The organism is Streptosporangium sp. G12, assembly GCF_052983175.1.
The window spans coordinates 1-49,099 of the sequence record NZ_JBRIQO010000048.1 but is presented as its reverse complement, the minus strand read 5'-3'; the positions used below and the strand labels follow the sequence as shown (position 1 = coordinate 49,099).

The 49,099-nt window shown below is 71.6% G+C and carries 49 protein-coding genes and 4 pseudogenes; 29 read left to right on the top strand and 24 right to left on the bottom strand.

Annotation, left to right across the window (positions count from 1 at the left end):
* Positions 1-132: 132 nt before the first annotated feature.
* Positions 133-780 (bottom strand): class I SAM-dependent methyltransferase, encoded by a 648-nt coding sequence (locus ACVCAG_RS43670; RefSeq protein WP_447191539.1) that lies wholly within the window; start codon positions 778-780, stop codon positions 133-135.
* A 37-nt stretch (positions 781-817) separates the two neighbouring features.
* Between ACVCAG_RS43670 and ACVCAG_RS43665 the strand changes: the two genes are divergently transcribed.
* Complete coding sequence (locus ACVCAG_RS43665) at positions 818-1,243, top strand: MerR family transcriptional regulator (protein ID WP_447191538.1); 426 nt, start codon at positions 818-820, stop codon at positions 1,241-1,243.
* Positions 1,244-1,401: 158 nt separating this feature from the next.
* On the opposite strand, the gene ACVCAG_RS43660 is transcribed toward ACVCAG_RS43665, so the two are convergent.
* From ACVCAG_RS43660 to ACVCAG_RS43650, 3 genes are all read right to left on the bottom strand, one after another.
* Complete coding sequence (locus tag ACVCAG_RS43660) at positions 1,402-2,217, bottom strand: isocitrate lyase/phosphoenolpyruvate mutase family protein (RefSeq protein ID WP_440089356.1); 816 nt, start codon at positions 2,215-2,217, stop codon at positions 1,402-1,404.
* Entirely contained in the window at positions 2,214-3,092 is an 879-nt protein-coding gene (locus tag ACVCAG_RS43655; RefSeq protein WP_447191537.1) for a cytochrome P450, read from the bottom strand. The genes ACVCAG_RS43660 and ACVCAG_RS43655 overlap by 4 nt, the downstream gene beginning before the upstream one ends.
* Positions 3,093-3,328: 236 nt before the next feature.
* Positions 3,329-4,033: a CTP synthase C-terminal region-related (seleno)protein gene (locus ACVCAG_RS43650; protein WP_447191536.1), complete on the bottom strand. Its 705-nt coding sequence runs from the start codon at positions 4,031-4,033 to the stop codon at positions 3,329-3,331.
* Positions 4,034-4,110: 77 nt separating this feature from the next.
* Between ACVCAG_RS43650 and ACVCAG_RS43645 the strand changes: the two genes are divergently transcribed.
* Positions 4,111-5,007 carry a LysR family transcriptional regulator gene (locus tag ACVCAG_RS43645; RefSeq protein ID WP_447191535.1) on the top strand — a complete coding sequence of 299 codons (897 nt, stop codon included), beginning with the start codon at positions 4,111-4,113 and terminating at the stop codon, positions 5,005-5,007.
* Here the strand turns inward: ACVCAG_RS43645 and ACVCAG_RS43640 are convergent.
* The gene (locus ACVCAG_RS43640) at positions 4,950-6,305 is read right to left on the bottom strand and encodes a serine hydrolase (RefSeq protein ID WP_440089351.1); all 1,356 of its coding nucleotides are present in this window, start codon (positions 6,303-6,305) and stop codon (positions 4,950-4,952) included. The two genes, ACVCAG_RS43645 and ACVCAG_RS43640, sit on opposite strands and share 58 nt — an antisense overlap.
* A 512-nt stretch (positions 6,306-6,817) precedes the next feature.
* Between ACVCAG_RS43640 and ACVCAG_RS43635 the strand changes: the two genes are divergently transcribed.
* Positions 6,818-7,084, top strand: coding sequence for a GlsB/YeaQ/YmgE family stress response membrane protein (locus ACVCAG_RS43635; RefSeq protein WP_440089349.1), 267 nt, complete (start codon positions 6,818-6,820; stop codon positions 7,082-7,084).
* A 537-nt stretch (positions 7,085-7,621) separates the two neighbouring features.
* On the opposite strand, the gene ACVCAG_RS43630 is transcribed toward ACVCAG_RS43635, so the two are convergent.
* Complete coding sequence (locus tag ACVCAG_RS43630; RefSeq protein ID WP_440089347.1) at positions 7,622-8,095, bottom strand: MarR family transcriptional regulator; 474 nt, start codon at positions 8,093-8,095, stop codon at positions 7,622-7,624.
* Between the two features lie 98 nt (positions 8,096-8,193).
* On the opposite strand from ACVCAG_RS43630, the gene ACVCAG_RS43625 reads away from it, so the two are divergent.
* Both ACVCAG_RS43625 and ACVCAG_RS43620 read left to right on the top strand, forming a co-directional pair.
* Positions 8,194-10,947 carry an AAA family ATPase gene (locus tag ACVCAG_RS43625; protein WP_440089345.1) on the top strand — a complete coding sequence of 918 codons (2,754 nt, stop codon included), beginning with the start codon at positions 8,194-8,196 and terminating at the stop codon, positions 10,945-10,947.
* 39 nt (positions 10,948-10,986) lie between these two features.
* The gene (locus tag ACVCAG_RS43620; RefSeq protein WP_440089344.1) at positions 10,987-11,457 is read left to right on the top strand and encodes an SRPBCC family protein; all 471 of its coding nucleotides are present in this window, start codon (positions 10,987-10,989) and stop codon (positions 11,455-11,457) included.
* A 141-nt stretch (positions 11,458-11,598) separates the two neighbouring features.
* On the opposite strand, the gene ACVCAG_RS43615 is transcribed toward ACVCAG_RS43620, so the two are convergent.
* The gene (locus tag ACVCAG_RS43615) at positions 11,599-11,961 is read right to left on the bottom strand and encodes a nuclear transport factor 2 family protein (RefSeq protein WP_440089342.1); all 363 of its coding nucleotides are present in this window, start codon (positions 11,959-11,961) and stop codon (positions 11,599-11,601) included.
* Between the two features lie 2 nt (positions 11,962-11,963).
* Complete coding sequence (locus tag ACVCAG_RS43610; RefSeq protein ID WP_440089340.1) at positions 11,964-12,275, bottom strand: phenolic acid decarboxylase; 312 nt, start codon at positions 12,273-12,275, stop codon at positions 11,964-11,966.
* A 199-nt stretch (positions 12,276-12,474) separates the two neighbouring features.
* Here ACVCAG_RS43610 and ACVCAG_RS43605 point away from each other — a divergent pair, with 199 nt between their 5' ends.
* Entirely contained in the window at positions 12,475-13,185 is a 711-nt protein-coding gene (locus ACVCAG_RS43605; protein WP_440089338.1) for an alpha/beta fold hydrolase, read from the top strand.
* A 356-nt stretch (positions 13,186-13,541) separates the two neighbouring features.
* Here the strand turns inward: ACVCAG_RS43605 and ACVCAG_RS43600 are convergent, their stop codons facing one another.
* Complete coding sequence (locus ACVCAG_RS43600) at positions 13,542-14,165, bottom strand: hypothetical protein (protein WP_440089336.1); 624 nt, start codon at positions 14,163-14,165, stop codon at positions 13,542-13,544.
* A gap of 286 nt (positions 14,166-14,451) precedes the next feature.
* Here ACVCAG_RS43600 and ACVCAG_RS43595 point away from each other — a divergent pair, with 286 nt between their 5' ends.
* The 3 genes and pseudogenes from ACVCAG_RS43595 to ACVCAG_RS43585 all read left to right on the top strand — a co-directional run bounded on the left by ACVCAG_RS43595 (position 14,452) and on the right by ACVCAG_RS43585 (position 17,676).
* A complete protein-coding gene (locus ACVCAG_RS43595) occupies positions 14,452-14,901 on the top strand; it encodes a helix-turn-helix domain-containing protein (protein WP_440089335.1) in 450 nt (149 codons plus the stop codon).
* 5 nt (positions 14,902-14,906) lie between these two features.
* A pseudogene (locus tag ACVCAG_RS43590) lies at positions 14,907-15,011 on the top strand (VOC family protein); the annotation flags it as partial.
* A gap of 274 nt (positions 15,012-15,285) precedes the next feature.
* Complete coding sequence (locus ACVCAG_RS43585; RefSeq protein ID WP_440089333.1) at positions 15,286-17,676, top strand: ATP-binding cassette domain-containing protein; 2,391 nt, start codon at positions 15,286-15,288, stop codon at positions 17,674-17,676.
* A 96-nt stretch (positions 17,677-17,772) separates the two neighbouring features.
* Here the strand turns inward: ACVCAG_RS43585 and ACVCAG_RS43580 are convergent, their stop codons facing one another.
* Positions 17,773-18,342 carry a helix-turn-helix transcriptional regulator gene (locus ACVCAG_RS43580; protein ID WP_440089330.1) on the bottom strand — a complete coding sequence of 190 codons (570 nt, stop codon included), beginning with the start codon at positions 18,340-18,342 and terminating at the stop codon, positions 17,773-17,775.
* A gap of 93 nt (positions 18,343-18,435) precedes the next feature.
* Between ACVCAG_RS43580 and ACVCAG_RS43575 the strand changes: the two genes are divergently transcribed.
* Positions 18,436-18,870 carry a nuclear transport factor 2 family protein gene (locus ACVCAG_RS43575; protein WP_440089328.1) on the top strand — a complete coding sequence of 145 codons (435 nt, stop codon included), beginning with the start codon at positions 18,436-18,438 and terminating at the stop codon, positions 18,868-18,870.
* Positions 18,871-18,981: 111 nt separating this feature from the next.
* On the opposite strand, the gene ACVCAG_RS43570 is transcribed toward ACVCAG_RS43575, so the two are convergent.
* Positions 18,982-19,626, bottom strand: coding sequence for a dihydrofolate reductase family protein (locus ACVCAG_RS43570; protein ID WP_440089327.1), 645 nt, complete (start codon positions 19,624-19,626; stop codon positions 18,982-18,984).
* A gap of 185 nt (positions 19,627-19,811) precedes the next feature.
* Between ACVCAG_RS43570 and ACVCAG_RS43565 the strand changes: the two genes are divergently transcribed.
* From ACVCAG_RS43565 to ACVCAG_RS43555, 3 genes are read left to right on the top strand one after another with little or no spacing between them, the layout of a single operon-like run.
* Positions 19,812-20,180 carry a YciI family protein gene (locus ACVCAG_RS43565; protein WP_440089325.1) on the top strand — a complete coding sequence of 123 codons (369 nt, stop codon included), beginning with the start codon at positions 19,812-19,814 and terminating at the stop codon, positions 20,178-20,180.
* 7 nt (positions 20,181-20,187) lie between these two features.
* Positions 20,188-20,526, top strand: a complete 339-nt coding sequence (locus tag ACVCAG_RS43560; RefSeq protein ID WP_440089324.1) for a YciI family protein — start codon at positions 20,188-20,190, stop codon at positions 20,524-20,526.
* Positions 20,523-21,767, top strand: coding sequence for a sigma-70 family RNA polymerase sigma factor (locus ACVCAG_RS43555; RefSeq protein WP_440089323.1), 1,245 nt, complete (start codon positions 20,523-20,525; stop codon positions 21,765-21,767). Before ACVCAG_RS43560 ends, ACVCAG_RS43555 begins: the two co-directional genes overlap by 4 nt.
* 23 nt (positions 21,768-21,790) lie before the next feature.
* Here ACVCAG_RS43555 and ACVCAG_RS43550 read toward each other — a convergent pair whose 3' ends face one another.
* Positions 21,791-22,873, bottom strand: a complete 1,083-nt coding sequence (locus ACVCAG_RS43550; protein WP_440089322.1) for an aldo/keto reductase — start codon at positions 22,871-22,873, stop codon at positions 21,791-21,793.
* Between the two features lie 178 nt (positions 22,874-23,051).
* On the opposite strand from ACVCAG_RS43550, the gene ACVCAG_RS43545 reads away from it, so the two are divergent.
* On the top strand, positions 23,052-23,954 hold the full coding sequence (locus ACVCAG_RS43545; RefSeq protein WP_447191534.1) for an AraC family transcriptional regulator N-terminal domain-containing protein: 903 nt from the start codon (positions 23,052-23,054) through the stop codon (positions 23,952-23,954).
* Positions 23,955-24,044: 90 nt separating this feature from the next.
* On the opposite strand, the gene ACVCAG_RS43540 is transcribed toward ACVCAG_RS43545, so the two are convergent.
* The gene (locus tag ACVCAG_RS43540; protein WP_440089319.1) at positions 24,045-24,890 is read right to left on the bottom strand and encodes an MmyB family transcriptional regulator; all 846 of its coding nucleotides are present in this window, start codon (positions 24,888-24,890) and stop codon (positions 24,045-24,047) included.
* A 119-nt stretch (positions 24,891-25,009) separates the two neighbouring features.
* Here ACVCAG_RS43540 and ACVCAG_RS43535 point away from each other — a divergent pair, with 119 nt between their 5' ends.
* Together ACVCAG_RS43535 and aspS are read left to right on the top strand one after the other, a co-directional pair.
* Positions 25,010-25,846, top strand: a complete 837-nt coding sequence (locus tag ACVCAG_RS43535) for an SDR family NAD(P)-dependent oxidoreductase (RefSeq protein ID WP_440089317.1) — start codon at positions 25,010-25,012, stop codon at positions 25,844-25,846.
* Positions 25,847-26,330: 484 nt separating this feature from the next.
* Positions 26,331-27,662, top strand: coding sequence for an aspartate--tRNA(Asn) ligase (gene aspS / locus ACVCAG_RS43530; RefSeq protein WP_440089315.1), 1,332 nt, complete (start codon positions 26,331-26,333; stop codon positions 27,660-27,662).
* 55 nt (positions 27,663-27,717) lie between these two features.
* On the opposite strand, the gene ACVCAG_RS43525 is transcribed toward aspS, so the two are convergent.
* Complete coding sequence (locus ACVCAG_RS43525) at positions 27,718-28,932, bottom strand: M20/M25/M40 family metallo-hydrolase (protein ID WP_440089314.1); 1,215 nt, start codon at positions 28,930-28,932, stop codon at positions 27,718-27,720.
* A 235-nt stretch (positions 28,933-29,167) separates the two neighbouring features.
* Here ACVCAG_RS43525 and ACVCAG_RS43520 point away from each other — a divergent pair, with 235 nt between their 5' ends.
* The 4 genes from ACVCAG_RS43520 (at position 29,168) to ACVCAG_RS43505 (ending at position 32,512) form a co-directional block, all read left to right on the top strand.
* Complete coding sequence (locus ACVCAG_RS43520; RefSeq protein WP_440089313.1) at positions 29,168-29,557, top strand: Lrp/AsnC ligand binding domain-containing protein; 390 nt, start codon at positions 29,168-29,170, stop codon at positions 29,555-29,557.
* A gap of 300 nt (positions 29,558-29,857) precedes the next feature.
* The gene (locus tag ACVCAG_RS43515; RefSeq protein ID WP_440089312.1) at positions 29,858-30,532 is read left to right on the top strand and encodes a response regulator; all 675 of its coding nucleotides are present in this window, start codon (positions 29,858-29,860) and stop codon (positions 30,530-30,532) included.
* A gap of 7 nt (positions 30,533-30,539) precedes the next feature.
* Positions 30,540-32,030 carry an ATP-binding protein gene (locus tag ACVCAG_RS43510; protein WP_440089311.1) on the top strand — a complete coding sequence of 497 codons (1,491 nt, stop codon included), beginning with the start codon at positions 30,540-30,542 and terminating at the stop codon, positions 32,028-32,030.
* Positions 32,027-32,512 carry a hypothetical protein gene (locus tag ACVCAG_RS43505; protein WP_440089310.1) on the top strand — a complete coding sequence of 162 codons (486 nt, stop codon included), beginning with the start codon at positions 32,027-32,029 and terminating at the stop codon, positions 32,510-32,512. The genes ACVCAG_RS43510 and ACVCAG_RS43505 overlap by 4 nt, the downstream gene beginning before the upstream one ends.
* A gap of 37 nt (positions 32,513-32,549) precedes the next feature.
* On the opposite strand, the gene ACVCAG_RS43500 is transcribed toward ACVCAG_RS43505, so the two are convergent.
* The 4 genes from ACVCAG_RS43500 to vanY-N form a co-directional block, all read right to left on the bottom strand.
* On the bottom strand, positions 32,550-33,242 hold the full coding sequence (locus ACVCAG_RS43500) for an amino acid racemase (RefSeq protein ID WP_440089309.1): 693 nt from the start codon (positions 33,240-33,242) through the stop codon (positions 32,550-32,552).
* Between the two features lie 147 nt (positions 33,243-33,389).
* Positions 33,390-34,769, bottom strand: a complete 1,380-nt coding sequence (locus tag ACVCAG_RS43495; RefSeq protein WP_440089308.1) for a UDP-N-acetylmuramoyl-tripeptide--D-alanyl-D-alanine ligase — start codon at positions 34,767-34,769, stop codon at positions 33,390-33,392.
* A complete protein-coding gene (locus tag ACVCAG_RS43490; RefSeq protein WP_440089306.1) occupies positions 34,766-35,722 on the bottom strand; it encodes a D-alanine--D-alanine ligase in 957 nt (318 codons plus the stop codon). Before ACVCAG_RS43490 ends, ACVCAG_RS43495 begins: the two co-directional genes overlap by 4 nt.
* Positions 35,723-35,884: 162 nt before the next feature.
* Positions 35,885-36,457: a D,D-peptidase/D,D-carboxypeptidase VanY-N gene (gene vanY-N / locus ACVCAG_RS43485; protein WP_440089304.1), complete on the bottom strand. Its 573-nt coding sequence runs from the start codon at positions 36,455-36,457 to the stop codon at positions 35,885-35,887.
* Between the two features lie 174 nt (positions 36,458-36,631).
* Here vanY-N and ACVCAG_RS43480 point away from each other — a divergent pair.
* A pseudogene (locus ACVCAG_RS43480) lies at positions 36,632-36,865 on the top strand (NAD-dependent epimerase/dehydratase family protein); the annotation flags it as partial.
* Positions 36,866-36,888: 23 nt separating this feature from the next.
* Here ACVCAG_RS43480 and ACVCAG_RS43475 read toward each other — a convergent pair.
* Positions 36,889-38,334, bottom strand: coding sequence for an MFS transporter (locus tag ACVCAG_RS43475; protein WP_440089303.1), 1,446 nt, complete (start codon positions 38,332-38,334; stop codon positions 36,889-36,891).
* Between the two features lie 133 nt (positions 38,335-38,467).
* Between ACVCAG_RS43475 and ACVCAG_RS43470 the strand changes: the two genes are divergently transcribed.
* The 4 genes and pseudogenes from ACVCAG_RS43470 to ACVCAG_RS43455 all read left to right on the top strand — a co-directional run.
* The gene (locus ACVCAG_RS43470; protein WP_440089302.1) at positions 38,468-39,403 is read left to right on the top strand and encodes a LysR family transcriptional regulator; all 936 of its coding nucleotides are present in this window, start codon (positions 38,468-38,470) and stop codon (positions 39,401-39,403) included.
* A 252-nt stretch (positions 39,404-39,655) separates the two neighbouring features.
* Entirely contained in the window at positions 39,656-40,303 is a 648-nt protein-coding gene (locus ACVCAG_RS43465) for an HD domain-containing protein (protein WP_440089301.1), read from the top strand.
* Positions 40,291-41,244 (top strand): annotated as a pseudogene (locus ACVCAG_RS43460) (GlxA family transcriptional regulator); the annotation flags it as partial. The gene ACVCAG_RS43465 and the pseudogene ACVCAG_RS43460, both read left to right, overlap by 13 nt.
* 64 nt (positions 41,245-41,308) lie before the next feature.
* Positions 41,309-41,419: pseudogene (locus tag ACVCAG_RS43455) on the top strand (IS5/IS1182 family transposase); the annotation flags it as partial.
* 543 nt (positions 41,420-41,962) lie between these two features.
* Here the strand turns inward: ACVCAG_RS43455 and ACVCAG_RS43450 are convergent.
* A complete protein-coding gene (locus tag ACVCAG_RS43450) occupies positions 41,963-42,568 on the bottom strand; it encodes a helix-turn-helix domain-containing protein (RefSeq protein ID WP_440089300.1) in 606 nt (201 codons plus the stop codon).
* A 59-nt stretch (positions 42,569-42,627) separates the two neighbouring features.
* On the opposite strand from ACVCAG_RS43450, the gene ACVCAG_RS43445 reads away from it, so the two are divergent.
* Together ACVCAG_RS43445 and ACVCAG_RS43440 are read left to right on the top strand one after the other, a co-directional pair.
* Complete coding sequence (locus ACVCAG_RS43445) at positions 42,628-43,626, top strand: alpha/beta fold hydrolase (protein WP_440089298.1); 999 nt, start codon at positions 42,628-42,630, stop codon at positions 43,624-43,626.
* 271 nt (positions 43,627-43,897) lie between these two features.
* On the top strand, positions 43,898-44,785 hold the full coding sequence (locus ACVCAG_RS43440; RefSeq protein ID WP_440089296.1) for a CPBP family glutamic-type intramembrane protease: 888 nt from the start codon (positions 43,898-43,900) through the stop codon (positions 44,783-44,785).
* Between the two features lie 202 nt (positions 44,786-44,987).
* On the opposite strand, the gene ACVCAG_RS43435 is transcribed toward ACVCAG_RS43440, so the two are convergent.
* The 3 genes from ACVCAG_RS43435 to ACVCAG_RS43425 form a co-directional block, all read right to left on the bottom strand.
* On the bottom strand, positions 44,988-45,116 hold the full coding sequence (locus ACVCAG_RS43435; protein WP_440089295.1) for a hypothetical protein: 129 nt from the start codon (positions 45,114-45,116) through the stop codon (positions 44,988-44,990).
* Between the two features lie 538 nt (positions 45,117-45,654).
* On the bottom strand, positions 45,655-46,059 hold the full coding sequence (locus ACVCAG_RS43430; protein WP_440089293.1) for a transposase: 405 nt from the start codon (positions 46,057-46,059) through the stop codon (positions 45,655-45,657).
* Positions 46,060-46,309: 250 nt separating this feature from the next.
* Positions 46,310-46,879, bottom strand: coding sequence for a dihydrofolate reductase family protein (locus ACVCAG_RS43425; protein WP_440089292.1), 570 nt, complete (start codon positions 46,877-46,879; stop codon positions 46,310-46,312).
* Between the two features lie 373 nt (positions 46,880-47,252).
* Between ACVCAG_RS43425 and ACVCAG_RS43420 the strand changes: the two genes are divergently transcribed.
* Together ACVCAG_RS43420 and ACVCAG_RS43415 are read left to right on the top strand one after the other, a co-directional pair.
* Positions 47,253-47,840 carry a TetR family transcriptional regulator gene (locus ACVCAG_RS43420; RefSeq protein ID WP_440066822.1) on the top strand — a complete coding sequence of 196 codons (588 nt, stop codon included), beginning with the start codon at positions 47,253-47,255 and terminating at the stop codon, positions 47,838-47,840.
* Between the two features lie 301 nt (positions 47,841-48,141).
* The gene (locus ACVCAG_RS43415) at positions 48,142-48,681 is read left to right on the top strand and encodes a DUF1062 domain-containing protein (RefSeq protein WP_440089290.1); all 540 of its coding nucleotides are present in this window, start codon (positions 48,142-48,144) and stop codon (positions 48,679-48,681) included.
* A 337-nt stretch (positions 48,682-49,018) separates the two neighbouring features.
* On the opposite strand, the gene ACVCAG_RS43410 is transcribed toward ACVCAG_RS43415, so the two are convergent.
* A partial coding sequence (locus ACVCAG_RS43410) for a DUF6766 family protein (RefSeq protein ID WP_440086835.1) occupies positions 49,019-49,099 on the bottom strand: 81 nt, incomplete at its 5' end.

The window sequence follows — 49,099 nt, the reverse complement described above, 5'->3', positions numbered from 1 at the left end:
GTCTTCGTGACGTTCAGCGGGGCAGACACGAGATCACCTTAGACACAGCCGGACCAGACCGCGCCACCACGGGAACCGTCACGGCCGGGTGCATCCGCGAGGACCTGGACGCCGACCGGCGTGACCTCGCGATCACCGCCGGGTCGGATTGTCGGCGAGCACACAGGCCACGGGTGGGTCGAGCTCAAGGGTCTCGACCCGGAGACGGGTGAAGCCGGCCTGGGTGAGCATGTCCTGGAGCTCCTGGGCGGCCCGGGCCGTGGTGTCGCGGGTGGCACCGGGGCAGCGGGGCTGGCTGACGAGCGCGATGCGTCCCGCGGGGCGGAGCAGGCGACGCAGCTCGCGAAGCCGATCCACCGGGTCGGGCCAGAACCCCACGGAGTTGACGGCGAGGATGGCATCGAGCGGATCGCCGAAGCTCGGCAACCGCTCCACGGAGGCATGCGTGAGGTGCACGCGGCGGGCGCGGACGGCGGCGGCGTTACGACGGGTGGCCTGGCGGACCATGGCCTGCGAGTGGTCGACGCCGAAGACGTGGCCCCGGGTGGCGCGGCGGGCGGACTCGGCGATGGCGACGCCGGGACCGAAGCCGATCTCGAGCACCCGGTCGGTGGGCCGCACGTCCAGCAACGACACCGCCCAGATGTTGCGCTGCCGGTTGGAGGAGCGATGAGCGAACATCCAGCCGACCGCCCACCCGATGGCGCCCCGGGGGTGGTGCGCCTGGCGGACCAGGCTTCTGAGCGCGCGTTGCTTGAGAGATGTACCTGTTGTCTGCATGATCGCAGTCAACGGCTTCAAGTACGCTTGAAGTCAAATGGATGAGCAACTGACGATCGGTGAGCTGGCGAGCCGCACCGGTGTCGCCACCTCCGCCCTGCGTTACTGGGAGGAGCTCGGCCTGCTCCCGGTACCGGCCAGGGTCTCGGGCCAGCGGCGCTATCCGCCATCGGCGGTCGGCCTGGTCGGTGTGGTCGTGTTGCTGAGAGATGTCGGTTTCACGTTGCGAGAGATCAAAGCTTTCATCGCGTCTCGTTCGCCGGCCGGCGACGGCTGGCGGGAGCTGTACCGGCGCAAGCTCGCCGAGCTGGATCAACGGATCGCCCAGGCTCAGGTGGCACGTACCGCCATCGCCCATGGCTTGGCCTGCCCGCACGAGGACATCTTCGAGTGCCCCAACTTCGCCGGCGGGGTCGCGGCGCTCCTGGCGGGATCTTCTCTCGAAGAGGCTCATTCGCACTGACCTTCCGTCGAGACGGGCGGCCTCACCGCCGGCCTCGCTGCCGGTGCGCGAGATCATCACGGATGACGGCTCGGACCGGCTCGCCGAACGGGCGGGTGTCACCGAGGCCACGGCGCCGTGGTCGGCCCGGTCCCCGCCGGGTCACCCCGGACCGGGCGTCAGCGGTGACTCGTTCCGCGCGTGCCGTCGCCGGTGCGCGAGCCGTACCGGTGCAGCGCCTCGACCTGCTCGTAGGAGGGCACATCGCCGGTGACCGGTTCGCCCCGGGCCACCGCCAGCGCCGTGGTGACGGCCGCGCGCAACGCCGCGCGAAACAGCAGCGACCCGTAACTGAGGCGGGCCACGCCCAGCTCGGCCAGCCGTCGCACCGGCACGCCGGGCTGGACGAGCACGTTCAGCGGCACCCCGGCCCCGCCCACCAGCGCCTCGATGTCCCGTTCGGCGCTCGCGCCCGGCACGAAGACCCCGTCGGCCCCCGCCCCCGCGTAAGCCCGGGCCCTTTCCAGCGCCAGCGCCCGGGCGCCGGGCAGGCCCAGCCAGAACGCGTCGGTACGCGCGTTGAGGAACACCTCCGGAACCCGCCGCTTGACCACCGCGACCAGTTCCGCCTGTGCCGGGACATCGGCCAGGCGGTCACCACGCCCGTCTTCCAGGTTGATCCCCGCCACTCCCAGCCCCGCCAGCTCCGCCACCAGGTCGGCGACCTGGCCGGGCGCCTCGGCGAACCCCGCCTCGATGTCCACCGTCACCGGGATCCCCAGCCCCGTTATCGTCCGGGCCAGCGTCAGCGTCTCCTCCCGCGTCGCCCGTCCGGCGTCCGGCTTGCCCGCCGCGGCGGCCACCCCCAGGCTCGTCGTCCCGATCGCGGCGAACCCCGCCTCCGCCAGGGCCGCCGCGGAGGCGTGATCCCACGCGCAGGGAAGCAGCAGCGGCTCGTCCGCGTGGTGCAGCGCCCTGAACCGCGCGAACGTCATCGGGTCGCCGCCTCGATCGTCCCGGCCGCCAGGGCCAGCGCGACCTGCCTGCCCGGGCAGGCGCGCGGTCCCGCTCCGAACGTCAGAAACTCCGGTTCGTCTCCCGTACGCGCGAGGTCCGGGCCGCGGGGCGTCTCGGGATCCCGGCCGGCCGCCGCGACGTCGAGCACCACGGTCCTCCCGTCGCCGGGCGCCCTGCGGCGCAGTGTCCGGACCGGAGGATCGTGGCGCAGGGCCTCGTCCAGCAGTTCCCGCGCCGTCCACGCCCCGGCCGTACGCGGCTCCCCGCCCCCGTCCCCGGCTCCGGCCGCGAACCGTGCCGGTGCGGCGGCCAGGGCACCGCGGACCAGACCGGTCATCGGACCGTACGCCTGGGCGAGCAGTCCCGCCACCACGGCCAGCCGCTCCGGAGCCGGGTCGCCCAGCAGGCGCGAGAGCCGCACCAGCCCCGCGTCGGCCGCGGCGACATCCGTCTCATCGGGCCCGGCCCCAGGCCCTGGCAGGTAGGCCGGGGCGATCGCCGCGACGGCCTCCACGGCATCCGGCCCGTCCCCGGCCCGCACCCCCAGGGCGACGGCCAGGACCAGCACCGGAACCGGCTCCGGTGGACAGGGATGACCGCCGGTGTCCCGCGAGGCGAGCCGGAACGCCTCGGCGCGCAGCGCGTCCGGGTCCAGCCCGGCCAGCGCCGCCTCTCCCGCGGCCCTGCGCTCGGCGTGCAGGGCTCCCTCGGCGAAGCGGCCGACCGCTCCGCGCAGCCATGCCACGGTCAGCGCGAACGGCGGGCGCGGCACGGGTTCGACGGTGAAGCGGGGGTCGGCCAGCACGGCCCGTATCTCGGCGGGGCGGCTCAGGACCAGCGGATCGGATGTCATCGGTTCTCCCTGGGGTGGAGATCTCCCCCTTCGGGCGAAGGGGGAGGCGTGGGACCGCCACGCTCTCCGACGGGGACGCGCGGTGTGGCGCCCCGTGGCTCGGCGATGTTCGAAAGGCTAGGCACCGGACGCTTCGGCACCTGCCGAAGCGTCCACGCGAGCCGTCCGCGCGAAACGTCGATGCGAAACGTCGGCGAGACGCGGCCGGCGGCTTTCCGCTCGGCGTTCCGCGGGGGTCACGCTCGCGCGGACGAGGCGGCGCGGGTGACGCAGGCCGAGGCGAAGGCGGCGATGACCGGGTGCGGGCGGCTGCCGTCTCCGGCCAGTTCCGGCTGGAAGAGGGTGGCCAGGAAGAACGGATGGCCCGGCAGCTCCAGGACCCGTACCAGCCCCGCATCGTCGTGGCCGGTGAAGCGCAGCCCGCCCGCCTCCAGTACGGGCACGTAGTCGGCGTTGAGCCCGAAGGCGCAGGAGTATCTCTCCACGGTCCTCTCGGCGCCGACGATCTTCTCGGCCAGCGATCCCGGCGTCAGCCGGACGGCGTCCTCGTGACCCGCCAGCGAGCACGCCAGCGGCAGCAGCAGCAGGTCCTCGGCACCCGGGTCGTTCTCGGCGTGCGCGACGGGCAGGCCCAGGACGTTGCGCGCGTACTCCAGCAGGGTGTGCTGGAAGCCCCCGCAGGTGCCCAGGAACGGGATGCCGTGCTCGCGGGCGGTGCGGGCGGCGTTCACCGCACCGGCCTCGCTGCGGTACGGGCTGCCGGGCACCATCCAGACGCCGTCGAACCCCTCGAGGCCGGTGGCCTCGGTGGTGGGGATCCAGTAGGCGTCCAGCGCAAGCCCGTCGCGCTCGCGCAGCGCCTCCAGCAGTACGGGGATGCGGGCATGGGATCGGACGGACGGTGACTTGTCGCCCACCAGGGCGATCCTCGCGGTGGTCATGTCCCGATCCTGGCGCCGGCCACCGGGTAAGCGCCAACGATGATCCCTGGTGATTCGATAAGCGATACTGATGCACCGTGGATCCGCACCTGCTGCGCACGTTCGTCACCGTCGCCGACCGGCGGTCCTTCTCCGCCGCCGCCACCGAACTCGGCTACACCCAGTCGGCGGTCTCACAGCAGATCGCCGCGCTGGAGGCCGACCTGGGGCTGGCGCTGCTGCACCGCCGCCCGGTGGCGCCCACCCGGGCGGGGGAGCGCCTGCTGGAACACGCCGGGTCGCTGCTGCTGCGCCACCGGGCCGCCCGCGCGGACGTGCTGCGCGCCGCGGCGGGACCGGCCGGGCGGCTGGCGGTGGCCGCCTCCCCGCTGGCCTGCACCCCGGCGATCGTGCGGAGCCTGTCCCCGGGATGCGGGCTGCGCACCGTCGCCCGCGAGCGCGTCGCCGGGGAGGTCGCCTCGGGCGCGGCCGGTCTCGGCCTGGTCGACGGGATCGCCGCCCCCAGCGACCCGCTGCGGCTGCCCGACGTGGGACCGCTGTCAGGCTTCGGGATCGTCGAGGAGGAACTGGTGGTGGTCCTGCCCGGCGGCCACCCGCTCTCGCACCGGCGCGGCCTGGACCTGGCCGATCTGACCGACGCCCTGTGGCTGCGGGCGCCGGTCGCCGTACCGGTGGAGCGGCTGCGCGAGCTGGCCGGCGGAGGCGGGTTTCGCGCCGGGTTCCGCTACGACGGCGAGGACGTGCGCACGGTGCTGAACCTGGCCGCCGCCGGGCACGGGCTGGTCCTGCTGCCCGCGTCCGTGGCGGTCGCGGCGGCCGGGGCGGTGCGGGGGGTGCCGCTGGGCTCGCCGCGCGTGGTGCACCGGGTGGAGGTCCTGTACGCCGAGGCCACCGGCCCGGCCGCAGCGCTCGCCGCTCAGCTGCGCCAGCCGCCCTCGTCCACCCCGCCGGGCACCTCCGCCTCCGGGTCGTAGGGGGTGCGGGTGAAGACGAAGGTGTTGAGGTCCAGGTGGCTGGGCGTGCCGTCGGGCCTGCGGACCACCCGCAGGGTCTCGCCCGCGTAGTAGCCGTCCAGCCCCAGCCAGGTCCCGTCGGCCTGGGCGGTGAACCGCGAGGCCCGTCCCGTGCCGCCGATCGGGTTGAGGGAGACCCCGCCCTCGGGCAGCAGCCGCAGCGCGTACGCGCTGGGTCCCCAGTACCACGGGCCGGTCAGTTCCAGCAGGCCCGCGGTGTCGGCGACGGGCTCCCACTCGGCGGGCAGGCGCGGCTCGTGCTTGTCGAGGATCGCCAGCAGGTCGGTCAGCAGGCTCCGGCTGACGCCCGCGGTGGAGTTGGCGGTGAACAGCACGCCGACCTTGTCGGACGGGTCGGCCCACACCGTGGCCAGGAAGCCCGGCATGGAGCCGCTGTGACCGGCCAGGCGGCGGCCGCCCGCGCGGGCCAGCTGCAGGCCCAGGCCGAACCCGCTGGTCCAGGCGTCACCGTCGTCGACGGTCGCGGGCTCGCGCATCTCCGCCACGGTGTCCGGGGCGAGCACGTCCCCGGTGTCCCCGGCCACGAACGCCGCCCAGCGGGCGAGGTCGGCGGGGGTGGACCACAGCTGCCCGGCCGGGGCCATGGCGACCGCGTCGTGCTCGGGCTCTGGCAGCAGCACGTCCGCCCAGGGGTGCACGGCGTAGCCGGTGGCGTGCGGGGCGCGCGGTCGCGCGGTGGTGTCGCGCATGCCCAGGGGCAGCAGGATCTCCTCCTGCACGGCCTGCGCCCAGCTCACGCCGCGGTGGCGGGCCACCAGCTCGCCCAGCAGGGCGAAGCCCACGTTGGAGTAGTGGAAGCGGCGTCCCGGCCGGTGCTTGGCCGTCTCGGGGCCGAGCCCGGCGACGAGATCGGTGATCGGCACGCCCGGAGTCCGCTCCCACCACGGCCCCGGGGACTCGGCGCTCAGCCCCGAGGTGTGCGACAGCAACTGGGCGACGGTCACCTCGCCGACCCGGAGGTCGGGAATGTGCTTGCCGACCGGGTCGAGCAGGTCCACCTTCCCCTCGTCGCGCAGGCGCATCACCACGGCGGCGACCAGGCTCTTGGTGATCGAGCCGATGCGGTACTGGGTGACGGGTGTGGGGGCGATCCCCTCCACCCGGCCCCGCGCGCCGAACCAGGCGAGTTCTCCGTCGCGCACCACCGCGGCGGTCAGCGAGGGCAGGCGTCCCTGGGCCTGCTCCACCGCGATCCTGCGCAGCAGCGCGCGAGCCGTACTCTCCAGAACCGGGGACATCACATGGCTCCTCATCCGACACGAAACCCAACGCGAAAAGTGTCCCCAGGTTAGTGCCGTCCGGGCCGGGAGAGCATCGGCGGCGACCCGGCGGGGGTGGGTGAGGGCCGGCCGCCGGGTCGCCCGGGTGATCGGCGCGTACCGGCGGTGGCGGCGTCCGGCCGCCGGGACCGGCGGCTCCACGCGTCGCCGGTCCCGCTTGAGCGAGATCATTCGAGGGCCGGGCCGGATCGGTGCGATCGCGCATCGCGCGGCGGCCCTGTCATCGACATATCTTGTCAGGACATGTTCGGATGATCCTTTTTCGGGGAAGGTGCTGGACAGGCGGTGAACTCCACCCCGCGGCCGTCTGCGCCGTGCTGGGCCCGTTTCCGGGGGAGCGCGCCCCGCGATCGGTTCGATCACCCGATAAAGGCAGGTCATCGGCGTATACAGGATGTCAAGATCATGTCAACAGGGACATCCTAGGCTCGCCGTCGACAGTTGAGACCTGCCCGAACAGGGAGATCACCATGATCACGTTCATTATCAGCGCCATCATCGTCGGTGCGATCACCGGCGGCATCGGCCGGCTGCTGATTCCGGGCCGCCAGGACATCGGGTGGGTTCCCACCATCCTCGCGGGCATCGTGGCCGCCCTCGCCGGCACCGCCATCGCCCACCTGCTGGGCTTCGCGGACAGGACGTTGCTGACCTTCGTGGTGCAGATCGTCATGGCCGTCATCTGCGTGAGCGTCGTTTCCAACATGCAGGCCAAGAAGAGGAGCAGCAAGGCCTGAACCTCACGGAACGCGGGCCGACAGGCCCGCCTCCGAGCGTGGACGACGCGGGTCACCATGCCGCACGAGGGGGTCCCACCCTCGCGGGGGCGTGGGAGGCCGGCGAGGAGTCCGGAACCGATCAGCGCCGACCGGCGCGAGTCGGAACCGGACTCTCGGCGTGTCCGCGCACCGTGCGTCCGCTCCGAACGGCGCGGGACATGGCGCGGGACGCCGCCGGGCTACGGGCCGCCCGGCGGCGGGAGCGGGCATCACACCGATCATCCTGTGCGAGTGGTCTGCCGGTCCCGCGACGCGGGACCGGCAGACCACTCGCACCGCCACCCGGGTCGATCGGCGGACCAGGCCGTGATCTTGTGGTCGGCCGCCTGCCGGGGAGGTGCCCCGGGTGAGGCGGGTGACCACTTTGCAATTTAGTCCATTTTAATGATAGTAATTTTTTTTACTATACGACTGAGGCGATCATGAGTCATGTCGTCACGGACCTGCGGTCAGGTCTCGCCGATGCCGACCTTGGACTTCGTCACGGACCGCTGATCAGTCCTCGCCGACGGAGCGGAGGTGGCTGCGCTGGTGCTCGGTGATATCGGTGAGCATGCGCTTGAACTCGTCGTAGCTCTTTTGCCCGAGGCGCCGCGCGTGCCGCTGCTGGATGGCGGTCATGATGGTGTCGGCGGCGCGCATCTGGGACAGGCCGCGTTCGGTGGGACAGATCAGCTTCGCTCGGCGGTCGCTTGGATCGGGCCGTCGCTCGACGTAACCCAGAGCCTCCAGCTCGTCGATCAGTACCCCGATGATCTGCTTGGACTGGCCCGACAGCCGCGACAGTTCGGTGGCCCGGACGCCGTCCGGATCCAGGTACGCGAGCACGGCGCCGTGCCGGTGCCTGAGGTCGTCGAACCCTTGCCCGGCGAGGGTGATGAAGAGTTCGTGTTGCACCGCGAACAGGAGCCGTCCGGACAGCACGCCGAGGTCGGGGTCCGTCGCGTTGCGCTCCGCCCGGGTGACCATCCGCCGCACTCCTGTCCTGGCCGACCTTGCCGTCAAGACCTTATCGACCTGCTCGGACGGTACGTGCCGAGCCCACCGCTTTTCTGGAGGATCAGGCAGTGGAATTGATCGGTCGCGAGGAGGACATCAGCTCGATCCGGGCTTTCTTCGACGGCGCCGGGGTGCGCGGCGGCGCGCTGCTCGTCGTCGGTGAGGCCGGAGTCGGCAAGACCGCGTTACTCGACGAGTTCGCGGCCGGCGAGGCGGAACGCGGCGCCCGCGTCCTGCGGGCCGCCGGCGTGCAGTTCGAGGCGGGGATCAACTACTCCACGCTCAACCAGCTGCTGTTCCCGCTCGGCGACGAGATGGCTTCGCTCGGTCCCGACCACCGCACCGCGCTGCGCTGCGCGCTCGGCTTCGAGATCGGGCCGGTACCGGACCGGCTCGTCGTGGCGAACGCGGCGTTGCTGTGGCTGCGAGCCGTCGCGGCCGAGACGCCGGTCCTGGTCCTCGTCGACGACCTCCACTGGGTGGACCGGACCAGCGCGGAGGTGCTCGGCTTCGTCGCCCGCCGCCTGGTCGGCAGCCCGATCGTCTTCCTGGTGGCCTGCCGGTCGGGTGAGCGCGGCTTCTTCCGCGACAGCGGGCTGACCGAACTGGCCCTCTCTCCGCTGCCGGCTCCGGCGGCGCGAACCCTGGTGGACCGCCGCTTCCCGGAGCTCGCGCCGGCGGTGCGGCGGCGGCTGCTCACCGAGGCCGCGGGCAACCCGCTGGCGCTGCTGGAACTGCCGTCCGCGCTGGACGGCGACCAGCGAGCGGACTTCACCACGTTGCCCGACGTCCTGCCACTGTCCGAGCGGCTGCAGGCGATGTACACCGCCCGGGTGCGCGGCCTGCCGGAGCGGTGCCGGCTGATGATGCTGCTCGGCGCGCTCGGCGGCACCACCGACCTGGCCCGCCTGCGGACAGCCGGCGGCGCCACCTGTGACCTCGACGACCTGGCCCCGGCGGAGGGGGACCGGCTGGTGCGGCTGAACGCGCACCGGCTGACGTTCCGGCACCCGCTGGTCGGGGCGGCGGTGGTCGAGGCGTCCACGGAACGGGAACGGCGCTGGGCGCACGGCACGCTGGCGGAGGTCGTCGACGCCCCGGAGCGTCGCGTCCGCCACCTCGCCGAGTCGGCGGTGGGGCCCGACGAGGAGATCGCCGCCCAGCTCGAGGCCACGGCGCAGGTCCTGCTTCGGCAGGGGGACGCGCTCGCCGCGGTCACCACGCTGACCCGGGCCGCGGAGCTCAGCCCCGAGCCGGCCGGCCGGAGCCGACGGCTCGCCGCGGCGGCCTACATCGGCGCGGACGCCGGCGGGGAACTGGTGACCGCGAGCCGGCTGCTGGGCGACGCGCGGCGGGGCGGATCCCTGGAAACCCACTCGCTGCCCGCGGCGGCCGCGACCGCGCACCTGCTGATCAACTCCGACGGAGACGTGACCACCGCGCATCGGCTGCTGGCCGGCGCGATCGAGGCCGGCGACCACGGCTTCGCCGCGGGCGACGCCGACCTCGTCGAGGCCCTGCTCAACCTGCTGCTGATCAGCTGGTACGTGGGCACCGAACAGGCCTGGCACACCTTCCACGACCTGGTCGGCCGGCTGACGCCGGAACCGCCGCCGCTGCTGCGGGTGAACGCGGCCGTGTTCTCCGACCCCGCGCGGGCCGGCGCTGACGACGTCGCCGCCCTCGACGCGCTGATCGACACCGTCGGCACCGGCGAGGACCCCACCCGCCTCATCCGCATCGGCACCGCCGCGGTCTTCGCCGACCGCCTTCCCCGGCTGCGCGGCCCGGAACGGCATCTCGCCCAGACGCGCGGGGACGGCAAGGGGCCGGCCCGCCGCCACCTCGGCGCACTCATGCACCTGGGCCTCGACGGCTTCGCCGCGGGCCGCTGGGACGAGGCGCGGACGATGGCCGACGAAGGCCTCGCCGTCTGCGCCGAACACGGGTTCCGCTTCTTCCACTGGTACTTCCACTACGTTCACGCGCTCGTGGCGGCGGGGTCCGGAGAGGTCGAGGCGGCCCGGCGGCTGACCGACGAGATGAACCGGTGGGCCATCGCCCACCAGGCCACCGGGGTCACGTACTTCGCGGCGCAGGCCCGGGCGCTCGCCGAGATCGGCGCGGGTGAGCACGAGGCGGCCTACCAGAACGCGGCGCGGGTCAGCCCGCCGGGCCGGCTGGCGCCCTACCGGCCGACCGCGTTGTGGGCGGGCCTGGACCTCGTCGAAGCCGGCCTGCACACCGGGCGCCGGGCCGAGGCGGCGGCGCACGCGGCCGCGCTGAGCGAGGCGGGCCTGGGCACGCTGTCGCCGCGTCTGTGCCTGCTGAGCACCGCGGCGGCCGCCTTGACGGCGGACGACGAGACGGCACGTGACCTGTTCGAGGCGGCGCTGTCCGTGCGGGATCCGGAACAGTGGCCCTTCGACGTGGCCCGGGTACGCCTGGCTTACGGCGAACGCCTGCGCCGGCTGCGCGACACCGGCGCGGCCCGTGAGCAGCTCACCCTGGCGCACGAGGCCCTGGCGGCGCTGGGCGCCGTTCCGTGGCGGGACCGTGCCGCCAACGAGCTGCGGGCGACCGGGCTGACCCGGCGTCCGGCCTCGGACACCCGGTCGCCGTTGACGCCGCAGGAGCGTGAGATCGCCGAGCTGGCGGGCGCGGGGCTGACCAACAAGCAGATCGGGCAAAGGCTGTTCATCTCCCACCGGACGGTCGGCGACCACCTGTACAAGATCTTTCCCAAGCTGGGCATCACGTCGCGTGCCGCGCTCCGGGACGCGCTCAACGCCTATGACCGGTCGGACAGGACAGTCATGTGACGGGTGCTGGGCGCGGCGGCGCGCGCGACCCTGGAAGACATGAGCGCAGAACCGCACCCCGGCGTCCACTGGCCCCCGGGCTGGGGCCCGGACCGCTGTGACAGCTTCGTCAGCCACGAACGCCGCGTGGCGGCCCCGGCCGTCGCCGTCTTCGCCCATCTGGTCGCCGTCGAGATGTGGCCGAGCTGGCAGCGGGAGGTCGACCGCACGGAGGTCTCCGGCGAGCTCGCCGTCGGCGGCCGCTTCGTGGTCGTGACGCCACCGCACGTGCTGGACGGGATCGTCGGCGAGCTGGTCCGCCCGACCCGCTTCGGCTGGGCCGCGGTGAGCGACGAGCTGAGCTTCTACCAGTCGTGGCTCCTGCTGGAGGAGCCGGACGGCGGCACGCTGGCGATCTTCGAGGAGGCGTCCCGCGGACCGGCGGCGTTGTTGCGGGCGGGCGGCCGGGCCGAGCTGGCGCGCAGCTGGGTGGACGCCCTACCGCCGGTCGAGGGGGAGCGGCCCGGCTGAGTTCGCCGCGCCGTGTGCCGGCGACCGGGGTGGCCCGGTCGCCGGCACACGGCGCGGCACGAGGTCGATCGGCACCGAAGTGAACCGAAGTGACCTGTGCGGGCGCCTCGTACCGTTGGTCGCGCTCACATCCTCACGCCCTCACACCATCGCGTTGCCGCTGAGCGTCTTGTCCGCCGGGACGTACGGCTGCACCACGTCCCAGTGCTCGACGATGCGGCCGTTCTCGAAGCGGAAGATGTCCACGATCGCCGCGTCCCCCTCCGGGATCCAGCCGCTCACCCGGCTGTGCGCGATCACGTAGTCACCGTCCTCGAAGATGCGTTCCGGGTTCCAGCTGAAGCCCTCGAGCGACGGCACCGCCGCGCGCAGCCCGGCGAGGCCGTTGGGCAGGTTCGGGCTGTGCTGCACGTACGGCTCGGCCCAGTAGCGATCCAGCGCCGTCACGTCCTTGTCCTCGAACAGCTCGCGCATGGCGGTGCGGAGGATCTCCTTGTTCGACATCGTCAGACCTCCGTGAAAGTGCCGGCCAGGCGGTAGAGCCGCCCGTCGAGGGTCACGGTCGAATGCACGACGGAGTGCTCCAGGTCCTCCACGTGGACCACGGTCGCACCGGTGGCCTCCTGCCAGGAGACCAGGTAGACCCGCGGGCGGATCTCGGTGATCTCCACCTCGACGGTCTCGGTGTGACCGTCGGCCACCATCGCGGCGCCCGACGTGACCACGAAGGTCATCTTCGAATCCGTGTCGTAGGTCAGCTTCACCTTCAGCCGGGCGAGGTCGGCGGCGAATGTCCGGCCGACGAGTTCTGTGGTCATGGCCCTTGCCCCTTGCTGCGCGTCGCGTTCGTCTTGACGGGAACCATCGTCGAGGCGAGGCCGGTGGGCAACGCCTGTCAGATGACTGCGGCCGTGACGGTGACCGTCGGGACGACGGTCATCTGACAGGTGCTGTTCGCGGGCGTCCTGCCGACCATGGTTTCCGTCAGCACGAACGAGAGACCTTTCGGAGGAAGCCATGGCCACGAACAAGAAGCCGACCATCGTCCTGGTGCACGGGGCGTTCGCGCAGTCGGGCGGCTGGGGCCCGGTCGCCGAGCGGCTGCAGGCCGCCGGGCACCAGGTCATCGCGGCGCCCAACCCGCTGCGCTCGGTGGCTTACGACGCGGCGCAGGTGCGTGCGCTGGTGGACACGATCGAGGGCCCGGTCGTCCTGGTCGGGCACTCCTACGGCGGGATGGTGATCAGCAAGGCCGCCGCCGGGGCCGAGAACGTCTCCGCTCTGGTCTACATCGCGGCGTTCGCTCCGGAGGCGGGCGAGAGCGGGGCGAGCCTGTCCGGGAAGTTCCCCGGCAGCACCCTTGCCGAGACGCTGCGGCCGGTGCCGCTGCCGGACGGCAACCAGGACATGTACGTCGCGCAGGAGCTCTACCGAAACCAGTTCGCGGCCGACGTGCCCGAGGAGACGACGCGGGTGATGGCCGCGACCCAGCGGCCGATCACCGCCGCCGCGCTGAACGAAGCCGCCGAGGGCCCGCAGGCGTGGACGGAGCTGCCCGGCTTCTTCCTGATCGCCGAGGCGGACAGGAACATCCCGGCCGCCGCGCACCACTTCATGGCCGAGCGCGCCGGCGGCGAGGTCGTCAGCATCGCGGGCGCCTCCCACGCGGTGTTCGCCTCCCACCCTGACGAGGTCGCCGGCCTCGTCCTGCGGGCCGCCGACGTCTGAGCGCCACCCGGAGACCATCACCTCACCCGACACGGCACCGCCACCGCCGGCGGTGCCGTCGGCCCGGTCCGCGTCGCCCGCGGCCGTCGCCCCCGGAGGACATCATGACCGGCACCCTCGTCCATCGCCACGCACCGGCCGAAGCGCCCGCCCCCCGACCGGCGCCGGAGAGGCTTCCGCCGACCACGCTCGCCATCGGCTTCGGCCTCGCCGGTCTCGCCGAGGCGTGGTGCGGCACGACCCGGAACCGCCCAGCGGCACGGACGGTCTGCGCGAGGCGGTCCCGACGCCGCGGGGATCCGGCCGGCGGCGGAGCGGCTCGCCGTTCCCATCGCCGGCCGGCCGGGGTCGCGTCCTCAGCGGCGGACGAGCTCGCGTCCGAGATCCTCGCGGAGGTGCACCTCGATGAACACCCGCAGGTAGCGATCGCCTGCCAGGTCGTCGAAGGCGGCCACCAAAGACGGGTCAGGTCCGTCGGTCAGGTGGACGACGCGCCAGAGGTTGAGCGGGTCGTCCTCCGGACCGGTCACGGAGTGCTCGACATGGAAGACCGGCTGTCCGGTTCCGGCGGTGAGGACGCGGCCGTCGGGCGTCTCGAAGCGCTCGGCGCCGATGAAGAACGCGCGCCGGTCCCGGTGATCGAGACGGACATGCTCGATGACCGTCGTGTACCGGTCAGGGTGGGCCCACAGCCGCTGCACCGACACCCTGGTGAAGTCCTCGAACCGGCCGTGGCGCGCGCTCGGGAACTTCTCGGCGCTGCCTGCTCTCACGACCGTGGGGATGTACCTGTCCGGTGCCGCGGCCTTGCGGACCTCCATGTCCCACAGCTGCGCGCCGGTGTAGGCGAACGGTGGCCGCGTGTCGTAGCGGTCGCGCAACACGTCGTTCACCCGTATCGGTGGCAGTTCCACCGACGTGGTGCCCGGCGCCTGCCACGCCTGCTCGAAGATCGATTCGTGGTCGAGCGTCTCGGTCATGTCTTCCCCTGGCCACAACTAGTAAAGATTCATGATAGTCAATATTTATGACTAATGTTCGCCAGTGTACGGCCGCGGGACGTGTGCGCCGACTTCTGGACCGGGCCTGCCGAGTTCAACGGCGAGGACCATCACGTCCATCTGCGGGTGAACCTCCCCCCCAAGATCGCCCTGCCCGGACGCGTCACCTCGCTCAAGGGCGTGCCCCCACCCGGGACGCGCACCGGGTTTCCCGAACCGACCGCGAGGTCACCGGGCGATTCCGGGGCGACATACGATTGTGCGGGTGACCAGCAGGCCCGTCCCGGCGCAGCGCCTTCGTGACCTCGCGCGGCTGCGCCGCGTCCGCGACCGGATCGACCGGGAGTACGCGCAGCCGCTGGACGTCGAGGCGCTCGCCCGCGGCGCGCACATGTCGGCCGGGCACCTCAGCCGCGAGTTCCGGCTCGCCTACGGAGAGTCGCCGTACGGCTACCTCATGACGCGGCGCATCGAGCGCGCGATGACACTGCTGCGCCGGGGCGACCTCAGCGTCACCGAGGTCTGTTTCGCGGTCGGCTGCTCGTCACTGGGCACCTTCAGCACCCGCTTCACCGAACTGGTCGGCATGCCGCCCAGCATCTACCGGCGCCAGGCGGCGCGCGCGACGGCGGGGATGCCGCCGTGCGTGGCGAAACGGGTGACCAGACCCGTCAGGAATCGAGAAGCGCCGGCCCCCGCGCCGCGCCTAGCGTGATCGCCATGGACATCACCGTTCACGCCGCCTTCCTCCCGCACGACGATCCGGACACCTCGCCGGCCTTCTACCGTGACGTTCTCGGCTTCGAGGTCCGCGACCCCGCGGGCAACCTGACCCGCATCAACGAGCTCCGCTGACCCCTCCGGCGACCACGGCCGAGGCGTCCGGGTGGCCGGCGCCTCGGGGCGGTGCGCCGTGCCCGATTCCGCCGTCCTCCGGCCGGGACGGCGAGGTGCCGCCGGTGCCACGCCGTACCGCTGACCCCGCCTCCACCGGGCCGACAAGGGAAAACCAGACGTACCGCTCGAAGCTGGTTAGATCGAGCCAGGCGACGCCGGCGGAGACCGCGAAGGCGGCCCCCCCTACACATATGGAGACACGATGAACATGGCCGGCAGGACGGACACGCAGTCGCCCGCGCCGCACGATGCCGACAGCCACGACCTGATCCGCGTGCACGGCGCGCGCGGGAACAACCTCAAGGACGTCAGCGTCGAGATCCCGAAGCGCCGGCTGACGGTGTTCACCGGCGTCTCCGGCTCGGGCAAGAGCTCGCTGGTGTTCGGCACGATCGCCGCGGAGTCGCAGCGGCTGATCAACGAGACCTACAGCGCCTTCGTGCAGGGCTTCATGCCGACGCTGGCGCGGCCCGAGGTCGACGTGCTCGAAGGGCTGACGACCGCGATCATCGTCGACCAGCAGCGGATGGGTGCCAACATCCGCTCCACGGTCGGCACCGCCACCGACGCCAACGCGATGCTGCGCATCCTCTTCAGCCGGCTCGGGCAGCCGCACATCGGTTCGCCCAACGCGTTCTCCTTCAACGTCCCCACGGTCCGGGCGAGCGGTGCGATCACGGTCGAACGCGGCGCCCGCAAGACCGAGAAGGCGACCTTCACCCGTGTCGGCGGCATGTGCACGCGCTGCGAGGGCCAGGGCGCGGTCTCCGACATCGACCTCACCCAGCTCTACGACGACTCCAAGTCGCTCGCCGAGGGCGCGTTCACCATCCCCGGCTGGAAGTCCGACAGCTTCTGGAGCGTGCGGGTCTACGCCGAGTCGGGCTTCGTCGACCCGGACAAGCCGATCTGCAAGTACACCGAGAAGGAGCTCCACGACTTCCTCTACAAGGAGCCGGTCAAGGTGAAGGTCGACGGCGTCAACCTCACCTACGAGGGGCTGATCCCGAAGATCCAGAAGTCGTTCCTGTCCAAGGACCGGGAGGCGATGCAGCCGCACATCCGGGCGTTCGTGGACCGGGCCGTCACCTTCACCACCTGCCCCGAGTGTGAGGGCACCCGGCTCAGCGAGGCGGCCCGGTCGTCGCGGATCGGCGGGATCAGCATCGCCGACGCGTGCGCGATGCAGATCAGCGACCTGGCCGGATGGGTCGGCGACCTCGCCGAGCCGTCGGTGGCGCCGCTGCTCGCCGCGCTGCGGCACACCCTCGACTCGTTCGTGGAGATCGGGCTGGGCTACCTCTCGCTCGACCGTTCCTCGGGCACGCTGTCGGGCGGCGAGGCGCAGCGCGTCAAGATGATCCGCCATCTCGGCTCCTCGCTCACCGACGTCACCTACGTCTTCGACGAGCCCACCGTCGGCCTGCACCCCCACGACATCCAGCGGATGAACGGCCTGCTGCTGCGGCTGCGGGACAAGGGCAACACGGTGCTCGTCGTGGAGCACAAGCCGGAGACGATCGTGATCGCCGACCACGTCGTCGACCTCGGCCCCGGCGCCGGCACGGCGGGCGGCACCGTCTGCTTCGAGGGCACCGTCGAGGGGCTGCGGGCCAGCGGCACCATCACCGGCCGCCATTTCGACGACCGGGCCACCCTCAAGGAGACGGTGCGAAAGCCCACCGGCGCGCTGGAGATCCGCGGCGCGAAGGCGCACAACCTGCGCGACGTCGACGTCGACATCCCGCTCGGGGTGCTCGTCGTCGTCACCGGTGTCGCCGGCTCCGGCAAGAGCTCGCTCGTGCACGGGTCGGTCCCCGCGGGCGCGGGTGTGGTGTCGGTCGACCAGGGGGCGATCCGCGGCTCGCGACGGAGCAACCCGGCGACGTACACCGGACTGCTCGAGCCGATCCGCAAGGCGTTCGCGAAGGCCAACGGCGTGAAGCCGGCACTGTTCAGCGCCAACTCCGAGGGCGCCTGCCCCGGTTGCAACGGCGCCGGCGTCATCTACACCGACCTGGGGATGATGGCCGGCGTCGCCACCACCTGCGAGGAGTGCGAGGGCAGGCGGTTCCAGGCATCGGTGCTGGACCACCACCTCGGCGGCCGCGACATCAGCGAGGTGCTCGCGATGTCGGTGACCGAGGCCGAGGAGTTCTTCGGCGCCGGCGAGGCGCGCATACCGGCCGCGCACGCCATCCTCAGCCGGCTCGCCGACGTCGGGCTCGGCTACCTCAGCCTCGGCCAGCCGCTCACCACGCTGTCCGGCGGCGAGCGGCAGCGGCTCAAGCTGGCCACCCACATGGCCGAGAAGGGCGGCGTCTACGTCCTCGACGAGCCGACCAGCGGCCTGCACCTCGCCGACGTCGAGCAGCTGCTCGGCCTGCTCGACCGGCTCGTCGACTCCGGAAAGTCGGTCATCGTCATCGAGCACCACCAGGCGGTCATGGCGCACGCCGACTGGATCATCGACCTCGGTCCCGGCGCCGGCCACGACGGCGGCCGGATCGTCTTCGAGGGCACTCCCGCCGACCTCGTCGCCGCCCGCTCCACCATCACCGGCGAGCACCTCGCGGCCTACGTCGGCGCCTGACCGGGCAGCCGCAGGAGGCTCGCGACCGCGCCTTCCCCGATCCCGCGGGCGACCGCGGGATCGGGGAGTGCCCGGAGGGCGACGTGGCGCAGGTGCTCACCGCCGGGCATGAGAGATCCGCCTCTCCCGCAGGATCGCCGCGCTCCGGTGGCACCAGTCCCGGTTGCCCCGCTCGAAGGCGAGGCCGCGCAGGCAGGTCAGGTAGGGGCCGACGCGTTCACCGTGGCGCAGGAAATCCTCCTCGCTCCTGTCGCCGCGCATCCGCCGCAGCAGCCCGCCGAACAGTTCGATCTTGGCGTCGGCGAAGGCGGCTCGCTCCATGAGCTGGGCGATCACCTCGTCGGTGTCGACGTGGTCGGCGGCCTGGACCTTGACGAGAAGGTCGTCACGGATGAAGGAGGGCTTGCCGGCGGTCGCCGCGAACCGTTCCAGCTCGGCCAGGCCGGTCTCGGTGACCTTGAACAGGCGCTTGTTGGGCCGGGTGTCCTGGACCACCTCCCGGCCGGCGACCAGCCCTTCCCTCTCCAGCTTGGCCAGCTCGGCGTACAGCTGCTGGGGCAGGGCGTGCCAGAAGTTCGCCACGCCCATGTCGAACGCCTTGGCCAGCTGGTACCCGCTGAGCTCCTCGTCCATCAGTGCCGCCAGCACGGCGTGCCGCAACGCCATCGAGTCGCCCCCGTCCTCCCTCTTTCCCAGTGCTTGTCCGCCATGATACTCAAGTAATTGATTAATCATTTTATTGAGTATTGAGGTGCAGTCATGACCACCGCAGACCGCTTCCGGGCCGCCGTCGAGAGCCGCGACCTCGCCGCGCTGGGCGCCCTGCTCACCGACGACGTCCGCGTGTACAGCCCGGTGAAGTTCACCCCCTTCGAGGGCAGGGCCATGGTCCTGGGGCTCCTCGGTGTCCTGCTGCGCACCTTCGAGGACGACTTCCGCTACATCGGGCACTTCGACGGCACCGCGCAGACCAGCACCGACGGCACCGAGGCCCCGTCGGCCGTCCTGCTGTTCCGGGCCACCGTGCGCGGCAAGCAGATCCACGGCATGGACCTCCTCCAGTTCGACCGGGACGGCCTGATCAAGGAACTCACGGTGATGGTCCGCCCGCAGTCCGCGGTCCAGGTCCTGGGGGAGGCGGTCCTCGCCGGTCTCGTCGCCGACGGCCTCGTCCCGGTCCCGGCCGATCGCTGAGGCACCCGCGGTCCCGGAACCGTCACACCGCTGACGACCTGCCCGTCCCGGGGTCGACGGGCAGGTACGCGCTCATCGCGGCATGCGCGTGCGATCGTGCGGGGGCGGTGGTCACCGTCTCCAGAACAGGAGGTGGGTGACTCCGCTGGGGCTCGGTACCGTCTCGAGGTGGAAGCGGTCGAGCAGGTCGGTGTGGCTGTTCCACAGCCGTTCGCCTCGGCCGAGGCCGACGGGCGCGACGGCGATGTGCATCACGTCGACCAGGTCGGCCTGGACGAACTCGCGGATGGTGGCGACTCCGCCGCCGAGGAGCACGTCCCGGCCGCCTGCGGCCTGCCTCGCGCGTGCCAGCGCCTCGGCCGGTGTCGCGTCGAGGAAGTGGAAGGTGGTGTCGGCCAGGGTGAAGGACGGGCGTTCGTGGTGGGTGAGCACGAAGACCGGCGTGTGGAACGGCGGGGTGCCTCCCCACCACCCCTGCCACTCGTGGTTCTCCCAGGGGCCGCGCTGGGGGCCGAATTTGTTACGCCCCATGATCTCCGCCCCGATGTTGCTGGTATGGGCGCGGGTCAGGTAGTCGTCCAGGCCGCGGGTGCCTCCGGGGTCGGTGCGGTTCACCCAGCCGGCGGTGGCGCTCGCCCAGGACCACAGGGAGGTGGGGTCCGCGTGGCCGAAGGGCCGCTCCAGGCTCTGCCCCTCACCGGTACCGAACCCGTCCTGCGACACGTTGAAACATTGCACCCTCAACAGCTGCGACATGCGTTCTCCTTCGGGGAGCCGGCAAGTATCTTCTGATGGAACGCCCAGGTCAGGTGCCCCTTTCGGGAGGTAGTCGAAACAGCGTGGAGATCCTTGCGGTCCGGTACCGCAAGAATGCGGCACCGGCTCCGACTTCATGGTGAACGGCGCCTCAGGGGCGCCGCCCGGCCTTCGGAGGAGACGACGTGAAATTCTTGTTGATCATGCACAACAACCCGCGGATCTGGGACGCGCTGACCGAGGAGGAGCGCGACGAGGTGATGAGGGGCCACGGCGCGTTCATGGAGACCGTCAGGAGGTCCGGGGAGATGATCGGCACCGTCGCGCTGGCCGACCCGTCGCGGAGCGCCGTGGTCAAGGTCCGGGGCGGCGTCCCGGCGGTGACGGACGGGCCCTACCTTGAGGCCAAGGAGTACCTGGGCGGCTACTACCTGGTGGAGTGCGAGAACAGGGAACGTGCCCTGGAACTGGCCGCGCTCATTCCGGACGCCGGCGTCGAGGGCCTGGGCATCGAGGTGCGGCCGGTGGTCCACGCGGGCACGGCGGACGGCTGAGCACGCGGTGAAGTTCCTGCTGAGTCTCTACCTGGACGCGGCGGACCCGCCGGGGGAGGGGTTCGACCATGAGGACTTCCTGGCCGTGGCCGGGCGGGCGGGGGAACTGATCAGTGCCCACGCGCTCGCCGATCCCTCCATCGGCGCCGTCGTAAGGGTGAGGGGCGGCGTGGTGACGGTGACCGAGGGCCCGTACCTGCGGACCCCGGACCATGTCGCCGGCCAGTACGTGGTGGACTGCGAGAGCCGGGAGCGCGCCGTGGAACTGGCCACCCTGATGTCGAGCGATCAGGTCGGCGGCGTGGAGGTGCGGCCGCTGATGGACGCGGCCGGGATGGAGATGTGAACGCCTCCGAACACCTCGGGGACCTGCTGCGCGAGCTGGCGCCGCGGGTCCTCGGCGTGCTCCTGCACCGCTACGGCGGGTTCGAGGAGGGCGAGGACGCGGTGCAGGAGGCGTTGCTCGCGGCCGCGACGCGGTGGCCCGCCGAGGGCGTCCCGGAAAGTCCGCTGTCCTGGCTGGTGACCGTCGCCTCCCGCCGTCTGATCGACCAGGTACGCAGCGAGCAGGCCCGCCGCCGCAGGGAGGCCGCCGCGGCGGTGCGGGAGGCGCCGGACGCCGGCCTCGCGCCGGCTCCCGGAGACGAAAGCCCTCGCGACCACGACGACACCCTCACGCTGCTGTTCCTGTGCTGCCACCCGGCGCTGACGCCCGCCTCCCAGGTGGCGCTCACGCTGCGCGCCGTCGGCGGCCTCACCACCGCCGAGGTGGCGAGGGCGTTCCTCATGCCGGAGGCCACCATGGCGCCGCGGATCAGCCGCGCCAAGCAACGGATCAAGGCCGTCGGCGCCTCGTTCGAGACGCCGGGCGCCCAGGAGTGGGCCGGACGGCTGGACGCCGTCCTGCACGTGCTCTATCTGATCTTCAACGAGGGCTACACCGCCGGCTCCGGACCCGACCTGCACCGCGGCGAGCTCACCACGGAGGCGATCCGGCTCACCCGGATGGTGCACCGGTCCCTGCCGGACGACGGCGAGGTCGCCGGGCTCCTGTCGCTGATGCTGCTGACCGACGCCCGCCGAGCGGCCCGCACCGGCCCGGACGGCACCCTCGTGCCGCTGGCCGAGCAGGACCGGAACCGGTGGGACGCCGCCATGATCAAGGAGGGCGCCGCGCTGATCACCGACGCCATGTCCGCCTCGGCCCTCGGTCCCTACCAGCTCCAGGCGGCGATCGCCGCGCTGCACGTCCAGGCGCCGCGAGCCGGGGACACCGACTGGGAACAGATCCGCATCCTGTACGCGATCCTCACCCGGATCGCGCCGAACCCGATGGCCACGCTCAATCACGCCGTCGCGGTCGCGATGACCCGCGGGCCCCGGGCCGGGCTCGAACTGCTGGAAAGCCTGGACGGCGACTCCCGGATCACCCGTCACCACCGCCTCCACGCCGTGCGCGCCCACCTGCAGGAGCTGGCCGGCGAGCACGCCGCCGCGCGAGAGAACTACCGGCTGGCGGCCCGGCGTACCACGAGCCTTCCCGAACAGCGCTACCTGCGGGACAGGGCGGGCAGGCTGGACCGGTGACGGCCGGCGCGCCGGCCCGCGTCTCAGTAGCGAGCGCTGCCGGCCCGCAGGAGCGGGGAGACCATCGACGGGAACCCGTCCACGGTGGCTCCGGCGAACTGCAGCGTGCGGCCCAGGTGCCTGTTGTTCTCGGCGGGAAAGTTCAGCGTGGGAGTGGACACGTCATCGAGCGTGGCGCGCTGGGTTTCGGTGAGGGTGACGTTCAGGGCGTGCAGGTTGACCTCGAACTGGTCCATGCGGCGTGCTCCGATCAGGGTGGAGGTGATCCCGGGACGGCCCCGTACCCAGGCCAGGGCCACTTGAGCGGGACTGGCGCCCACGTCGCCGGCGACGTCGTTGAGCGCGTCGATCACGACATGGTCGGCTTTGCTCGGGGCGCCCACCAGCTGCGCGCGAGCGGTGTCCACCGGGCCGGTGCCGGCACTGGAGTACTTGCCGGACAAGAACCCGCTCTTCAGCGGCCCCCACGCCATCACGCCCATTCCCAAGGCCTGGGCCATGGGGATCAGCTCCCCTTCCGAGGTCCGCTCGAGCAGGGAGTACTCCAGCTGCAGGGCGATGATCGGGGCCCAGCCGCGCAGGCGTGCGATGGTGGCCGCCTCGGCCGTCGCCCAGGCCGGCACGTCGGAGAATCCGACGTAGCGGACCTTGCCGTCGCCGATCAGGTGGTCCAGCGCGCGGAGGGTCTCCTCGACCGGCGTGGACGGGTCGAAGTTGTGCAGCCAGTAGACGTCGACGTAGTCGGTCCGCAGGCGCCGTAGCGAGTTCTCCAGCTGTTGCACGATCGCCTTACGGCTGGCTCCGCCGCCGTTGGGGTCGTTCTCGTACAGGTTGCCGAAGAACTTCGTGCCGATCACTACTCGATCACGTAGTGCGGGCCGGCCGGCGAAGTAGTCACCGATGATCTTTTCGGAGTGGCCGTTGGTGTAGATGTTGGCCGTGTCGATCGAGTTGCCGCCCCCGTCCAGGTAGGCCGCAAGGATGTTCCTGGACTCCTCTGGGCTGCAGCCCCATCCGTGATCCTCACCGAAGGTCATCGTGCCGAGCGTGAACGGGCTGACCCGCAGGCCCGATCGGCCGAGCGTGACGTAGGAATCGAGCGACATCCCGTGACTCCAAGCTGATAGAGGTGGGGACGGCATGGACGCCGTCTCCCCGCGTTCCTCCATTTGAGCCCGAAGCGTCGCGATCCCCTAGAACGATACGCGCGCAACGTTGCACGATCCGCTCAACCTTGCCCGGATCATCTTGGTTTCGTCCATACCTTCATGGTCCACTGGTGTGGTGCGTCACCTGGAGGAACTTCGCGACCGGATCGCGCGACTGGCCGCGGGTGGTCCCCGCCCGCTGGGGATCGAGGGAGTCACGGTGTTCTCGACCGGGCACGTGACCGAACCGCTGGGCACGGTCACCACCCCCATGTTCGCCCTGGTCGCCCAGGGAGCGAAGCGCTCTGTCCTCAATGATCGCGTCTTTGACTACCAAGCGGGCCAGTACCTCGTCGTGACCGTCGACCTCCCCCTGACCTCACAGATCACGCATGCCACGCCCGCCGAGCCGTTCCTCGGGTTCGGACTCCCGCTGCGGCCCGCGACCATCGCGCAACTGCTGGTGGAAGCGGGTCCCGCCGTCGTTCGCTCCAGTCGTGCGCCCAACGACGGACCGGGCGTCGCGACCAGTGACGCCGACGACAAGCTGCTCGACGCCGTTGTCCGGCTGCTGCGCCTGCTGGACGAGCCACCCGACATCCCGATACTGGCCCCCGGCGTGCGACGCGAGATCCACTGGCGGCTGCTGAACGGACCCCAGGCGGACCTGGTCAGACAGATCGGCCTGGCCGACAGCCGCACGACCCTCGTCGCCCGTGCGATCGGGTGGATCAGGGCCCGCTATGACGAGGTGATTCGCATCGACGACCTCGCCGACGCGGTCGGGATGAGCGTCTCCTCGCTCAACCGGCACTTCCGTGCGGTGACCGCCATGAGTCCACTTCAGTATCAAAAACAACTCCGGCTCCAGCAGGCCCGCCTGCGACTCATCGCGGCGCCGCACGACGTGGCCGCGATCGGATACGCCGTCGGATACGACAGCCCGTCGCAGTTCAGCCGCGAGTACCGGCGCATGTTCGGAGTCCCACCGGGCCAGGACGCGGCACGCCTCCAGACCGCGGCGATCGTCCAGGAGTAGGCGGCGATCACGCCGCCCTCCGCCTTCGGCGCGGCGCCCGCCCGCAGCGCCTTTCCGCGTGCTGCCGCCGAGTCCTCTCATGCCCGTCCCTCACCCCCGGGGCCGGGAGGGAGTCCGGCTCAGCAGCCGCAGGGCCTCGGCGGTGGCGGAGCCGGGTTCGGGGTTGTAGACGCACAGGGTCTGGTCGGGGTCGTCGGGAGGCTGGAAGGTCTCGTAGAAGAAATGGAGATCACCGACCACGGGGTGGTGGTAGTGCTTGCTGCCATGGGTGCGGCGCAGGACGTGGTGGTCGTTCCACCAGGTGGTGAACTGGGGTAAACGCAGGGTGAGCTCGGCCACGAGGTCGGCGAGCAGCCGGTCGTGCGGGTGGCGGCCTGTTTCGAAGCGGAGCATGGCGACGGTCTCGGAGGCCGCCTCCGCCCAGTTCCCGACGCGGTCACGGGCCTCCGGGTCCAGGAGGTAGTAGCGGGCGAGGTTGCGCCGGGGGGCGGGGATGGCCTCGAAGTCCGTCAGGACCGCGCAGGTCAGGTGGTTGGCGGCCAGCACGTCGGTGCGCCGGCCGAGGATGAAGGCGGGGACGCGCTCCAGGGCCTGGAGCGTGAGGTACAGGCCCGGGCGGACCCGCTGCGGGCCGGCGGGGGTACGGGGAGCCGGTACGGGCCGCGCCAGCAGGTCGGTGAGGTGCTCGCGCTCCGCGAGATCGAGCTGGAGCGCGCGTGCGAGGGTCGCGACGACCTCCGGGGAGGGGTTTCTGGCGCGGCCCTGCTCAAGACGGGTGTAGTACTCGGTGCTCACTCCGGCGAGGCGGGCGACCTCGTCGCGGCGCAGTCCCGGCACCCGCCGGATGCGGCCGTCATCCGCCAGCCCCGCCCGACCGGGGGTGACCCGGGCCCGGCGGGAGCGCAGAAAGTCGGCGATCTCGCTACCACGGTCCATGTCTCCAGTGTGGACCCGCCGGGTGTGGCGCGCCTTCGCCGGGTGGCCCTGCGGGTACCTGCCTGCTCAGGGCCTGTTCCGGCCCCGTAAACGGAGCTCGGAGGTGGTGTGCTGGATGTGTGGGACGGTTGCCGGCCACGGCCCATCCCTTGATCCGTTTCTCGTTGGGAGGTGTGCCCATGCTCGGGAAAATCCCTGGCAAGCCCCTGACCGGCCGCGTGGCGGTCATCACCGGCGCCTTCGACGACGTCGGCGAGGCCTCGGCCGAACACCTGGCGGGGCTGGGCGCGCGTGTCGCCGTCCTGGACCGGCGTGCGGACCGGCTGGACAGGCTGGTCTCCCGGATCGGGAAGAACGGCGGCACCGCCCTGGCGATCGCCGTTGACGTGACCGACGCCGCGGCGGTGCGCTCGGCCGCCGGCCGGGTGGCGGCCGAGCTGAAAGACGCCGACCTGCTGATCAACAACACGGGCGTCATGCTGCCCGTCCCGATCGAGGAGCCGGTCGCCGATCGGTGCAGGCGTCAGATCGACCTCAACATCACCGGGCTGACGAACGTCCTCGGCGCGTTCACCCCGCAGCTGGTCAAGGCCGCCGGTGAGCGTGGCGTGGCCGATCTGATCAACGCCTCGTCGATCGCGGCGCGGAACGGCTTCCCCGACTTCGCCGTCTACTCCGGCACCAAGACGTACGTCACCCGCCTCTCGCATCACCTGCGTGTCGAGCTGGGCGTCAAGAACGTGCGGGTGTCCAGGCTCGAACAGGGCGTCGCCGAAACCAGGCCACGGCGCCACGTCACCGGCAACGGTGCGTTCCGGTGGCTGAGAGGTTCCGGGAAGACGACGGAGTGGCTCACGCCGCAGGACATCGCCGAGACCGTCGGCTTCATCGCCACGCTGCCGCCGCGCGCGACCCTCCAGCGGATCACGATCACGCCCACCCGCCGGCCCGTCTGACCCCGCTCGGCCCCTGCGCTCGCCTCCCGCGCTCGCCCCCGCCGAGGCCACGGGCCGCGGGAACGCCTGCCCGATCCTCCCCGGCGGGCGCCACCCGGACCGCCGACCGGCCGACCCTGCCCCGGCCGCGGAACCTACGGGCCGCCTTCTCGGCGTGCTCCGCGACGCGCGGCGATTGTGGTTGCGATGCGTGACAGCGCACGCGTACTCTTCCGGCAACGCATTGACGGAGACGAGTAGTCACGGGATCAGGGCGGGCAGGAGAGAGCCGCCGGCAGCTGCGAAGGCGGCCCCGTCCCCGGTGACGAAGACCCTCCCGAGTGCGGGGAGAAACGGCGTCCGCGCCCAATGCCCCGCCGGCCGGCCCCCGTCACCGGGCCCATCGAGGCCGCCGTCGCCACGGCGGTGAAAGTGCGGTGGCACCGCGAGTTCCCTTCTCGCCCGCACTCCCAAGGGATCACCACTCACTGACCAGAGGTTTGTGATGATCTCCTCATCCGCGACTGTCCCGTCCACCCGCAGAACCCTGGCCGCGGAGCTCCCGCGGCGAATCGGCCGGCAGGTGACCGTCCAGGGCTGGCTGCACCGCAGGCGAACCCTGAAATCCGTGGTCTTCCTCGTCCTGCGGGACCGCTCCGGCCTGGTCCAGGCCGTGGTCACCGAGCCCGAGGCCATGGCCGCGGCCGGCGGCCACCCAGAAGAGACCGTCCTGCAGATCACCGGGACCGTGACCGCCAGCCCCCAGGCTCCCGGCGGAGCCGAGGTGACGTCCCCGGCGGTGACCGCCCTGTCGGGACCGGCCGCCGCCCCGCCGTTCGACCTCTACCGTCCCGCGGTCCCGGCGACCCTGCCGACCATCCTCGACCATGCCCCGGTCACCCTGCGCCATCCGCTGCTGCGGGCGCCCCACGCCATCTCCGCGGTCTCGGTGGCGGGTTTCCGCGCGACATTGGACGCGCTCGGCTTCACCGAGATCCACACGCCCAAGGTGGTGGCCTCGGCGACCGAGTCCGGTGCCGGCGTCTTCGGGATCGACTGGTTCGGCACCCGCGCCTACCTGGCCCAGTCACCGCAGTTCTTCAAGCAGGCGATGGTCGGCGTCTTCGAGCGCGTCTACGAGACCGGGCCGGTCTTCCGGGCCGAACCCCACGACACCGCGCGGCACCTGGCCCAGTACACCTCGCTGGACGCCGAGCTCGGCTTCGTCGGCGACCACCGGGAGGTGATGGCCGTGCTGCGCGAGGTGATCGCGGGCATGACGGCCGCCGTCGAACGGCACGCCGGCGAGGCGTGCGCGCTGCTGGGCGTCGAGCTGCCCGACGTCCCGGAACGGATCCCGGAGATCCACTTCGCCCGGGCCCAGGAACTCCTGGCCGCCCACACCGATGAGGACCCCCGGGGTGAGCCGGACCTCGCCCCGGCCCACGAACGCTGGCTGTCGCGGTGGGCGCTGCGCGAGCACGGCAGCGAGTTCCTGTTCGTCACCGGCTACCCGATGGCCAAACGCCCCTTCTACACCCACCCCGAGCCCGGCAGGCCGCAGTACTCCAACAGCTTCGACCTGCTCTTTCGCGGCTTGGAGCTCGTCACCGGCGGCCAGCGCCTGCACCGCCACGAGGACTATCTCGCGGCCCTGGCGGCCCGCGGGGAGTCGCCGGAGCCGTACGCCGGCTATCTCGCCGCCTTCCGGCACGGGATGCCCCCGCACGGTGGCTTCGCCATCGGCCTGGAACGGTGGACCACCCGGCTGACGGGGGCCGACAACATCCGCCGTGCCACCCTTTTCCCCCGTGACCTCCACCGGCTGACCCCCTGACGCCTCCGGGTGCGGCCCGCCGGGACACCACCGGGGCGGGCCCGCACCCGGTTCGTCAGGACAGCATGTCGCTCGCGTAGCGGGCGTACACGGCGGCGCAGCGGCGCATGGCGATCTCGTCGATGTACTCGTCGGGGCCGTGCGAGACGTCCAGGCGGCCCGCGCCGTAGCCGAAGGCGGGGATGCCGAGCTGTGCGTACCAGCGGGTCTCCAGGATGCCCGCGCACATCTCGAACCGGGCCGGCGCGCCCTGGACGTCGCCGACGACGTGGGCTAGCGCGACGGCCGCGGGATGGTCGCGCCCGGTGCCGGCGGAGGGCTGCAGCTGGGTCGTGCGGATCGACACGTCGGCGCCGATCTCGCGGGCGGCGTCCTCGATGAGGCCGGTCAGGCGCTTGAGCTCGCCCTCCAGATCCTCTTCGGGGTTGTAGCGGCCGTCGACGGTGAAGAAGGCCGAGCCGGGCACGACGTTGAAGTTGGAGCCGCCGCCGGACAGGCCGCCGACGACGAGCATGCTGCCGCGAGCGTCACCGTCGCTCATCGGGAAGCCGGTGTGCCGCCCGGCCATCTCGGCGGCGTACCGCTCGACGGGGCGGGCGATGTGCAGCATCTGCCGGAAGGCGTTGACACCGAGGTTCGCCTGCCCGACATGGGCCTCGCGGCCCCGGATGTCGACGCGGACGGAGACGGCGCCGCGGGCGGCGTTCCAGATGGCCCCGCCGCTGGGTTCGGCGGTGACCATGGCCAGCGCGGCCGGCTCGATCAGCCCGGCGGCGCGCAGGTGCCCGGCGCCCACGACGCTGCCGGTCTCCTCGTCGCACACCAGGTGCACGACGATCCGCCCGTCGCCGAGCAGCCCCAGATCCCTGGCCGCCGCGGCGCCGTAGAGCATGCTGACGATGCCGCCCTTCATGTCCGCCGCGCCCCGGCCGATGATCCTCCCGTCGCGGCGTACGGCCGTGAACTGCCCGCGGCTCTGGGCGGGCACCACGTCGAAGTGGCCGTGGAAGTAGACGAGCCTGTCACCGTCGCCGGCGGTGCCGCGCACGACGCAGGGCTCTTCGAGCTCACCGGACGGGTCGACGAGGTCGATGATCTCCGGGGACAGGCCGAGACGGTCCATCGCCTCGCGCAGCACCCGCGCGCAGCGGCCCAGCGCGCGGCCGGGCGGGTTCTCGGAGTCGACGGCCACGAGACGTTCGAGAAGCAGAGCCATCTCCTCGGCCCGTTCGTCCAGCCAGGCTCCGACCTGCGCGGCGTGGTTCGTCACGGGTTCTCACCTCTCGTCGGACGGTGTCACGGTGCGGCTCGCCCCCGGAGCCCGTATGGGCGTGCACGGCGGAAAGCGGGGCGTTAAGCCGCCGGAATGCAATTGACGTAATTCTAGGTTGAAATCAACCTCATATGGTTCCCGATTCTGGCTCTAGAATCGCAATATGAGCAATGAAAACATACTTGATGCCATTGATCGCGAAATTTTGTTTCACCTGCGGCAGGACGGCCGGTTGACCAACGTCGAGCTCGCCAGGCGCGTGGGGCTCACTCCGCCCCCGTGCCTACGCCGGGTGAAGCGCCTGGAGGAGGCGGGCGTCATCACCGGTTACCGGGCGACGGTCGATCACGGGATCCTCGGCGGCGGGCTGGAGGTCATCGTCTCCATCGAGGTCGCCGTGAGCGATCTGAAGACCCTGGAGCAACTGGAGAGGACCATCGCCGCCTACGACGAGGTCGTCGAGTTCCGCCGTCTGTTCGCCACCCCCGACTACCACCTGCGCGTTCTCGTCGCCGACTACGCCGCCTACGAGGCGTTCCAGACCGGGAAGATCATCGGTATTCCCGGGGTGGCCCGGGTGATCTCCCAGCCGACCATGAAGAAGATCAAGGTTCTCGACTGATCGGGGTCTTGGTGAGAGCGCTGTCACCAGGTGCGGGAGATCGCGCCACCGCGGCTCAGCGCTTGACGGTGCGGGGGTTCTTGTGGCGGGTCCCGCCCGACGAACTACGATTGGTGCCGAATGCGCGCGCTGTACGCCGCATGTCACCGTTCGTCGACGGCGGCCACCGTCGGCGCGACCGTCGGCGAGGCCGTGACACAACCATGACACGGCGAAGACGAGGCGGGCACACGGCCGGTCGACAGTGGACGGGACCGACCGGCGGACGAGTTACGGGGGCGTGCTGTGAAACTCGGGGGCGTGTCGCGAGTGTTGTTGATCGAGGACGACCCGGCCGTGCGGGAGGGCCTTGAGCTGGCCCTGACCTTGCACGGATACCGGGTGCGCGCGGTGGAGTCCGGCGAGCAGGGGCTGGAGCGGCTGCGTACGGACCTTCCCGACGTCGTCGTGCTCGATCTGATGTTGCCAGGCATGGACGGGTTCGAGGTCTGCCGCCGCATCCGGGCCGCCGGCCAGCTGCCGATCATCATGCTGACCGCGCGCGGCGACGACATGGACGTGGTGGCCGGGCTGGAGGCGGGCGCCGACGACTACGTGGTCAAGCCGGTGCAGCCCAGGGTGCTCGAGGCGCGCATCGGCGCCGTGCTCCGGCGGATCGGCCGGGAGCAGGCGGAGCTGGAGCGGCACGGGGAGCTGACCATCGACCGTGCCGGGATCGTGGTCGCCAAACGCGGCGTGCCGGTGGACCTCGCCCCGACCGAGCTGCGCCTGCTGCTCGAACTCTCCGGCACGCCGGGCCGGGTGCACAGCCGCCAGCAGCTGTTGGAGTCGGTGTGGGAGCACGGGTATTTCGGCGACTCGCGCCTGGTGGACGCGTGCGTGCAACGGTTGCGCGCGAAGATCGAGGACGACTCGGCGGCGCCCGTCTACGTGCAGACGGTGCGTGGGTTCGGGTACCGGTTCGGGCCGGTGTGAGCCGCCGGTGACACCCCGGCCGAGCCTGGGGCTGCGTGCCCGGCTGTTGTCCGCCTTCGCGCTGCTGTGCGTGGTCACCGCGGCGGCGGTGGCCGGCGGGATCTACGTCCAGGCCCGCAACGCCATCCTGCAGAGGACCCAGGACGCCGCGGTGCAGGCGATGACCAGCCGCCTGGAGGCGCTCTACCCGTTGCGGAGCGCGGCGCCGGGCCCGGACGAGCTCGGCGAGATCGCCGCGGCCGCGGCCGACCAGAACAGCTTCGCGGTCGCCGTCTACGGCGAGACGCACTCGCCGCTCCCCCCGGCCTCGCCCCCGGCGCCGGGGTCGGGGCCCTGGAGGCCGGACGGGAACGCCCGGCTCTCGGACCTCAAGGTGATCTCACCGGAGTTGCGGCAGGTGGTGGCCGGCGGCCGTACCGCGTGGCAACGCGTGGTCTGGCGGGACGCGCCCATCCTGATCATCGGCATGCCGTTGCTGATCATCGAGCAGGACCGGTCGACGCGGGTGTCCGGCATCGAGGTCTACAGCGCGCGCAGCCTGCTTCCCGAAGAGCGCAGCGTCGACGAACTCGCCGCACGCGCCTGGCTCATCGGCGGGGCGGCCCTGGCGTTCGCGGTCGTCCTGGCGTTGCTGGCCACCCGTGGCGTGCTGGGCCCGGTGCGCGAGCTCGGCCGGGCGGCACGCCTGCTGGGCGAGGGCGAGATGCGGACCAGGATCGCGGTGCGCGGCTCCGACGAGCTCGCCGACGTGTCGCGCACGTTCAACAACACCGCCGCGGAGCTGGAGCGGCTCGTCAGGCAGCTTCGTGAGATGGAGGCCGACGCCCGCCGGTTCGTGGCCGACGTGTCCCACGAGCTGCGCACCCCGCTGGCCGCGCTCACCGCGGTCGCCGACGTCCTGGAGGAGGAGGCGGCCCGGCTGCCCGATCCCGCCGGCAGGGCCGCCAGGCTGGTCAGCCAGGAGACCCTCAACCTCACCGCTCTGGTGAACGACCTCATCGAGATCAGCAGGTTCGACTCCGGTGTCGCGGCCCTCGCGCCGAACGAGGTCGACGTGGCCGAACTGGTGCGCGCGACCTTGCGCGTCCGGGGCTGGTCGGAGCGGGTGGAGGCCGAGATACCGGCCGGGGTGACGGCGCGGCTGGACCCGCGCCGGGTGGACGTCATCCTCGCGAACCTGGTCGGCAACGCCCTGCGGCACGGCGAGCCACCGGTGTCGGTACGGCTTCGCGCCGACCCGCACTGGATCACCCTCGAGGTCCGCGACCACGGACCGGGGCTGGACGAGGCGGTGCTGCCGCACGTGTTCGACCGGTTCTACAAGGCCAGCGCGACCAGGGCCAGGTCCGAGGGCAGCGGCCTGGGCCTGGCCATCGCGCGGGAGAACGCGCGTCTGCACCGAGGCGACCTCACCGTCGCCAACGCCCCGGACGGCGGCGCCGTGTTCACGCTGCGCCTGCCACGCCGGGCACCCGATCCGGACGGAGGCCCCGAATGAGGACCGGACCCGCCCGCCGCATGCTCGCCGCGGGCCTCGTGTCGCTCGCCGCCGTGGCCGGCTGCGGCGTGCAACCCAGCGACGTCATCCCCGCCGGCGACCCGCCGAGCGGACGCGTCGCACCGACCACGACGACCACCCTCTATCTGGTGAAGAACGGCCGGATCAGCGCGGTGACGCGGCCCCGTGATCGTCCGATGTTCCCGGCGGACACGCTCACGCTGCTGGCGGACGGACCCACCGCGGGGGAGCGGGCGAACGGATTCACCACCGAGGTCCCGCCCGAAGCCGGTCCGTTCTCGGTGACCGCCAGGCCGGCCGGCCACCTGGTGGTGACCCTGTCCACTCCGGCCGGCGATCTGTCCGCACCGGCCGTCGAGCAGATCGTGTGCACGGCCGCCGCCACGGCGCCGGGAGGCCCTGCCCAGGTCACCGTCGTCGGTGCCGGGCAGAGCGTCGGCCCCCGCAGCTGCCCGGGGTAACGCCGGCGCGCCGGGAAGGAAGGCGACCGAGGGTGCGTCAGCCGGCCAGCGCGAAGCCGGCCGCCGCCTCCGCGTGCAGCCGAGCGCTCGGCAGCAGCGGGACGGCGGTGTCCTTCTCGGTGATCAGGAGCTCGATCTCCGTGCAGCCGAGGATGACGCCTTCGGCTCCGCCGGCTGCGAGATCGGCGATGATCTGGGCGTACGCGTCCCTGGAGGATTCCCGGAGCACCCCGCGCACCAGCTCGTCGAAGATCACGCGATGGGCCAGTTCCCGCTGCTCGCGCCGCGGGACGATCACGTCGAAGCCGTGGGCGGCCAGCCGATCCCGGTAGAAGGGCTGCTCCATGGTGAAGCGAGTGCCCAGCAGGCCGACCTTGCGCATCCCCCTGGCGCGGACCTCTGCGCCCACGGCGTCGGCGATGTGCAGCACGGGCACGCCCGTGGCCCGCGCCACGTCGTCGCTCACCCGGCTGAAGGTGTTGCTGCAGACGAGCAGGACCTCGGCGCCGAGATCCTCCAGTTTCCCGCCGGCGTCGGCCAGCAGCGTACCCACCTCGTCCCAGCGGTCGGCGAAGATGAGGTCCTCGACGGTCGTGTAGTCGACCGACCAGATGAGGCTGTTGGCGGAATGGCTGCCGCCGAGTCGCTCGCGTACCCGCTGGTTGACGATCTGGTAGTAGATCATCGTCGATTCCCAGCTCAACCCGCCGATGAGACCGATGGTGCGCATGGAACTCCGTTTCGATGGCTTGTGCCGGCAGGTTGGTCGGTGCCGGCCACGGTGACGGTGCCGCCACCGGCCCGGCCGGGTCCGGCCAGGCGGTGCGTCGGCGTGAACTCGCCCGGTCCGCCCGGCCCCTCGGCGATGCGCCGGCGGTCAGGCGCCGGCCAGCGCACGGGCGCAGGCGCCGAGCCCGATCTCGCTGGAGGCCTTGACGAACACCACGTCTCCCGGTTCGACAAGCGCGGTGGCAAGCCTGAGGGCCTCGGCCACGTCCTCGGCGGCGTGGACGGCCACGCCCCGGTTCGAGGACTCCGCCGCCTCCGCCATCGCGAGCGGATCCCCTGCCCCGACCGCGATCAGCACGTCGAAGCGGAGGTCGGCGACGAGCCGGCCCATCTCCGCGTGCCGGGCGCGGGAGGCGTCCGCCTGCTGCCCCATCGCGCCGAGCACGGCGACGGTACGGCGGGTGCCGGCCAGGGCCTTCACCGCCCGCAGCCCGGCCCGCATGGATTCGGGGCTGGCGTTGTAGGCGTCGTCGACGACGGTGATGCCGTCAGGTCGTTCGACGATCTCCAGTCGGCCCGCTGAGCGCCGCCGGGCGGCGCTCAGCCCGTCGGCGATCTCGGCGACGCCCAGGCCGAGTGCGGTGGCGACGGCGGCGGCGGCCAGGGCGTTGCCCACCTGGTGCTCGCCCAGAAGGTCGAGCTCGACCGGGGCGCGGCCGGAGGGTGTCACCAGCTCGAACGCGGTTCGCGCGCGGTCGGCCATCCGCACGTCTTCGGCCCGCACCTGCGCCTTCGCCGACCTGCCGTACAACAGGATCCGGGCTCTGGTGCGGCCGGCCATGCCCATGACGTACGGGTCGTCGGCGTTGAGCAGTGCGAACCCGTCCGCCGGAAGTGCCTCGACCAGCTCGCCCTTGGCCTCGGCCACGTCGGCCGGTCCGGTTCCCATCCGTTCCACGTGCGCGGTGCCGACATTGAGCACCAGCCCGACCCGGGGTGGTGCGATCCCGGTCAGGTACGTCAGGTCGCCCTTGCGGCCCGCACCCATTTCCAGCACCAGGTATCGGGTGGCGGCATCGGCGCGCAGCACGGTGAGCGGCAGCCCGAGCTCGTTGTTGAACGACCTGTCGGTGGCGACCGTCGCGGCGTGCCGTTCGAGCACCTGGGCCAGCAGGTCCTTGGTCGTGGTCTTGCCCACGGAGCCGGTCAGGCCGATCACGGTCGGGCTGATGTGTTCGAGCAGGTGCCTGGCCAGCAGGCCGATCGCGAGCTGGACGTCCTCGACCACGAGGGCGGGCACGCCGACGGGCCTCGAGGCCAGCACGGCGACGGCGCCGCCCGCGACGGCACCGGCCGCGTGGTCGTGACCGTCGACGCGGGCGCCGGCCGTCGCGACGAACAGGCCGCCGGGCACCACCTCGCGGGAGTCGACCGCCGAGGGCGCCGTCACCTGTGCCCGCGGGTCGCTCACGTCATGCAGGCTCGCGCCGACGACCTGTGCGATCTGGTTCAGCGTCATGGGGATCATGAGCCGCTCCTGGCGAACGCGAGGTCGACGAGGCGGCGCAGCAGGTCCGGGTACGGGACGCCGCTCGCGGCCCACGACCTGGCGTAGACGGAACGGGAGGTGAAGCCGGGCATGGTGTTGATCTCCAGCACGTACAGGCGTCCCGTGTCCTCCTCGTAGAGGAAGTCGACACGGGACAGGCCGTAGCCGCCGATCGCCCGGAAGGCGCGCAGGGCCAGCTCGCGCACGTCCTCGGCCACCCGTTCCGGCAGCGCGGCGGGGATGGCGGCGATCTCGGCCCGGCTGAGGTACTTGGCCTCGTAGTCGAGCCAGTCGCCGGGCACGATGAGCTCGCCGGGCACCGAGGCGTCCGGGGTGTCATAGCCGCCGAGCACGCCGCAGATGACCTCGCGCGCGGTCACGCCCTGCTCGACGATGACCACCCGGTCGTAGGTCAGCGCCAAATCCACGCCCGCGCGCAGCTCCTCCATGGAGGTGACACGTGAGATGCCGATGGAGGAGCCCATGTTGGCCGGTTTGACGTACATCGGCCAGTCGAGCGACTTCACCAGACCCCAGTGGTCGGTGGTGGTGCCCCATTCGTACTCGGTGAACCACACATGTGGGGTGACCGGAATGTCCTCTCCCAGGAACGCGCGCCGCATCGCGACCTTGTTCATGGCCACGGCGGAGGCCATGACGCCGCAGCCCACGTACGGGATGCCCAGCGTCTCCAGGTGACCCTGGACGACGCCGTCCTCGCCGAACGGCCCGTGCAGCACGGGGAAGACCACGTCCACGAGATCGCGTCGCAGTTCCACCGGCCACCTGCCCTGCCGGTCGATGATGACGGCGACGGGCTCGTACAGATCCCTCGGCAGGGCGTTGAGCACGGCCTGCGCCGACTGCAGCGACACCTCGTGCTCGGCGGACGGCCCGCCCGCCAGCACAGCCACGCGTACGCGTTCGGTCACGATCGATCAGCCTTCCTCGGTGGCACGGAGACAGCCGGACCCGCCACTGGGGGAACAGGCGCCGGTCAACCCCGTCCACTGTCGGCCGACCGTGTCCCCGCCTCGTCAGCGCCGTGTCATGGTTGTGTCACGGCCGGGCCGTCCTTGGGGACTGCCTGTGGGCTACGGCCGGTCCGGGTACTCGCCGACCTGGCCCACGCCGGGGTGGGGCCGTCGTCGTGGTGGCCTGCCGCCCCTGTCCGGGCGGTACTCGAAGTGCCACCACTCGTTGTCGTAGATGCGGTACAGGTCGTAGCGGGCGCCGTGTTCCTCCAGCCAGCGCGCGCCCTCATGAGGGCGTACGTCCAGCGCGACGCCTTTGACGTGGGAGGATTCCGCCGGTGGCAGCACGAGCATGCGCGCCAGCGCCGGGGAGCCGGAGCGGCGCACCTCCTCGTCGAACATCCGTTGCTGGACATGGGGATCGCGGTATCCCGAGGTGAGGCCGATGAGCTGGCCGTGACGCCAGAGCGCCCGGGCGCGCGCCGCGGTGAACGCCGCCAGGGCGCCGTCGGTGAGCCCGGTGAGGTCCTCGGCGGGGAAGCGCACCCGCAACGCCCAGCGGCAGGCCAGTTCGCGGGCACGGCCGGGATGGCGGACGAACGCCGCGGGCAGCAGGAACACGGCGAGCACCAGCGTGACCGCGGCATACAGCCGGTCACGGGGCCGAAGCGGGATCGTGCGTGGCTCGTTCATGACGAACCACGATTGGCGCCGGATGTGCGCCCGTTGTCCGCCGCATGTCACCGTTTCTCGATGACGGCGGCCGTCGGCAAGGTCGTGACACGGCCATGACACGGCGAGGATGAGGCGGGCACCCGGCCGGCTGCGGATCGAGGGCACCCACTGGACCCGTCGCCGGTCAGCCGGATGGCCCCGATGATCGCCGCGATCGGGCGTCTGGAGAGGGCTGTGCTGGGTGCCGACCGGACCGAGGGGATCGTGCTTCGCTACGGCGCGTTCTACGGACCGGGCACCTCGATGGAGCCGGGTTCCGAGCAGCTCGAGATGATCCGTGAGCGAAAGTTCCCGATCGTCGGCGAGGGCGGCGGGGTGTGGTCGTTCATCCACATCGCCGACGCGGCTGAGGCGACGGTCGCGGCGGTCGAGAACGGCGCCTGCGGTGTCTACGACATCGTCGACGATGATCCCGCCCCGGTCGCCGAGTGGCTGCCGGAGCCGGCCCGGATGCTGGGCGTCAAGCAGCCGATGCGTGTGCCGCGGTTCGTCGGACGGCTGGCCGCCGGGGAGGCCGGCGTCGTGCTGATGACCGAGCTTCGCGGCGCGTCGAACGCGAAGGCCAGTCGAACGCGAAGGCCAAGCGCGAGCTGGGCCGGCGCCCGGCGCACCCGTCCTGGCGGGAGGGGCGCCGCGGCGCGCCGGGGGAGCAGCAGCGGGGTCGCCAGCAGGAGCACGCCGGCCAGGCCGATGGCCGTGCGCGGGCCGAGCACGCCGCCCAGCACGCCCCAGACGGCCGTCAGGAGCGCGGTCGAGACCTTGGTCGTCACCGCCCAGGCGGAGAGCGTGCGGGCGACCCGGTCGGCCGCGGTGCGCTCGAGGCGGTAGGTGGCGCAGACGGGGTTGAAGACCCCGCAGCAGAAGATGAGCCCGAGTTCGACGCCCATCACCAGCAGCAGCCCTCCGGTGCCCGGCCCCAGGAAGACCAGGCCGACGGGCCAGAGCGCGCGCAGCGTCCCCGCCACGACCAGGACCCGGTGCTGTCCGAACCGGGTGACGAGCGGCCGGGCCAGCCGCGAACCGAGCAGCCCGCCGATCGCGGGCGCGGCGAAGGCGAGGCCGTACTGCCAGGGTGCGAACCCGAGCCTGCCGAGCATCAGGACGGCCAGCAGCGGCCCGGTGGCCATCACCAGGCCGTTGAACAAGGCGGTGTTGAACAACAGCCGGCGCAGCGTCGCGTCGGCGAGGATGTACCGCCAACCGTCGAGCAGGTCCCCGGCCCGCATGCGCGCGGCCTTTCGGCGTTCGGGCCGCGGCTCCCGGCCGCCCATCGCGCCGATGCCCAGGGCCGAGAGCAGGTAGCTGACCGCGTCGGCCACCACCGTCGCCACCGGGCCGAGGAGCCCGATCGCGGCGCCGCCCAGCGGCGGGCCGATGATCGTGGCCGTCCAGGTCGTGGACTCGAACCGGGCGTTGGCGACGAGCAGGTCCTCGGCCGGCAGCAGCGTCTTCAGGTACGCGCCGGAGGCGGCGCGGAAGGTGATGTCGGCCGCCGCGACGACGACCGAGACCAGCAGGAGCTGGACGAAGGAGAGCACGCCGAGCGCGAACGCGGCGGGGATCGTCAGCAGCGCCGCGAACCGCACCAGATCCATCCCGATCAGCACCGGCCGCTTGCGGCGGAACTCCGCCCACGGGCCGAGCGGCACCGCCACGGCCGCGCCCGCCAGAGCCCCCACGCTGGACAACGCCGCGACCTCCGCCGGGCCGGCGTGCAGCACCTGGATCGCGATCAGCGGGAACGCGCCGAAGGCGAGCCACGTACCGAGCGCGCTGGTCCCGTACGCCCCCCAGAGCCACCCGAACCGCCGCCCCAACCGGTGCCCGTTCCTCATGTTCGACGCCCCTCGTCACTCATCCGCACAACCGATCCGCGATCGGAAGCATCAAAGCGAGCATCATGTCCGGGGATCAAACAACTACAGGCCATCCAGCCACAACCAATGGTTGTACTCATAGGGTGTCCGCATGGACCTCGACACCGTCCGGACCTTCGTCGCCGCCGCCGACGCGGGGCAGTTCCAGGAGGCCGCCGCCGAGCTGGCGGTCACCCAGCAGGCCGTCTCCAAGCGCATCGCCGCGCTGGAGCGCGACCTCGGCGTGCGATTGTTCACCCGCACCCCGCGCGGCGCCGAGCTCACCATCGACGGGCAGGCGTTCCTGCCCCACGCCCGCGAGCTGCTCCGGGCCGCCGAGCGCGCGGTCGCGTCCGTGCGCGCCGGCAGCCGTCCGCTGCGCGTCGACGTGATCACCTCGCGCAGCGCGCAGTCGGGCCTGATGCGCGACTTCCACCGCGCGCACCCCGAGATCGAGCTCGACGTGGTGATGCTGTTCGACATCGAGAAGGCACTCGCCGCCATCCGGTCCGGTGCGATCGACGCGTCCTTCCGCGCCGTCGCCGCACCCGGCCGGCCCCTTCCCGAGGGCATCGAGTCCGTCCGGGTGCTCGACGAGGCGCTCCAGCTCCTCACCGGGCCCGCCCACGCGCTGGCGGGCGCCCGGTCGGTGACGGTCGCCCAGCTCGCCGGACACCGGATCTGGATGCCGGGGATCGTCCCCGGTACCGAGTGGGCCGCCTACTACGACGATCTCGTCGCCGAGTTCGGCCTCACCATCGAGGCGACCGGCCCCAACTTCGGCTCCGACGCGCTCCTCGACACCGTCGCCGACACCCCGGCCCTGGCCACCTTCATGGGCGAGCAGACCCGCCTGGTCTGGCCCGCCGGCCACGGCCTGCGCCGCATCCCGGTGACCGGCCCCACGCCCGTCTATCCGCACTCGCTCCTGTGGCACCGCGACAACCCCCACCCGGGGCTGGCCACCCTCCGCGCCCACCTCGCCGCCGCGGCGGCCGGCCACGGCGCCGCCGGGACCTGGACGCCGGACTGGGCGATCACGCGCTGAACGCCGCCGCCCGGCAGGCACGAGCAGGCACGCCAGAGCCCTCGACCAGGGTGAGGAGCCGCCGTCACCGAATCGTTTTCAAGATCGTCTCTGGCGCCGGAATCCGGTTCGATCCTTTCCGGGGACCATCCCGGCCGATGTCCGTATCTGTGGGTTGTAGGGCCCTGCGGTCATGGCGCCGCGATCGGGCGGTTCATAGATTGGAGATGCCGCCGGAGGAGCCGGCAGGCGACGTGAGCAGGGGGAATGGCGATGATCGGGGACTTTTCCGCACCGGCCGGGATACGGGTGCCGGACTCGACGCTGGCGAAGGAGGCGACCGAGCTGGTACGCGAGAGCGCGAGCGAGCTGATCTACGACCACTCGCGCCGGGTGTACTTCTTCGGCGCCCTGCAGGGGCGCAACCGGGATCTGGGCTTCGACCCCGAGCTCCTCTACGTCGCGGCCATGTTCCACGACCTGGGCCTGGGTGAGCCCTTCCACGACAGCGGGCGGCGTTTCGAGGTCGACAGCGCCGACGAGGCCCGCCGTTTCCTGCGGGAGCGCCAGGTGCCCGAGGACGGCGTCCGCCGGGTGTGGACCGCGATCGCCCTGCACACCACCCCGGGCATCCCCGAGTTCATGGAGCCGGAGGTGGCACTGGTGACGGCGGGGGTGGAGTACGACGTGCTGGGCATCGGCTACCACGACATCAGTGAGGCCGACCGGGCGGCGATCGTGGCCCTGCACCCGCGCCCCGACTTCAAGCGGCACATCCTCGACGCCTTCACCGAGGGGATCCGGCACAAGCCGCAGACCACGTTCGGCAATGTGAAGGCCGACGTGCTCGCCCACTACGTTCCCGGTTTCGTGCGCGGGGACTTCGTGCGCACCATCCTGGACTCTCCGTGGGCCGAGTAGCCTCGCGACGGCGGGCGGACCACGTGGTCGCGGTGGTGGCCTTCGACGGTGTGCAACTGCTGGACGTCACCGGTCCCGCCGAGGTCCTCACCACGGCGAACGGTTTCGGCGCCCGTTACGCGGTACGGGTCGTCTCCCCGTCCGGAGCGGACGTGCGCACCTCCTCCGGGGTGCGGATCGGGGTGGACGGAGCCCTGGAGAGCCTGCCCGCGCGGCTGGGCACGGTCGTCGTCCCCGGCCGCCACGACTGGCGGCGGGCCGTGGCCGACCAGGATCTGCTCGCCCTGGTCACGGAGCTCACCCGCCGCTCGGCGCGGGTCACCTCGGTGTGCGCCGGGGCCTTCGTGCTGGCGCAGACGGGAGTGCTCGACGGACGGCGTGCCGCCACCCACTGGCGGCTCGCCGCGCAGCTGGCGGCCGCCTATCCCCGGGTGAGGGTCGAGCCGGACCCGGTGTTCGTCAGGGACGGCCACGTCGTCACCTCCGCCGGCGTCACCGCGGGCATCGACCTGGCACTGTCCCTGGTCGAGGCCGACCACGGGTCCGGTCTCGCGCGCGACGTCGCCCGCGAGCTGGTCGTCTTCATGGCCCGCCCCGGAGGGCAGTCCCAGTTCAGCGCCCGTCTGACCCCGCGGGAGGCGGCGCATCCGGTGCTGCGGCTCGTGATGGACGCCGTCGTGGCCGACCCGGCCGCCCCGCACAGCCTGGAGTCCCTGGCCCGTGACGCCGGTGTCAGCGCCCGCCACCTCAGCAGGCTCTTCCGCCGCGAGACGGGGACGACCTTGGGGCACTACCTCGAGTCGGTACGGCTGGAGGCCGCCCAGGCTCTCCTCGAAGCGGGGAACAACCCCGTGGAGAGGGTGGCCGAGGAGTCCGGCTTCGGGTCCGCGGAGACCATGCGCCGCGTCTTCCAGCACACCCTGGGCGTCGCCCCGACCACCTACCGGGCACGCTTTCGCACCACCACCGCCGTGACCCGCGCGGCCGTGCCGGGGCACCTCGTGCATCAATCGGATCAAGGAGTGGCGCGGCCTGGCCTTCCGCTTCGACAAGACCCCTGAAAGCTACCTTGCGGGTCTGCATCTCCGCGGAGCCCTTTTATGGATCCGAAGCCTTCAACACCTCCGAAGATCCGAAGTCCGTACAGGCCCTAGAGGGATCGGCAGCTGGCGCAGCGTCGGCATGACCAAGCCGAGCTGGACGCCCAGTACGTCGGAGTCCACCGTGTCGAGCGGTATGAGCGCGACTGCCCCGAGCCTGGCACAGCGAAGGGCAGAGTAGACGTCATTCATGGACGCTCTCGTGTCCTGACCGCTCCTGCCGCCAAGGAGACGCGCCAGGAGGTTTACACTCCGCCGCGTTCGCATGCGGTATGTGTCTAGGGCTGTCCTGCGAGGGGAATGTCGCTGTGCTCGGCCCACGACTTGATCGCAGGCCAGTCTCCCGCCCACTGGTCGCGATTGATGGTTCCACCCCGTTGGATCTGTGGAATCTCGACCACCCCGAACAGGGGATGGTGATCCCGCGGCGTGGGGGTCCGGTCGATCACCGTCGGGGTCCACCGCGTGAGGACGGAACGGTGCCGAGCCAGGGCGACGCGGCTCGCGGTCCGGCCACCGGCCGTGGAACGTTTCAACCGGTTCGAATTGCTTGATCAGCTCATCTGGTCTGATCGACCGGCCACTCGGTGCCGGTGTCCGTCCCCGGTTCCGGCCCGGGGTTCGCCCTCGGTTCCGGCCTGGGTTTGTCCGGTACGACGACGAGACTGACGATGCGACGGGTGCGGCCGTCGCCCTCGGCGTGGCTGACCCGTGCGAGGACCGCGCGCTCGATCTCCTCGACCATCACGGCGAACTCGTCTTCGGTCAGGCACACCGCCGCCTGCCGGTAGACCACGCCGTCCGAGACGGGATCGGCGTCCTCGTGGGCGAGGTAGCGACCGAAATCCGCCATCAACGATGCCGCGAAGGTGGTGAACGCCCGCTGGTGGTCCTCCCGCGTCATCGCCGCCCGTGCCGCGGGGTCGACCACCGCTTGCTTGGGGCGTATCCGGTAGCTGCGCTCCACCGTGCCGCGCACCCGTCTCTCGTCCACCACCTCCAGCACGCCCGCGTCGGTCAGCACGGCGATGTGCCGGTACATCGTCGCCGGCGCGATGTCGGGGAGGCGCTCGCGCAGCTGCGCGGTGGTCATCGGGTCGGTGTCGAAAAGCGTTTGCAGGATGCGCATCCGGACGGGGTGCAGGAGAAGGTCCGCGGTTGACATGGACCTATTTTCTCATATGAGATAATGTTCTCAAAGTTGATAACAATGAGAGGCGGGACATGCGCGACGTCGACATGACGGTTACCGCGGACGACGGACTGTCCCTGGCCGGCACGCTGACCCTGCCCGCGGGCCCCGGCCCGCACCCGGCCGTCCTGCTGCTGCACGGATCCGGGCGGCTGGACCGCGACGCCAACACCGGCCGGCTCCGCATGGAGCTCGGACCGCCGCTGGCCGCCGCGCTCGCCAAGGACGGGATCGCCACACTGCGCTACGACCGGCGCGGCGTCGGCGCCACCTCCGGCGACTGGCGCGCGACCGGATTCACCGACAACCGGCACGACGCCGCCGCCGCACTACGCGCCCTGGCCGGGCGGCCCGGCATCCGGGCGGACGCCATCGGCCTGGTCGGGCACAGCGAGGGCGCCGTCCACGCCATGTCCCTCGGCACGCACCCGGGGGTCGGCGCGGTGGTGCTGCTGGCCGGGTTCGCCCGCCCGGGTGAGGACGCCCTGCGCTGGCAGGCCGGGATGATCGCCCGCGGCCTCCCCGCGCCGATGCGGCCGCTGCTGCCGGTCCTGCGGGCCCTGGCCGCCCGGCACCTGGCTCAGATCAGGACGAGCAGCGCGGACGTGGCCCGCTTCGCCGGGATGCCGGTGAACGCCCGGTGGATGCGGGAGATGCTCGACCACGACCCGCGCCCGGACCTGGCGAACATCCGGGTCCCCGTCCTGGCGATCACCGGCGGCAAGGACATCCAGGTCGACCCGGCGGACCTGGACGAGATCCGCAGGCTGGTGCCCGGTGAGGTCGAGGTCCAGCGGATCCCCGACCTCACCCACCTGCTGCGCCGTGACCTCGGCCGTCCGTCGGTGCGCTCCTATCCCCGGCTGCTGCGTCGGCCGGTCGACGCCGACCTGCTCGCGCGGGTGGCCGGCTGGCTCGCCCGCCGGCTCCGGGAAACGTCCGGGAAGAGCGACGAGGACCGGGAGAATCCATCCGCTTCGGGGCGCGAATCTCCCGGTGAGACAGAAAATTCCCTGGTCAAGAGCCCCTAGCCCTGCCATTTAAGGCCATTCCACGGCATTCCGGCCCTTCTGGTCGGCACGGCCGGTCAGGTGCCGGCTGGGCGTCGCGTCCGGTCGGCGCACGTGTTCTCGTCGCTCCCGGGCTCGCTGCCCGCCGCGCCGTTCCGCGTCGTTCCGCGTTGTTTCACGCCGTTCCGTGTCGTTCCGCGCCGGCCGTCGAGAACGCTCGATCGCGGTTTCCTCTCCTCCCCGCGGCAGGAACCAGAGATTCCTCCCCGTGACACCCGTGAAAGGGAAAAGCATGACCACCGCACCCCCCGCCCGCCGGCAGAACGGCCTCGCTCTCTTCTGGATCGTCACGTTCGTGACGAGCTGGGCTTTCTGGCTCACCGCGATCATGCTCGGTGGGTCGGCGATGAGTTTCCCCACCGTCGTCCCCCACCTGCTCGCCGGCTTCGGCCCCATGATCGGCGCGATCGTGATCCGGGCGCGCCGCGCCCGGCGCCGTCAGCCCGTCCCCGCTCACACGGTGCGGCTCCGGCTGAGCACGCGGCTGTTCTGGGTGCCGCCCCTGCTGGTGACGGCGTCGGCGACCGTGGTGGGAGCCGCGCTGCTCGCGTACCTCCTGGGGGGTCCCGAGGTGAGCCTGACGGCGGGGCAGCATCTGGTCGCGACCATCGGCGGACCCGTGCCGTTCCTCATCAGCATGCTGATCGCCGGCCCGTTGTCCGAGGAGCCCGGTTGGCGTGGCACGGCGTACCCGCGTCTGCGCGCGTCGTTGAGCCGCCTTCAGACGGGCCTGCTGCTGGGTGTCGTCTGGGCGGTGTGGCATCTGCCGCTGTTCTTCGTCCCCGGGACCGTCCAGGCCGGATTCGGGCTGTTCAGCTGGAGCGGGCTGCTGTTCACGATCAGCGTCATCCCGATGGCGCTGCTGACCGGCTACGCCTACGAGCGTGCCGGGGTCGCGGCGTCGATCGCGGTCCACTTCGGCGTCAACGCGACGATGGCGTTGCTGAGCGTCAGCTCGCCCCTGACGATGGCGTCCGTCGTGGCGGTGCAGATCGTCGTCGCGATCGCGCTGCTCGCCTCGCGGCGTGGCCGCGACGACAACCCGCCGGTTGACGCGGACCCTCAGCCGCACCGGGCCGACACCGACGCGCCGTACCAGACCGGCCGGACCCGCGGTTGATCGGTCCGGGTTGGATCGGCCCGGAGCGTCTGCCGGGTCAGCTCCCGCGACCGCGTCCCGTGGCTGTCGGAAACAGACATCGGAGACGGACGAGCCCGGCGGACCGGCAGGCCGGTTCCCGCCGGGCCCGGTGCGAAGGTGTCCGGGTCCCCCGCGTGCCGGGGAACCCGGGCGCCTTCGCCACCTGGCAGCGGGGCGGGGCCTAACGGGTCGTTCGCCACACGTCGGCCACCCGCTCGGCCGCCTTGGCCGCCTTGGCCGCCTGGGCTCGGCCGGCGCGGGCGGCGGCGGGACGGCGGGCCGGGTCGAGCATGTTCCACGAGCTCGACACCGCTCGCCGCGTCGAACGTCACGAACTCTCCCGACTCCGCCTCCACGCTGGTGATCACCAGTCTGCGCTCCGGCCAGGTGTGGACACCTCCGAGCCACCGCACGATCTCCGCCCGCCGTTCGGCCTCCGAGGGGGTCCTGACGGCGAGCCATCCTGCCCATCCGTACCCGGAACTCCGCCGGATCGCGGGCCCGGATCGCGGCCCACACCAGCCGGGGCAGGTACAGGCGGGTAACGCGCGGCTTCGCCTCCCCGCCGGGGGCTTCAGCTGGGCCGCGTACCGCTGCTCCAGATCGAGGCCCGCCAGGAGCTGCACGCCCACGACGGCGCGAAACTGCGGACTGTCTCCGGCTTGGCCCGCGGTCAGCACGAACGACAGCGGACGGCAGTGCCGATCAGCCGACAGGTGGACCTTGCTGCTCAGCCCGCCCCGGGAGCGGCCCAGCCTGGCTGCCGTCAGCCGGATGCGGCGCCGTCGTCGTAACCGCCGGCGTTCGCCTTCACCTTCGTCTCCGCCGGGTTCGCCGTTGTGGGAGTTTTACCCCTTTGGCGTAGCCCCCTTTTCCTGCTCGGCGGCCTTCTCCAGCGCCTTGACCAGCTCAGCGTCCAAGACCATTCCGGCGGCGTGGTGGTGGGCGCGGGCGCTGGTGGAGTCCACGCTGACCAGGTCAAGGTCGGCCTGCCCACGCGCAACGTCCTCAGCGATCATGGTCTGCATCAGTTGCTCGAAGACGCCGGCCATCGCCCAGGAGCGGAACCGGTCATAAACGGTGGACCACGGCCCGTACTCGACCGGCAGATCCCGCCACGGGCTGCCGGTACGAAACCGCCACATCACGGCGTTGAACTGCTGCCGCAAGTCCGGGATCGGGCCGCGCTCACCCAAGGGCAGGTGAGGATCGGTCAAGCACCATTCCTCATCGGTGAGCTCTCCACGCGCCATGGCGATGGCCTACCAGGACGGCAAGCCACCGCGCAGGCGAATCCCTCTGATCTCAACTCCGTACAGGCCCTAGGTCTGCCGGCGGGCGGCGCCGGGCTGTGGAGCGGGAGCCTCCGCGCGCCGTGCTCACGGAAGGCGCGCAGGCTCGTGGCGAGCGGCTCGGCCGCGACCGCGGCGCGGTCGCGGCGTCGGCGTGCGGGCGGTCCAGGACGACGGGGTGATCGCTGGTGGACTGCCCGCGCCACAGCGGTCACTTCTTGTCGTAGGTGAGGATGACCGTGCCGTTCTCGAGGGTGCGGGTACCCGTGAGCTCGAAGTGGGTGGGGGAGAAGTCGGTGGTGAACAGGGGGATCCCGGCTCCGGCGACCACCGGGTAGAGCTTGATGACGAGCCTGTCGATCTCCGGGAGCAGGGTGCCCGCCAGCCGGGCGCCGCCCGTCAGGTAGACGTCCTTGCCGTCCTCGGCCTTCAGCCGGCGGATCCTGCCGACCACGTCGGTGGAGATGATCTCAACCGCGGGGTCCAGGGTCTCTTTCATGCTTTCGGAGACCACGTACTGGCGCAGGTGGGCGTACGGGCTGGTGACCCCGATCTCCAGGGCGGGCTCGTAGGTGACGCGCCCCTGCACGCCGACGTCGAAGTTCCGGTTGGGACCGTGCACGCCGAGTTGCTCGCGCAGGTGCGTCGGCAGGGTGTCGGGATAGTCCTCGACGATGAAGTCGATGACGTCCTGCGTCACCGGGAAGAAGTCGGCGCTCCCGTCGGGGGCGGCGATGCGGCCGTCGATGGTCATGCCGATGTAGTAAACGAGCTTTCGCATATCTGGTCCTATTCACGGTCTTTATTTGGTTTCAAGCGGGATGGTGTGAAGCGGTGGCGTCCTGGAGCCGGCCGCGCCGGGCTACCGGTTGCCGCCGGGCTTGGGCAGGGACCTGGGCCGCGGTACCGAGCGCGGTCGGGGATTCGGCCGTAGGTGACCCGGCTTGGTCTGGGGGAAGGCGCGTGAGGCCGGGTCGGCTGTCCATGAGGGAGCGGCGGCGGACGGCGTGGTGAAGCCGGTCAGGGTGTTGAGCCGAACTCGCATCTCTGCGTTCCTCTCGATTGGTGCTTTCGGTGTAGTACTCTGTCTGTAGTGGTTGAACCGTAGTACTATGATTGCAGTGGTGTCAACATCGATTCCAGGAGAGATCGCAATGCGGCAGAATCCGGCACGACGGGCGGCGCTCCTCGACGCGGCCATCGAGGTCCTGGCCCGCGAGGGCGCGCGCGGACTGACCTTCCGCGCCGTCGACGTCGAGGCGCGGGTGCCCAACGGCACGGCTTCCAACTACTTCGACAACCGCGACGATCTCCTCACCCAGGTCGGCCACCGCTTCTACGAGCGGCTGGAGCCCGACCCGGGGGTGATGGCCGCCGTCCTGGAGGGTCCGCGTGACCGCGACCGGGTCACCGAGCTCATGCACGACCTGGTGGACCGCGTCAGCCACTTCCGTTCCGGATACCTGGCACTGCTGGAACTTCGCCTGGAGGCCACCCGCCGCCCGGAACTGCGCCGCCTGCTCACCGAACGCATCCGTGCCGACGTCGAGGCCAACATCAGCCACCACACCCAGGCCGGCCTGCCCGGCGACGCGACCACCGTGGTCCTGCTCTACCTGGCGCTGAACTGGCTGATCCTGGAACGGCTCACGCTGCCCGACATCTTTCCCGAGGACCAGATCCACACCCTGGTCACCGACGTGGTCGAACGCATCCTGCCCGGCCCCCGACGCGCGACCTGACGCACGCGTCCCGGGCGATCTCCCGGTCGGCGGCAGGGACCACCGCCGCCGGAAAACCGTTTGAGCCTTCTTCCCGCGTTGCCGTAGGTTGCCTGCGACCGCGCCGCAGTGAGGACAGAGGACAAACCGCGTGACCCCGCCTGCTCTTTAGACCTGACACCTTCTTCCGCTCACCTTCAAGCCGGCCCTTCCGTCGGCTCTGCCGGGTTGCCCGTGCGCGCCCGGCCATACAGCGTTTGAGGCCGCGCGCAATCGGCCTCGTGTCAGGTCTAGAGAGATCATGTCTTCACAACCTCATATCGTGCTGCCCTGGGTCGTTCGCCGGACCAGGCTGCCTCTGCTGTCGTTGCGGTGCGTGGACTGCCGGTCGGAGTCGGCCACCACCGGCGAGGGCAGGTTCCGCGTCAACGCCAACGGCAACCTGCTGGACGTGTGGCTGCTGGTCCGCTGCGTGTTCTGCGATCGGACGAGCAAGCTCACCGTGCACGAGCGAGCGCCGGTCAGATCCCTCGATCCGGCCGAGCTCGACGGCTATCACGCCAACGATCCGGAGCTGGTGGCGTCCAGGCTGCTGGATCCGCTGCTCGCCCGGCGCAACCGCTTCACCCTGGACTGGAAGGGGGCCTGGCGGCTGGACACCCCGCAGGCATGGCTCGACGAGGCGTGGCCGGTCCACGTGGAGGTCGTCTTCGAGGATCCGGTCCCGGTGCGCCCGGATTGGCTCATCGCACGCGGACTCGGCTTCAGCAGGAACGAGGTGCGGCGCCGGATCAAGTGCGACACTTCGTTGCGCCGTCCGACGAGCACCGGGTTCACCTTCACCGTGATGGCCGGGGACTAGCGGGCACGTAGCCGCGGCGCGCGTTCCTCGAGCGTCCGTGCGCGACACGCCTCGTCCGGCGGCGGCTCCGGTGGCAGAAAGTCGCCCAGGGCGGCCACGGTGTGCGCGGAGCGGGCCGGCGTGGCCCGCTCCGCCGCGGCCTTCGTCGCCGGCTCCACGACGGCACCGCAGACGGCCGCTCATGCACGTGATATCGGACCATGTATCACGTGCATGAGCGGTAGCCGATCATGGCGGAGCAGGCGATCCGGCCCCGAAGCAGGTGCGCGGCTGAGCGGAGCAAGGACGTCGCGCGGTGCCCGCGAGGCGTGATGGAAAGGGCACGGTGTGCGGCGGGTCAGCCTTCCACGCCGGTCTCCTCGTGCGGGGTGCCGACGGGTTTGGACTCCGGGGAGCCACGCTGGCGCAGGTAGACCGA

Coding starts and splice junctions, on each gene's coding strand:
- ACVCAG_RS43670 (WP_447191539.1), bottom strand. CDS start 780: ATGCAGACAACAGGTACATCTCTCAAGCAACGCGCGCTCAGAAGCCTG.
- ACVCAG_RS43665 (WP_447191538.1), top strand. CDS start 818: ATGGATGAGCAACTGACGATCGGTGAGCTGGCGAGCCGCACCGGTGTC.
- ACVCAG_RS43660 (WP_440089356.1), bottom strand. CDS start 2,217: ATGACGTTCGCGCGGTTCAGGGCGCTGCACCACGCGGACGAGCCGCTG.
- ACVCAG_RS43655 (WP_447191537.1), bottom strand. CDS start 3,092: ATGACATCCGATCCGCTGGTCCTGAGCCGCCCCGCCGAGATACGGGCC.
- ACVCAG_RS43650 (WP_447191536.1), bottom strand. CDS start 4,033: ATGACCACCGCGAGGATCGCCCTGGTGGGCGACAAGTCACCGTCCGTC.
- ACVCAG_RS43640 (WP_440089351.1), bottom strand. CDS start 6,305: ATGTCCCCGGTTCTGGAGAGTACGGCTCGCGCGCTGCTGCGCAGGATC.
- ACVCAG_RS43635 (WP_440089349.1), top strand. CDS start 6,818: ATGATCACGTTCATTATCAGCGCCATCATCGTCGGTGCGATCACCGGC.
- ACVCAG_RS43630 (WP_440089347.1), bottom strand. CDS start 8,095: ATGGTCACCCGGGCGGAGCGCAACGCGACGGACCCCGACCTCGGCGTG.
- ACVCAG_RS43620 (WP_440089344.1), top strand. CDS start 10,987: ATGAGCGCAGAACCGCACCCCGGCGTCCACTGGCCCCCGGGCTGGGGC.
- ACVCAG_RS43615 (WP_440089342.1), bottom strand. CDS start 11,961: ATGTCGAACAAGGAGATCCTCCGCACCGCCATGCGCGAGCTGTTCGAG.
- ACVCAG_RS43610 (WP_440089340.1), bottom strand. CDS start 12,275: ATGACCACAGAACTCGTCGGCCGGACATTCGCCGCCGACCTCGCCCGG.
- ACVCAG_RS43605 (WP_440089338.1), top strand. CDS start 12,475: ATGGCCACGAACAAGAAGCCGACCATCGTCCTGGTGCACGGGGCGTTC.
- ACVCAG_RS43600 (WP_440089336.1), bottom strand. CDS start 14,165: ATGACCGAGACGCTCGACCACGAATCGATCTTCGAGCAGGCGTGGCAG.
- ACVCAG_RS43585 (WP_440089333.1), top strand. CDS start 15,286: ATGAACATGGCCGGCAGGACGGACACGCAGTCGCCCGCGCCGCACGAT.
- ACVCAG_RS43580 (WP_440089330.1), bottom strand. CDS start 18,342: ATGGCGTTGCGGCACGCCGTGCTGGCGGCACTGATGGACGAGGAGCTC.
- ACVCAG_RS43575 (WP_440089328.1), top strand. CDS start 18,436: ATGACCACCGCAGACCGCTTCCGGGCCGCCGTCGAGAGCCGCGACCTC.
- ACVCAG_RS43570 (WP_440089327.1), bottom strand. CDS start 19,626: ATGTCGCAGCTGTTGAGGGTGCAATGTTTCAACGTGTCGCAGGACGGG.
- ACVCAG_RS43550 (WP_440089322.1), bottom strand. CDS start 22,873: ATGTCGCTCGATTCCTACGTCACGCTCGGCCGATCGGGCCTGCGGGTC.
- ACVCAG_RS43540 (WP_440089319.1), bottom strand. CDS start 24,890: ATGGACCGTGGTAGCGAGATCGCCGACTTTCTGCGCTCCCGCCGGGCC.
- aspS (WP_440089315.1), top strand. CDS start 26,331: ATGATCTCCTCATCCGCGACTGTCCCGTCCACCCGCAGAACCCTGGCC.
- ACVCAG_RS43505 (WP_440089310.1), top strand. CDS start 32,027: ATGAGGACCGGACCCGCCCGCCGCATGCTCGCCGCGGGCCTCGTGTCG.
- ACVCAG_RS43500 (WP_440089309.1), bottom strand. CDS start 33,242: ATGCGCACCATCGGTCTCATCGGCGGGTTGAGCTGGGAATCGACGATG.
- ACVCAG_RS43495 (WP_440089308.1), bottom strand. CDS start 34,769: ATGATCCCCATGACGCTGAACCAGATCGCACAGGTCGTCGGCGCGAGC.
- vanY-N (WP_440089304.1), bottom strand. CDS start 36,457: ATGAACGAGCCACGCACGATCCCGCTTCGGCCCCGTGACCGGCTGTAT.
- ACVCAG_RS43475 (WP_440089303.1), bottom strand. CDS start 38,334: ATGAGGAACGGGCACCGGTTGGGGCGGCGGTTCGGGTGGCTCTGGGGG.
- ACVCAG_RS43470 (WP_440089302.1), top strand. CDS start 38,468: ATGGACCTCGACACCGTCCGGACCTTCGTCGCCGCCGCCGACGCGGGG.
- ACVCAG_RS43465 (WP_440089301.1), top strand. CDS start 39,656: ATGATCGGGGACTTTTCCGCACCGGCCGGGATACGGGTGCCGGACTCG.
- ACVCAG_RS43450 (WP_440089300.1), bottom strand. CDS start 42,568: ATGTCAACCGCGGACCTTCTCCTGCACCCCGTCCGGATGCGCATCCTG.
- ACVCAG_RS43445 (WP_440089298.1), top strand. CDS start 42,628: ATGCGCGACGTCGACATGACGGTTACCGCGGACGACGGACTGTCCCTG.
- ACVCAG_RS43440 (WP_440089296.1), top strand. CDS start 43,898: ATGACCACCGCACCCCCCGCCCGCCGGCAGAACGGCCTCGCTCTCTTC.
- ACVCAG_RS43430 (WP_440089293.1), bottom strand. CDS start 46,059: ATGGCGCGTGGAGAGCTCACCGATGAGGAATGGTGCTTGACCGATCCT.
- ACVCAG_RS43425 (WP_440089292.1), bottom strand. CDS start 46,879: ATGCGAAAGCTCGTTTACTACATCGGCATGACCATCGACGGCCGCATC.
- ACVCAG_RS43420 (WP_440066822.1), top strand. CDS start 47,253: ATGCGGCAGAATCCGGCACGACGGGCGGCGCTCCTCGACGCGGCCATC.